The organism is Flavobacterium sp. T50_26, assembly GCF_057652995.1.
Window position 1 is genome coordinate 115,343 of the sequence record NZ_JBYFCC010000001.1, and the last position, 57,671, is coordinate 173,013.

The window sequence follows — 57,671 nt, forward strand, 5'->3', positions numbered from 1 at the left end:
TTGGGGTGGTGATATTATTAAATGTAAAGGTGTTTCAAAAAACGACAGCGGTTTAGCGTTAGTTGTTTCTAGCCTCAATAATCCCATTACAAATGTTTTACACTCTGCTGATGCCGCATTTAAAGATATTCCATTTTTAAATGAATATAAGTTTGATGGTTTGGTAGCTACTCATCATGGTGCTAATTTTGAAATAAATAATTCTGATGTTCCACTACCTTTTGACAAATATCATATAGCTTATTCATATGCACATACTAGATATGGTCATCCAAGAACAGATGCTGTTAATGCTTATATTGCAGCTGGTTGGGTTAAAAGACGCGATACTATTAATGGAAGTATTTCTTTTACATATGTAAATAATTTAAATGTGCCCTGTGGAGGAAATTGTGATTTAATTATTGAACAAATATTTTAAAGAATTAAAAAGCATAAAACATTATTTTTCATTTTTACTGTGAAAAATAAAATGTATAAAATCAATTTCAACTAATAAATAATGGAACAACATCATATAATTCAGGCTATTCAAGATTGTAAGGCAGGTAATATGCTATTTAATAATGGAGAAAATTTGTATTGTTTTCTTTATCATAATACTTGGTACCCGTTAAATGCTATTGTAAATCATGCATCGCAACTTGCAAACGAAAATAAAGAATACACAAAAAATGGTGCATTGGTAAAGATGCAAGAGTTGTTTGATTACATACAAGTGAAACGAGTAAATGTTCAAAATGATATCTTGGTTAATTTGACATCTGAGGAGAAGTTTGAGGAGATCAGAAAGTTATCGGAGATGATTAATCAACTAGCAAGATAGTAGCTAAAATAAATAAAAATGAACTATGGATAATACCATTAAACTATATTCAATTAGCGAACTTTTAGAAAGGAATTTTTATATACCTTCTTATCAACGTGGCTATCGCTGGACAAAACAACAGGTAGAGGATTTATTGAATGATATTTATGCATTTGCCATTCGTAAAAAAGCAGATAACGAATTTTATTGTTTGCAACCGGTCGTAGTTAAACCACATAAGTGGCATAGAGCCTTGCCAGACAATACTCAGGAAGAAGTAGAAGGTTGGGAATTGGTAGATGGTCAGCAGAGACTCACAACTATCAGGGTATTATTTACCTATCTTATTAAAGAACATTTAAAAGGGGATTCTTTAAAGAAAGAATACGGAAAAGATGTTTTTAAAGTAGATTATGAAACAAGAGAAGATACAGAGCATTTCTTAAATCATATTACAGAGAACAACACAGAAACTATAGATTATTATCATATATCCAACGCTTATAAATATATAAGGGAATGGTTTGAAAAGCAGGAAAGTCAGAGAGGCGTTAGAGAAGCTATCATTAACACATTAGTATATGCACATGGGGATGTTAATAATCCTATTAAAGGAGCTGTTCAAGTAATATGGTATCAAATTGAAGATGGCAAAAACCCAATAGCCACTTTTATCCGAATCAACTTGGGTAAAATATCCCTTACAAGTTCCGAACTTATCAAAGCACTATTTTTACAAGAAGGAAATTTTGGTGAAGATAAGAATGAGTTGGCCAAACTTCGTCAATTGGAAATTGCAAACGAATGGGATAGGATCGAAAACACGTTACAAGATGATGACTTTTGGTGGTTCTTGAATAAAGATGAGAATAAAGTATCGTCAAGAATTGAATTTATTTTTGAAATAATTAAAAATGTAGCCATTAAAAATGACCCAGAAGTTAAATTTAGATCAAGTAATTCTGTAAATTTAGAGGAAAGAAAAAAAACGAATCCCACTATTGAAGAGACTATTGGGACAGATCAATACGCAACTTTCCGTTTTTTTTACAAGCGTTTTGATGATGGTTGTGATTTTGTTTTCATAAAAAATGAATGGAGTACGATAACTTCTTATTTTAATACATTCTTAGAATTGTATAACAACCCGATATGGTATCACTACATTGGCTTCTTAATTTTCTGTGGAGAAAATATTGTAGAACTTTTTGATTTAACTAATTCAAATTCTGATACTAAAGAAGATATCACCAGTAGTATGATAAATCAAATAAAGAATCGTTACAAAAAAATAAATTGGTCATTTGATGAAAATCAAGAACCTTTTTTGGATTTAAGTTATTTAAAACAAAAAGATCAAATCAGAGAAATCCTTTTGCTATTGAATATACAGTATATCATTGACCAATCCATAGGGGTTATATCTGCAGATGATGAAACGGAAAAGAAAAATATTATTTTCAAATTTCCTTTTAAAACGTTCAAAAATGAAAAGTGGGATGTTGAGCATATTGACTCTTCCACTGAAAACCAATTAAATGACAAACCAACGCAAATTGAATGGTTGAAAACCTCAATAATTGATTTACAAGATATTGATGAGTTTAAAAAGGATTTTATACTTAAGGAACGAATTAAATCATTTAACGAGGATGCAAAAACAAAAGAAAACTTTGAATCATTACAAGGTGAAATAATCCGTATTGCTGGTGAAGGTTTAAACGATGAAAAACTTAAAAACAACATTGGAAATCTAACCTTACTTGATGCAGGAACAAATCGCTCCTATGGAAACGCATTATTTTCCTCTAAAAGGAGGATAATCATTGAAAAAGACATGAATGGTACTTTTATACCAATTTGGACAAAAAACCTTTTTCTCAAATATTTTGATTTAAATGCTGGAAGTAGAACCAAATGGAATGAGTTAGACATAAAGAATTATAGAAATATTATTGCCGAAAAACTTCAAGACTTTTTACCTAACAAACCTTAAACAAGATAGCTAATGAATAAGTATAATTTAATTGATATTTTATCCAAAGAAATCATTATCGAAGAGCAAGATGCTCAAAAGTCTTATAAGTTTGAGGGCATTCAAATTCCTATGATTCAGAGGGATTATGCACAAGGCAGAGAAGATGAAGGTGAAATACGCAAGCGATTCCTCAAATCTATATTTACGGCTCTAGTAAGTGATTTTAATTTGGAATTAGACTTCATTTATGGTTCTATAAAGGAAATTGACAAGAAAACACATTTCATCCCTTTAGATGGACAACAAAGGTTAACTACATTGTTTTTATTGTATTGGTATATTGGCAAAAGAGAGTTAAAAGACGAGAAATTAGAAGACTTGATCACTTCACTTAAAGGATTTACTTATGCAACCAGAATGAGTGCCAGAGATTTTTGTGAAAAATTAATAGAAATAACGATAAGTTTTGATAGTACACCCAAGAAAGAAATTACAAAGAAAGCATGGTTTTTTGGTAGATTTGAGAAAGATCCAACAGTAAAAGCAATGTTGATAATGCTGGATAGTATTCATTCGTTATACGAACGAGAATTCGCAAATAATTGCACTATCCAATTATTTCCATCATTATCTAAACTTTGTTTTTACATTCTACCACTTGGAGGTTTTAATTTATCGGATGAGCTTTATATAAAAATGAATGCAAGAGGAAAACAGCTCACGGATTTCGAAAATTTTAAAGCGGACTTAATCAATTGGATAAGAGGTGAGAAAAATCCTTTTAATTCTCAATTCCAAAATAAAGTAAAACTTAGAGAGCGAGAAATGCCTTATCATCTTTCATTTGCAACAAAATTAGATAACAATTGGACACATTTATTTTGGGAATATGCAAAAGATAAGGGAGTGGACAATATTGATGTTTTTTACCTGCGTTTTTGGAATCGTTTTCTATTAAACCAGCATATTATTTCAACTTCGGATAGTGCTGATTCGATTGAAAAAGGGGATGTCTTTAAAAGACTTTACGGTGGTGATGATAAAGTAATTAATTTAAAATATAATGGGTTTGAATTTTATGAGAAACTTTTTGCAAAGACGGGTGTCATTTTAAATGTTCAAAAAGTTCTTGATAGCTTATCAGAAAATTTTAATGAAATTCAAAATAGTATTGTACCAGTTTGGACAGAAAATGAAAGTTGGAATTTATTTGATGAAAAAATAAACCAACCACAAAGAATTTTATTTCTTGCCGTATCATTATATCTTGAAAGGAATATTTTTGATAATGGTAAATTCAAGAATTGGATTAGGGTTGTTTGGAATATTATTGATGACCCAGACATCAGAAGTATTCCAGTAATGATTAATATTATGAGAATCATTAACAAACTATCTGAGGGATCTGGAGATATATATAATTTTCTTGCTAGTCCATCTTTACAAAGTATTATACAAAACGAATCATCTTTTGTGAAAGCACAATTAGAAGAAGAAAAATTAAAAGCTGAATTGATTATTGCTGATTCAAATTGGGAGTCTTTACTAATCTCTGCCGAGAAACATGCTTTATTTCAAGGGAATATAGGCTTTTTACTTTTGCACAACCCGGATAGTAAATGTTTCCAACATCGATTAGTTATCGCTGAAAAACTTTTCTCTTATAATGGATCTAAGGATACTTTCGCAAACGACCATCTTCTATTGAGAGCTTTTGTCTCGAATATTGTTGTTTGGGACGATTTATTGAAATTTAAATTTGGAGACAATTCTTTTAATTGGAAATTGTTGTTAAGAAGAAATTTGAATGTTAAATCATTTATTTGCAACTTATGTGATTTAACGGATGAAAATTCAGTAATTATAGATTTAAATACAAAGATTAAAACAAGCTCAAATATTAGCGAATTTACTATAGGTTCCAATACACTAAATAAAGCAAGGTATATTCATGCTAAATTATATCAGGATTCAGAATTTTTCATTTGGATGCAACAAAATGAAACATTAGAGCTAAAATGGGCAAATGAGCAATTGTATATTAGAAAACCTAGTGCTTGGCATAAATGGGTAGCCATTGATGGTTTTAGAAATGAGTTAGTTACTGTGCTGATAAGTAAATTTAATCTGCAAGTTGAACAAAAATGTGGTGATTCAAATTTTTATTGGGGATATCATACTAAAAAAATAATTCTTTCAAAACAATACAATCATTTCACAATTGTTGGTGAATTTGATGAGTATGGTAATTTAACAATTGGTGTAAAAGATGATGGTAAATCCACCATTTCAACAAATGCAATTATTGATGCTAATGATATTGAAAATGATTGGTTAATAAGAAAAAAATATTCCTATTTTAACTTGACAAACATCAATGAAGTTGGGGCTTTGGTAAATCAAATAAATAATGAGGTTTTTGATGAACAGACAATGGGGAGTATTCTTAGTATCATTATTTAATTACAACTTGAAAAACTAAATCATGAACATTCAAACTCATTTCACTAAAGACAAAAAAGTTAAGAAAATCATCTTAAATCATCTTGACAATGCAAAAGCACATGTTTGTGTTGCTGTGGCTTGGTTTACTGACCGTCCTTTGTTTGATAAGTTAATAGAATTATTGGATAATGGCGTTCAAGTAGAAGTTGTTATCACCAATCATGAATTTAATCATAACTCTTTTAATAACTATAAATTAATCGAACAAAAAGGAGGCTTTTTTGCATATATAGGGAATGACGAAAAGTTAATGCACATGAAGTTTTGTGTCATTGATTATGATGTAGTTATTAGTGGATCGGCAAATTGGTCAAATAAGGCATTTACACAAAATAATGAAGAAGTTACAATTGTAGAAGGACATTCGCAAAGAGCTAATGATTTCGTGGATGAATTTGAAAGACTAAAATTGCTGTCAGGTAAAATTCAAGCAATGCAAAATGAATTAGATTTAGCTAAAGCATTTAAAGTATTTGATTTAATAAAAGCATTTGTTGCAATTGGGGAAAAACAAAACATAAGACCTTATATTCAACAATTAAAAAACATTGATGTCCTAAAAGAAATAATTCAATTTCTTATAAATGAGGAATATGAAACTGCAATTTTAGAAATGGATAAATTTAAAAAATTAAATACTCAAATTATAGATGTTACGGGTATAGAAATTGAAAGAATAAAAGCTCAAATTAATCTTATTGCAATTCAAATAGAAGTTTTAACCATTCAAAAAGTAGAAACGGAAGCTTTAATAGAGCAATTCAATCACAGATATATTATTGAATTAAATCCAATCATTGGAAAAATATTAGCATTAAAGAAAAAAATATATGAGAAATTACACAAGCATGGAATTGAAGATGATACATATCATAAATTGGACGAAGAGTTCCAACGAAACAATCAGGAATATCAAGAAGAATTAAAAATTGAAATACCTGATTTAAACCAAGAAGACACTCAAAGTTTAAAAGAAATGTATCGTGAAGGTTCTAAATTATGCCATCCCGATTCACCTGCCTGCGTAATAGAAGACAAAAACAAAGCTGCCGAAATTTTTGACCAATTAACAAAAGCATATAAGTTAAAAGACATTAAACAAGTAAAACAAATTGTAGCAGATTTAAAACTAGGCAAACCAATTAATGATTTACTTAAAGAGAATGAATTAGAAATTCTAAATGCAAAATTAGCATCACTTCAAGTAAAATATGATCATTTAGTTTTTGATTTAAGAACAATACACTTATCAGAAGAATTTATAACAATTAAGAGTGTTAAAGATTGGGATGATTATTTTAAAAATCAAAAAGAGCAATTAGAGAACCAATACGAAAATTTAACCAAAGAATTTGTAAAGCATGAGTAAAGAAGTTCAAAAGGTAGATAGTTCATTATCTACAAAAAAAACTAATAAACTAGACCTATCTAAGTTTAATAATGCGGCATTAAGTTCAGCACTTTCAAATATTGAACTGCCAAGACTATTTCATCAATTAGTCGTTTTTATCCTTGATGCTTCAGAATCTATGACATGGGAAGGAATTTCTGGAAAAACTAAAGGAGAAGAAATACATGAGCAAATCGTTCCGATTATTGAAAGATTGCAAGCGAGTAAAAATAAAAATTGTTTTGATATTAGTATGATTGCATTCTCGCAAGAATCTAACGAATTTATAAAAAATAAAAAAGTAACTGATATAAACACAAATAATTTTGATTTCAATCCATGTAGCCATGTGGGTAATTATAAAACTGAAATTGTTGAAAGTTTAGAAATTGCTGATGATAGAATAAATAGTTATTTTATAAATAATAGTTCAAATTCTCAAGCATTAGTAATTATTTTAAGTGATGGTGCTTTAGACGACCAATTTGAAGCACTGGAAATTTGCAAAAATTTAAAACAAAATAACAAAGTAACTATTGCAAGTTATCTTTTAGAAGATATGAATTGGAAAAATACATTAAGTGAAAATCGTTTAAAAGATTTTCAAAACAATATCAAATCTTTATCGAGTATAGATTCAAATGGTCTTCATTTTTTCCATAGCAAAGTAGATCCAACAGAAATTAGAAATCACATGATCAAAAGTATATCAACCGTTTCAAAAATTGACTAATGTATTTATCAGCTAGACATATAAATATTAAGCTAAAGCAAGATAGTACAAACTTTATTAATGATGAAGATTATAAAGCTTTAATATTATGTGATGGAATTGGGGAATTTTCTCAATCTCAAATTGTATCTACAAAAGTTGCTGATGTGATGATTGAAAAAAGGTATGAGGACATTGATAAATTAATTAAAGATTCTGAGATAATTGCATTAAAAGATAAAATCGAAAATGGAGGAACTACGGTTATTTTTGCTGGAATTGAAAAAAATAATAAAGTTAAGATTCAATATTTAGGGAATGGTGGTTGTATCAAATTGAATGGAGATTTTAATCAATCTAACCAAGGTTTATTACCTTACAAATACAATCATTTAATAAATCCACACATAAACGACTCAGGTGCTTTAACAAGACATTTATCAAAAGAAAGTGGAAAAGAAGAAAGAATTGTAAGTGAAATTACAATATCCTTAAATAATTCAAATGGAGATATTCTCCTTTTTTTTACTGATGGTATAAATTCTTTGGAAGAAAATGTAATTATTAAAGATAATGAAGGGAGATTTTGGAGACATGAATCTTCTTCCATTCAAATTATTTTAGAAAAATTACATGTTTTTTTGATGGAGAATATTAATAATTCAGACTTTCAAGACAAATTAATAACTTTTAATGAAGAAATTTTAACAGACTTGAACGACTTAAATTTATTAGAGGATGATGCCTCATTAGGAATTATTATTACTGATGAAGTCTTAAAATACTATAGAAAATGATAAAGTCAATAATAAATTTAACCGATATTTCATGTATTAATTTAGTTGGTAGTGAGAGTGATTTACTTCCAATCCAAAATATTAATTATTTTGAAACCGAAATAGGCAGTGGTGGTTTTGGTGATGTCTTTAAAGTTGAAAGCATTAATGGTATTCAGACAAGTAAATATGTTTTAAAAATAATTTCAAATTCTGAAGTTAATGACCATGCTTTTGAAACGATTTCCATATTACACACCAAAATCAAAAAAGCACAAATCAATGAAGAAGGTGTTGTTATCAATCATTATCCGGAATTATTAGGTCTCCCTTTTTTAGCATGTAAAGCTTATGATGAAATTGGTGATAAGGAAATTATCGCATTTTTAATTCACAATCTTAATGAAAACAACTACCAGGATTTTGGTGCTGATAATTTTGATAAGTCAAAATACATGCAAACTGAAATATCTGAAAGAATATATTATGCTTTTCAATTAGTAAAAACCATAAAGTTTTTAAACGAATTAAACTTTTTACATTCAGATATTAGTGAAAATTCCATTTGGATTAATGAAAATAAAGCAAAAATTACTCTGATTGATTACGATAGTGGATATCACATTGATTCGCAAAAAAAACCTACTACAGTAGGTAAAATTGGTCAATGGTTAGGTAGCACTTTCAGAAAAGTTTTAGCTAAAGAAATAGACTCCGATAATTTAAGTACAGCAGAAAGAATAGATGAAGAAAATTGGGTTATAGCTAATGCAGTTTTTGAACTGATTTTTGGTGTAAGTCCTTATTTCTTTTTGGTAGATGCTGAGGATAAAACTAAGAATATGTATTTGAAAAAATACAGTTGGCCAGAAATTGTAATAGATGAGAATATATTTAACACATCAAATTTAGATGCCTATAAAGTAATACTTCAGTTTTATAATTTCTTAAAAGAAAATGGTTTTGAAAAACTAATTAATGCCTTTGATAAAGTTTTTAATTCAGGATTCAAAAACCCTAATAAAAGAATCAAAGTGTCGGAATGGTATGATATTTTATTTGAAATTGGTGAAAGTCTAGAATTGTTACCAAATATTCTAGATTTTAAAGCTGATAAGAAAACCATTAATTCATCAGATGATGAAGTTACTTTTAGTTGGAAGCAATCAAAAGGAAATAAAACCTATATAAATGATATATTAGTAAATGGATTAAATCATAAATTGAGCTTTAAGGATACCACGAATGTAGAATTAAAAATAGTAAATGAATTCGGAGAGTTTAGCAATGAAATAAATATCCAAGCAAATAAAATTCAACCTACAATAAAATTTTTTAAATCAGATATTTTAGAGAGAATTGATCTAACTCCTGTAACACTTTCTTGGGATACAAGTCATACGAAAAAAGTCAGAATTAATGAAGTAATAGATGTTTTAGAAGCTTCTGGCACTCAGGAAATTGATCCTAAAGAAAACAAAAAAATCATATTAACTGCAATAGGAAATTTTGATGAAGAAGTTAATGCTGAAATAGAAATTAAGGTATGTAGTCCAGAAATAGCAGAGTTTAAATACGAGATTAATATTGAAAAAGGAATTGACAATATTGATTTATTTTGGAAAACAATAAATACTACTGAAGTAAAAATATCTCCAAAAATAGGAGATGTTGAAATAAATGGACAATCTTCTATTGGTATTGTAGACAAAACAGAATTTACACTAACAGCTTTAGGTAATTTTGGAAATACTGAAAAAACAATTGAAGCTCAGCCTTTTCCAATGCCTTTAATTAAGAGTTTATTAATACCTACTCCCATTTTTAATCAAAGTACTGAGTTTGAAAGTCAAGCATTCTCAATACCAAGCAATATAACAAATCTATCAGGCATTAAATTTAATAGTGAAATAACGATAAACCAAGTTATTCCAGATTTCAAAGAAATAGAGAAAATTATACTACTTGAAAGTGCTGACGAAATTAATTCAAAAACAAATAATTTATTTGAAAAGTTATTTAATAAAATTCTAAAATAAAATGAAAAAATCATTAAAATACTTAGCAAAAAAAATCGAAACACTATTTCTATGGTCTTCAGGAGCTGATTTAGAGGTTTTAAAAATGGTCCCAACTGAAAAAAGTAAATATTTTGGAATTGGTGGAACTATAATATTCACAGCTTTAATGGCAAGCTTCGCAGGAGGATATGCATTTTTTACCGCTTTTAAAAGTACTTATTTATCAGTTCCTTTTGGATTGTTTTGGGGTACTTTAATCTTTAATCTTGACAGATATATAGTTGCTTCATTTGGAGTTGGAGATGGTAAAAAAACAATTTCAAAGCAAGAATTGATTGAAGCAGCTCCTAGATTAGTTATGGCAATTATTTTAGGATTTGTAATTGCAACACCACTAGAATTAAAATTATTTGAAAAAGAAATAAATGCAAAAATTAACACCGATATTTCTATAGTTACTCAAAAAATCATAAACTCAGCAGAAACTGACCCAAGATTATTATCTCTAAAATCAGAAAGGAAGCAAATAGAAAGAGATATTAATAATAGAAATCAAATAATAGAATCAAAAAAGATATTTTGGGAAAATGCAAATAAAGATAAAAATGATGAATGGAATCTAGGTAAATTTAGTGGTAAAAAAGGAAAGGGAGGGTATTATGAAGATTTAAAACAAGTTGCAGATAATGCTCAAAATGAATATACTACGATTAAAGCTGACTATTCAAAGTTGAATGAAATAGCCTATAATAAAATTGAAAGTATTGATAAAGAAATTTCTAGTAGAGAAAATCAAATTGGAACTGAAATTGAAAATCAAAAAACAGTTCAAGAACAAAATGATGGTCTACTGGCTAGATTAAAAGCATTATCAGATTTAACGAGTGTAAGCACAACTTTGTTGCTTTCAAAGTGGTTGATTACAATTCTATTTATATTCATAGAAATTGCTCCCATTTTATTTAAAATGATGACAGAAAGAGGTCCATACGACGATATTGTTGATAGAAAAAAACATGAAATTAAAGTCCAACAACTACAGTTGCAGTCAAATATCAATCAAGAAATTAACGTTGCTGTTAAAATCCATACTGAAAAATTTGAACAAAAATTGAATGTAGAATTACAATCTAATAAAGAAATAATGGAATCAATTGCAAAAGCACAACAAGAAATAGCTTTGGCTGCAATTGAAAAATGGAAAGAAGAACAAAAAACAAAAATCATAAACAATAAATTAGACATAATTACTGATAACAAAACTAGCTAACTTGATCCTAATTTAGTTATAAAATTAGTTTACAAACTCCCCGAATAATCATCCGGCAACATCGCATCGATATCCCGTAAATATTTATCTAACGCATCCATTGTTTTGTGACCGCTAATGAGCATAAGTTTACTTTTAGCTTCATTTTCTGTCATGTTCTTTATGAAATCATTATACAGTCTGGTAATAAACGTGTGACGGAAACTATATAATCCATAATTACTACCCAAATCAAAATGCTTTTTAATTTTCTTAAAACGTTTTGAGAAATAATCTCGTTTATTGGTTTCTTCAGTTTCCCATACTCCTCCTATTGAATCGGGTGTGAATAAATCTAAGTTTTTATCCATCTTGCTTAAATCGGGTAATTCCTTGAAAAGAATTTCAGGAATGATTTTAGTTTTCACCGGACTATTTTTGGCTTTAAAAGTGATGGTTCTACTCACCAAATCAATATCACCCACTTTTAACCTACCCACTTCTATCGGACGCAAAAAGGAATAACATATAAACTTAACGTATAAAAGCAAATGCGGGTCGTTTTCTTCCATGTATGTGAAAATATCACTCTGGAGTGTATCGGAATAGGTTTTGTTTCGCTCCGGGGTCGATTTCAAGACGTTGATTTTTCCAACAAAATTTTCTTTGACAATTTCATTGTCTTCCAAGGTTTGAAATATTGAACTAAGGTCAATTCTAGCATTGTTCCGAGTTCGGGCACTGGTATTTTCCAAGATTTCGTTTAAGTAGTCAATCACAGTTTTTTTAGTCACTTCCTGAATCGATCTTCCTTCAAAGCCATTTTCATTGAGCCACTTCTCAAACTTTTTGACATTGCTTTTAAAATTTGGAAGCGACGTTTTACTCAAAACACTTTCTTTAATCTTTAGAACTAAAGCTAGTGATTCCTTAATAGGATGATCAATAATTTCCTTCTCTTTTTTATTGTGCTCAACTTTCTGCGGTTCGATAGGTAGAACTATTCTGTCGATGATAGGTTCACGTTCTTCTTGTGTGATAAATTCAGAGGGTTGTTCATGTTTCGCTTTGAATGGATCATAGCCTTGTTCCAAAAGTGCTACTAAAGCACGTTGGTACTTCAGTAAAAACTTCATGCGTTGGGCTTTATTTTTGATTCGATTGATTCCGCCTTTGATGTTTGGCATGCGAACCAGTTTTCCGGTTTGAGGATGACGAAAAGAATAATAGATGTACCAATCTTTTTCCAAAGCAGCTTTTTGCTCTTCTTTGGAGAGTTTATTCCACTTAGAAATATCGACTCCACCAGTGAAAATTTTAGGCTCAGTATAATTCAGTTTCATGTTAAAAACGTGTACTGTTTCGTGTACGTTTTGTAAAAGTACTAAAATAGAAGACATAAAAAAAACGGATTGTGTATACAATCCGTTTGATTTAAAGGAGTTAACCTAGTAGCGGGAACAGGACTCGAACCTGTGACCTTCGGGTTATGAGCCCGACGAGCTGCCTACTGCTCTATCCCGCGATTTGTGAGTGCAAATATACAACGATTATTCTAAAAAGCAAGAATATTAAGGATATTTTTATATTTTCAATCAAACATATGCTGTAAATCCGGATAAACTACTGACCTCTAAACCATAAACACAAAGGTCTATAAATGAAAAACACCCTGAAACGTGCAGGGTGTATTCCAAATTCAACTAAATACTTGCAACACTTATAGAAAACATTACAATTCGTGCATAAAAATTTACTATTTCATTTCTTCAACGTTAACTCAAATAAAAAATACGCTATCAAAAAAAAGTAAATTGTTAAGGTTTTGTCCAATTTTAAAGTATACAATAAATCACTTGCATCATTTTTAAACCCTTATTGTATGTGACAAATTTATAACATCCGAAGAAAATAAACTGTAGTACTTAGTATAATCTTGAGTAGAATTTATACTACAAATAAGCTAAAAAGAAAGCTTAGATTCGTTCATTAAAAAAAGTAAACACCTCGATCAAGGCCGCAAGATTATCAATTTGTAGCTTTTCAAAAATCCGTTTTTTATACGTACTAACTGTAGTTTTTTGAATCTCCAAAGCATTCGAAATCTCAAGATTACCGTATCCTTTTACCAACAAACGAGCAATTTCAATTTCCCGCCCGGACAAATGGTCTATTGGATTCACTTTTTTTCCTACTAAATAAGAATTTAAAATCTTTTCTTTCGTAACGGTGCTTAAAAACTTTCCTTCCGAAACCAATGTTGAAATAGCATGCTTGATTTCATCTTCTTCACTCAATTTATTCAAATAACCATTGGCTCCGGCATTAAAAAACCGAAGGGCATGAACTGTTTCATCAAATGCCGAAAATATCAAAATCTTGATTTCAGGATTAATTTTCTTTACTTCGGGTATAACATTAATACTATTTCCGTCGGGAAAATTGATGTCTAAAATCAACACATCAATAGGGCGAGTTCGCAGAACTTCTAAGATAGCAACAAAATTCTCTACCTGAAAAACAACAGCATTTTCATACAACTCTTTAATTATCATAGACATCCCCTGCCGAACAACAGTATGGTCATCGGCTACTAAAAAACTTATTTGCTGATCAAATTTCATATATATTCGTTTAAAGTAGGGCTATTTACTTTCTACCATAATAGTAAAAACAACTTTTGTTCCTTGACGAGGCTTACTGTCAATGTGTATATCACCGTCAAACAAGGCAACGAGCTCTTTACACAAATTGAGCCCTAAGCCGGTTCCAACATCATTAATTTTGGTGGAATTGATTCCTTTATAAAAGCCTTCAAAAATTACATTCAAATCCGATTCAGAAATTCCACGTCCGTTATCAATTACTTCAAAATCCAACTGATAGTTTTTAGCCGTTTTCTTTTGGCAATCAATTTTCAATTGTATAGTTCCTTTGTCGGTAAACTTATTGGCATTACCCACAATATTATACAACAATTGATGAATTTTGGTAGCATCACTAACAACCAAACTACCTTCGGTAATGTTCGATTCAACGGTCAAAGTGTTGCCACTATTTTCAACCAAGGTACTCAAATTAGCTGTCATTTGGTTCAATTCAGAAAACAAATCAAACTCGGTCTTATTTAATTTTAAATGAGCATTTTCATTTTTAGAAAAATCCAACACCTGATTTACCATAACCAATAACGAGTTGGTGGTAAATTGAATCGTTTTAAACACTTCTTTCGTATCAGCGTCGTCAATTTGCTTGCTCACTTTTTTGCTATATATAGAAATCAAACTCAAAGGCGAGCGAATCTCATGACTCAACATACCTACAATTTTATTTTTAAAAGTCAAATTTTGTTGAATGGTTTGTTGTGCTTCAACTAATTTTCGTTCATTTTCAAAAGCTAATTTGGTTAACAATAATAATAAAACAGAAAAAAACAACATAATAAGAACAATGCCTACGATAGAATAAAACCGAATAGTTTGATTCGTTTTCAATTGTTCTTGAAAACCTTGCTTGCTTTCTGAACCTAAATTTACAAAATAATTTTTAAGCTGCTCCAAAATTGCTTTGCTTTGTTCAGACAAGTCTTTGTTGGCAGCAAGCAACATACTATCTCGCTTTCGCAAGTTTTCATAGTTTTTTTTAATCGTATTGAATTGAAGTTGGTAATGCTTATCTGAATTATCAAAAACATTTTTCAATTGCTCTTCAATAGAACCTGTTTCTTCTACTTTACCATATTTCATGGTAACTTTTTGGTTCAGAATTTCTTTCTGAATTTCTATCTTTCCTGACAAGGCATTCATGATGCGTGTAAACAATCCTTTTCTTGCCAAACTGTCTGCCTCTAAATGAGATTCTACTTCTACACTATCTAAAATATCTTTATAATTTATTTTATTTAATTGCAATGGCATCCCGTCAGAATCAACTAAATAAAGGTCTTGAGTTTTAAAAATTGAATCAATAGAAAATTTTAATTTTTCTACAGCATACTGCAAATTGGCTTGTTTTATTACTGCCTTTTTTAGTTTTTCATTTTCTTCCTTCTTCAAATGAACAGTGTCCAACTTCATGGTCATTTTATCCAATAGTTGAAAGTAATTTTCCAACGATTGGATATCCCTGAACTGAAGGTAATCTTGCAAACTTATCTGTGCTTCATTAAAATCTGAATTTGCGTTTTCTAACAAAGAGTTTGATTGTTCAGCATAACGAATATCTTGATCAAATTGAGCTAATTTGTCCTCGTTTACAGATTCATTATACCACAACAACAAAACGATGAGTTGTAACAAAATGATAGACACAATCAACATAAGATGAGTGGTCTTTCGTTGCTTAGACGATGATAGCTTTGAAACTATCCTTTCAAAAAAAGTTGTATTCAAGGTTGAATTTAATTAAAATTTTATACAATTGCTTCTTTCTTAAACCAAAAAATAATTTGCAAAAAAAACACAAACAGCTACATATCAAACACTTAATTGTCAAATTAATTTTTAATAAGTATTTTTAAGTATTGAGCTAAAAAACAATTTAATAATAAGTAAAAATACCAATAAAACTACAAAGGTTTGTAGAACAAATCAATAATGTTATGTAGAATTAATTCTACACATTTCATCGACTATTTAGGTGTCATAATAATAAAACTATTCAATTTCAAGGTTTTAATTTAAATAAAAAGAACGAAATTTATAACTATTTAAAGTGATTTTCTGATAATCATTTTACAGTCATTTTCAAGCTGAAATTTTTGATTCGAAAGCACCATTTCTGCCAACGATTTTCCCATCTTTTTAAAGTCCGTAGAAATAGTGGTAATGCCATTTTCAACCACTTTCTTTAATGGTGTTTCATTATAGGAAATAATGCCGTAATCAATACCTAATTGAAAATTTTGAGCCTTTGCATAATCAATTACCTCAACCAATTGCCTGTCGTTCGGGATTACAAAAACCGTTCCTTTCTGCATAAAATGAGCGTCAAAAGTAGAAATAACCTCATGCGTAAAACCATAATCCAAACAAAATTTCAGAAATCCTTCCACCATACCAAGTGGCTCTTTCTGCCCGGGGAAAATAAGAACCAGCTGTTGATACAAATCAAGTTTTGACTTTCCTTCTAACAACAATGAATACATATCCTTAACAAAATTCTGATGCACCGAAGGATAATCACTTAGTTCAGAATTGGTTTGATCCAAAATATAAACATCATTTTTGGGCAATGTTTTAATTACTGCTGCAGCACCTGCCAAATTTGTGGGCATAATAATGTATTTTGAATAATTGCCACTGCTTTCATTGATTAACTTTCGAAACATGATCAAATTAAAATGATGAAAATATATATCCACTTGTGCTTTGTTATCAATAGTTTCCAAAAAAGAAGTATACAAATCTTCCTTAAAGGCATTTAACTCATCAAACAAAACAAAATAACGCTGCTCAAAACTAAACTCAACGCTTTTTACATAATAACCTTTGCCCAAAATTGCAAAAACAATGCCGCGTTTTTTCAACTCATCATACGCCAACAAAACAGTATCCCTCGAAATTGAAAACTCCAAACTCACTTTATTTACAGACGGAAGTTTGTCACCTTTTTGCAATCGGTTTTCGGCAATAGCGATTTCAATAGACTGAATAATCTGCTTATACTTCGGAATTCCTGACTGAGTATCAACAACAATCAATTTCATAAATATCATTTTAAAAACTGGTGGCAAGATAATCAAAAACTGGTAGGTACTGGTATGTAATAGAAAATAAATCTCCTACTTTTGTTGATATATCTATAAAAAAATGATAGAAAAAAAACATTTTTCTCAATTAGACTACCCTGAAAAAACGAAATCATTCGGAATGATGGCAGATGGTAGAGAAGTCTTTTGCTATACGTTAACGAATAAAAACGGGATGGAATTGGCTGTAATGGACTATGGAGCAACCGTAACCTCCTTGAAAGTGCCAACAATAAACCAAAATAAAATAGATGTTGTTTTAGGATTTGATAATGTTGAAGACTATATCAATTCCTATCAATTACCAAGTGCACCCTACTTTGGCTGTGTTGTGGGAAGAGTGGCAGGCAGAATCAACAAAGGTTCGTTTAAATTAAATGAAAAAGAAATTTTCCTCACCAAAAACCATTATCAACACCAATTACACGGAGGAAAAGAAGGTTTCGGACAAAAAATATGGAAGATGAAAAAACGCACTAATGGCGATTTCCCTTCCATTACGTTTGAATATGCAAGCCAAAATGGCGAAGAAAATTTTCCCGGAGTTTTGGTGGTTGAAGTAACCTATATGCTCACAGAATCTAACCAAGTAATTGTAGAATACAATGCATTCAGTACAGATGACACTATTGTGAACCTTACCCAACACAGTTATTTCAATTTAGAAGGGCATAAGCATAACGTAAGTAACCAAACATTGTTTGTTAATTCTGCAAAAATGCTGGAAACAGACGAAGAAAACATTCCAACCGGATTAGTTTTAAATGTAGCCAATTGTCCTTTTGACTTTACAGAAGAAAAAAAATGCCCACTATCCATTGACAATACGTTTGTTCTGAATGAAAAAAACAGAATTGCCGCTTCATTATACAGCAAGCAAAATCAATTGAAAATGAGTATTTTCACCAACCAACCTAGTGTGCATATTTATGTAGGTGGAAATTGTTTCGGACAAATTAAAGGAAAAGAAGACACCGATTATCATCCGATAAGTGGCATTTGCTTTGAAACACAACACTATCCTGATTCCCCCAATCATGCACATTTTCCTTCTATTGCTTTAAAAAAAGGAGATCAATATTACCACCAAACCATTTTTGCTTTCGAAAATTGCTAAATAAATAAACATGAAAAAATTGCTGCTACTCATTCCAATACTTTTTTTACTAATAAATTGTTCAGATGACGACAAAACCCCTGAAAACGAACCCGTTATTCCGGAAGACAATTTCATCAGAGCATCAGACATGTCTTTTTTACCATTAATTGAAAGCGAAAACACAACGTATTTCAACAGTTCAAACCAGGCAGAAAATGCATTAACTACGTTAAAAAATGCAGGTTGTAACACGATAAGAATTCGTCTTTGGAAAAACCCAATCGACAATCAATCCAGTTTTAATCAGGTAAAAGCGTTTGCTCAGCGAGTAAAACAAAACGGAATGAAAGTATGGTTAACCGTGCATTATTCCGATACGTGGGCAGATCCCGGACAACAAAGCACACCTGCCGAATGGGAAAGTCTATCTTTCACTGACCTAAAAAATGAAGTAGTCAGCTATACCGAAACCATCATGACCGAAATTCAACCCGATATCATTCAAATCGGAAACGAAATCAATAGTGGGTTCATGTGGCCATCCGGTCATCTCATCAATAACGAAAGTCAGTGCTTAGAATTACTTTCAGCAGCAACAACGGCCGTAAGAGCAAAATCACAAACCACAAAAATCATGCTGCATTATGCCGGAATCGGTGCAGGAGCAACATGGTTTTTCAACAAAATGAGTCCGATTAATTATGACTACATCGGAGTTTCCTACTACCCGATTTGGCACGGAAAAAATCTTTCTGAATTAGAATCAACAATTAATTCTTTAGGACAAACGCACAATAAAAAAGTAATTGTTGCCGAAACTTCCTATCCGTTTACTTTGGGTTGGAACGATTGGACCAATAATGTAGTAGGATTAGAGGATCAAATCATCCCCGCCTATCCTGCCACTCCGGAAGGTCAAAAAAATTATTTGTTAGCCGTTAAAAATATAATTAAACAAACCGAGAGCGGAATCGGATTTGCCTATTGGGGCGGAGAATGGGTCGCTTTTAGAGGTGATGAATCGCCCAACGGCTCACCATGGGAAAACCAAGCCTTATGGGATTTTGACAATAAAGTACTACCGGCAATCGCCGTATTTAACCAAGATTAAGTATGAGAAATGTAATTTTAACAATCGTATTCGTTGCTCTTTTATCAACACCAAAAAGTAACGCTCAGGAATTTGCAAAAGGTGCCGATGTAACATGGCTACCCCAAATGGAAGCAACCGGTTATCAATTTTATGATACGGATGGCACTAAAAAAGATGCGTTGCAATTATTAAAAGACAGAGGAATGAACACGGTTCGTCTACGCGTTTTTGTAAATCCTTCCGATGATCCGCAAAGTGGTCATTGCAGTAAAGAAGAAACCGTTGCTTTTGCTTTACGAGCACAAAAAATGGGTTTCCGAATTATGATCAATTTTCATTATTCCGATTCATGGGCAGATCCCGGCAAACAAAACAAACCTGCCGCATGGAAAGACCTTCCGTTTGACAAATTAGCTGATGCCGTTTACAATCATACATTTGAGGTAATGACCGCATTAAAAAAAGCAAAAGTAAAAACAGAATGGGTGCAAGTTGGCAACGAAATTCCGGGCGGAATGCTATGGCCGGATGGAAGCACCGACAATTGGGTTCAATTAGGCAAATTATTAAACAAAGGATACGATGCTGTGAAAGCGGTTGACAAATCCATCAAAGTAATTGTGCATTTAGATGAAGGCGACAACATCGAAAAGTATAGAAAATTTTATGACAATGCCACTGCACAAAAAGTTCGTTATGATGTAATTGGTCTTTCCTACTACCCTTTTTGGGTTAAAAAAGACTACACTGAAACGATAGCTAATTTAGAGTTCAACCTCAACGATTTAGTAAAACGATACAACAAAGAAGTGATGGTAGTTGAAGTAGGTGGCGAAGATGATAAAATCGAAAACACAAAAGCCTTATTAGAAGCAACCATCAAAGCCGTAAAAAATGTACCAAACAATAAAGGGTTAGGCGTTTTATACTGGGAACCACAAGGAGCAAGAAGCTGGAGTAAATACAACTTAAGTGCTTGGCTTCCCGACGGAAAACCTTCACCCGCTTTAGATGCGTTCAAAGACTAATAAAATCCGTTTAATCAGTAAAATCCGTGGCGAAAAAAAAACAAGGAGTGAAACGACCTAAAACTCAAATTACTTATATGTTCAAAAATAAAAAAATAAATCAGCACCAATCCGTTTAATCAGTAAGATCCGTGGCAAAAAAACCAAGGAGTGAAACCACTTAAAACTTATATTGCTTATATTACTTATATGGTAAAAAAATAAAAAAGCAAAAGTATTCACACCTTCCAATCCGTTTAATCAGTAAGATCCGTGGAAAAAAACCAAGGAGTGAAACCACTTAAAACTTATATTGCTTATATTACTTATATGGTAAAAAATAAAAAAACTAAAGTGTTAATCCCTACCAATCGGCTTAATCAGTAAGATCAGTAGTAAAAAAACAAAGGAGTGAAACGACTTAAAAATTATTATTCAAAATAAATTATCATCATTCAGTAAAATGAAAAAACACCTACTATTATTTCTAAGTTCCCTTTTCCTTTTTTCCTGTGGCAAAGAAGTAATCAATTCCAATCGCACAAAAACCAACTTTGGTTCCGATTGGACATTTACAAAAGATTCCACTTCATTAAATTGGGAAAAAGTATCCATTCCACACACCGCACAAATTGAACCTTTAGTAGTCAACAACCAATGGCAAGGCGATTGTTGGTATCAAAAGAAATTTGATGTAGAAAAAACAGAAAACGAAAAAGTATTCCTCTATTTCGAAGGTGTCATGCACGAAGCCTGGGTGTGGATAAACGGAAAATTCGTAACCCATCACCAAGGCGGCTACTTACCGTTTACAGTGGATGCAACCGATTTTGTTCAAGAAAAAAACAACACAATAATTATCAAAGTTAACAACGAAGACAATCCGCAAATCCCACCCGGAAAAACCTTAAAAACATTAGATTTCAATTATTATGGCGGAATCTACCGGAATGTCTATTTACTAAAAACAAATTCGGTTTACATCACCGATGCGGTGCATGCCAATCAAACGAATGGTGGTGGAATTCTGGTTCATTTTGATAAAATATCCAAAGAAAAAGCGAGCGGAATCATCAAAGTACATGTAAAAAATGAAACCGATGAACCTAAAAAAATTAAGTTAGGAATTGCCTTTTCGTCTAAAAATAAAAAAACAGAATTTACATCCAAAGAAGTGATGATTGCTTCCAAATCCGATCAATCGATCATCCAAAACATTGAAATTTCAAATCCATCGTTATGGGGAATTGAAAATCCTGATTTGTATGAAGTAGAAGTCAATTTGATTTCCGAAAACAGTACTGTAGACAGCCAAACCATTAAAACCGGCATTCGCAAAGCAGAACTAAAAGCCGATGGTTTCTATTTGAATGATAAAAAATTATTCATCAACGGAACCAATCGCCACCAGGAATACCCATACATCGGGTATGCACTTTCGGACGAAGCCAATTACCGCGATGCCGTTAAAATCAAAAATGCCGGTTTCGATTTTGTTCGGTTGTCGCATTATCCACAAACAGAAGCGTTCTTGAATGCATGTGACGAAGTGGGACTGTTAGTAATGAATTGCATCTCCGGTTGGCAATTTGTTGGGGATGAAAAATTCATTGAAAACTCCTATCAGGAAATCCGTGATTTTTCAAGAAGAGATAGAAATCATCCAAGCATTATTTTTTGGGAAGTTTCGCTGAACGAAAGTGACATCAAAGAACCGTACATGAAAAAAGCCAATGAAATTTTAAAAGCGGAATTGCCTTATGCTCATGTTTACACAGCTGGTTGGATAGACAATCCGAATTATGACATTTACATTCCGGCCCGCCAACACGGGAAAGCACCCGACTATTGGAATAATTATGAAAAAGGAAACCGCAAAATATTTATTGCCGAATATGGTGATTGGGAATATTATGCTCAAAATGCAGGCTTCAACCAAACTGCCTATTCAAATTTAAAAGAAGACGAACGCACGAGCCGTCAATTGCGTGGTTTTGGCGAAAAACGGTTGTTGCAACAAGCCTTCAATTATCAGGAAGCCTTCAATTCAAATTTAAAAGGAAAACACACGATTGGTCAAGCCAATTGGCTAATGTTTGATTATAACCGTGGTTATGCCGATGATATTGAAAGCTCGGGAATTAGCGATATTTTCAGAATACCAAAATTTGCTCATTATTTCTATCAAAGTCAACGTTCACCATCAATAAAATTAAATGATGATTTAGTTTCCGGTCCAATGGTTTACATTGCTAATTATTGGAATGAAAAATCAAGTTTGGATGTAACCGTTTATAGTAATTGCGATGAAGTGGCGTTGTATTTAAATAATGAATTAGTTGGAAAACAAAAACCATCATTAACTGAATTTTCAGAAGAATTACCTCATCCTCCTTTTGTGTTTAAAATTCCATCCTTTCAAAAAGGAACACTAAGAGCAGAAGGATTTTTAGATGGTAAAAAAGTATCGGAACATGTTGTGAAATCAGCTGAAGAAGCAAGTTCAATTCAGTTGACTTTTGATGAATCAAATGTAAAAATCAATCCGGAATTTCCTGATGTTGTATTTATTTATGCTTCAATTATGGATGCAAACGGAACCATTGTTTCGGATGCAACTAATTCAGTAGAATTTTCAATTGAAGGAGAAAATGCCGAGTTAATCGGACAAAATCCAATTGCTGCAGAAGCGGGTATTGCTACGATTTTACTTCGTACTAAAAACTTTAAAAAATCAATAAAAATAATAGCCAAATCAGCAAACCTGAAAGAAGCTACGCTTGAACTGAAATAAGATGAAGAAGAAATTAATTTCCGCTACGACGGAACATTTTAAAACAATTTTCCAACACGAACCGGAAGCAGTTTTTCTTTCTCCGGGAAGAATCAATATTATCGGTGAACACGTTGATTATAATGATGGTTTTGTATTACCGGCTGCCATCAACAAATACATTTGCTTTGCAGTTTCAGTTTCTAAAACAGATGAATGTACGTTGGTAGCAAAAGACTTAAACGAATCCTATCAATTCAACTGGAAAGACGACCTAAAACCCGTAAACAAAATGTGGGTCAACTACATGTTAGGGGTTTTACATCAACTCAAAGAACGCAACTTTTCATTAAAAGGAATTAACATTGTGTTTAGCAGTACTATTCCAATGGGAGCAGGACTTTCATCGTCGGCAGCATTAGAATGCGGATTTGGCTATGCCTTGAACAAACTATTCAAATTAGGCTTATCTAGAGAAGAAATTGCTCTGATGGGTCAAAAATCTGAACATACTTTTGTGGGTGTAAAATGCGGCATTATGGATCAATTTGCCAGTGTGTTTGGCAAAAAAAACAAAGTAATCAAATTAGATTGCACTTCGTTGGAACATGAATACCATTCGGCAGATTTTAAAAAATATTCCTTACTTTTAATCGACAGTAACGTAAAGCACACGCACCTTACCTCCGGCTACAACACCCGAAGAGAAGAAGTAGAAAAAGGGTTAGCGATTATAAAGAATCGATTCACATACGTAAATACATTCAGAGATTGCACAAAAGCTCAATTGAATGAATTGAAAGAAGAATTAGGCGAAACGATTTATAACCGATGCCATTTTGTGATAAATGAAATCCGAAGGGTGAATGAAGCGGTGTATGCCTTAGACAGAAATAATTTTGAAGAACTGGGCAAATTAATGTTTGAAACCCACGAAGGTTTATCAAAAGAATACGAAGTAAGCTGCGAAGAAGTTGATTTTTTAGTTGATTTTGTTAGAAACGAAAAGCAAGTCATCGGTTCACGAATGATGGGAGGCGGTTTTGGCGGTTGCTCAATCAACTTAGTTGAAAAAGGAAGCGAAGAAACGCTCTTTGAAAAAATTTCAGAAGCTTATTTACAAAAATTCGGCATTAGATTGAATCATTACAAAGTAAAAATCGCTAAAGGAACTTCTAAAGTTAAAACGAAAATAAATAAATAAAAGATCATCGACAATAATTTCATTTTGCGTCTTTGCGAGAAACCAAAAACAAGACCATAGACAACAATTATAATTTGAGTTTTTGCGAGAAAACATAATGCAACAATAAACCAAAAAAAGAACTTAGACAACAACTTTAATTTGCGTCTTTGCGTCTTTGCGAGAAAAATACACTATGCAAAGTTTTAACACCAACGAACACCCACACCGCCGTTACAACCCACTCTTAGATGAATGGATTTTAGTTTCTCCCCATCGCACCAAACGTCCATGGCAAGGTCAAAAAGAAACTCATTCTACCGAATCGCTTCCGGAATATGACCCAACCTGCTATTTGTGTCCCGGAAATGAACGTTCGAATGGAACAAAAAACCCTGATTATACCGATTGCTATGTGTTTGAAAACGATTTTTCGGCTTTATTAAACGAAGAAGTCGAACAAACCAATGCTTCTACTTCATCTCTTTTTAAAATCAAACCGGAAAGAGGAATCAATAAAGTAGTGTGCTTTTCACCCAAACACAATTTAACAATTCCAGAAATGGAAGTGGCTGATATTGAAAAGGTTATTCAAACGTGGAAAGAGCAATACATTGAATTAGGCAATTACGATTTCATCAACCATGTTCAAATTTTTGAAAACAAAGGAGCAGTGATGGGTTGCAGTAATCCACATCCACACGGACAAATTTGGGCTCAATCGTCCTTACCAACCCAAGTGGAAAAAACACAAAAAAATCTTGAGAAATATTACGAGCAACATAAAGTCAGCCTATTAAAAGAGTATTTGGACGAAGAATTAAAATCAAAAGAACGTTTGGTTTGGGAAAATAATCATTTTGCTGTAGTCGTTCCGTTTTGGGCAACTTGGCCGTATGAAACAATGATTATCAGCAAAAGACATTTCGGAACCATCATTGCGATGACGAAGGAAGAAACGGTTGCATTTGCCGAAATTTTAAAAAAGATTACCGTTAAATATGACAATCTTTTTGAAACCTCTTTCCCCTATTCGTCCGGAATTCATCAAGCACCAACAGACCGTTTGGCTCATCCGGAATGGCATTTTCACATGCATTTTTATCCGCCCTTATTGCGAAGTGCAAAGGTAAAAAAATTCATGGTAGGTTATGAAATGCTCGGCGAAGCTCAACGAGACATTTCTCCGGAAAAAAGTGCCGCTGTTTTGAGAGAATTACCTACATTGCATTATAAATTAAAATAATAAACTAACCCTTTTTCCATGAATACAGGTTTTGAAACATTAGATTACATTGTTTTTGTTTGCTATGCTATCTTAATTTTAGGAGTCGGACTTTGGATGTCTCGCGATAAAAAAGGACATCAAAAAAATGCAGAAGATTATTTCTTAGCCAGTAAATCATTACCCTGGTGGGCAATTGGAACTTCGCTAATAGCAGCTAATATCTCTGCCGAGCAATTCATTGGAATGTCAGGTTCAGGTTTTGCAGTAGGTTTAGCTATTTCTTCGTATGAATGGATGGCAGCCATTACGTTAATTATTGTGGGAAAATATTTTCTTCCCATTTTTATAGAAAAAGGAATTTATACCATCCCTGAATTTGTTGAAAAACGATTTTCCACCAATTTAAAAACAATTTTAGCCGTTTTTTGGGTGGCGTTGTACGTGTTTGTCAACATCACTTCTGTGTTATATTTAGGTGCGTTGGCGATGAATACCGTAATGGGTGTTGATATGATGTGGGCGATTATCGGATTGTCACTTTTTGCTGCGGCTTATTCATTGTATGGCGGATTAGCTTCGATAGCTTGGACAGATGCTATACAAGTAGTTTTCCTTGTTTTTGGAGGTTTAGCCACAACCTATTTAGCCTTAAACACGGTTTCTAACGGAGAAGGAATGATGGAAGGTTTAGGCATCATTTATGACAAAGCTCCTAAAAAATTCTCAATGATTCTGGATGAATCGAATCCGGAATACATCAACTTACCGGGAATTGGCGTTTTAATTGGGGGACTTTGGGTAGCGAATTTATACTATTGGGGATTCAATCAATACATCATTCAACGAGCGTTAGCCGCAAAATCATTAAAAGAAGCTCAAAAAGGAATTTTATTGGCTGCTTTTCTAAAATTATTAATTCCATTCATCGTAGTAATTCCGGGAATAGCGGCCTATGTAATTGTAAATGATCCCGAAATGTTAGCTCGTCTAGGAGCAGATGGATTAATCAATATTCCGAGTGATGCGGCAGCTGACAAGGCATATCCGTGGCTAATTCAATTTTTACCAACCGGTCTTAAAGGATTGGCTTTTGTGGCATTAACAGCGGCAATAGTTTCGTCATTAGCTTCGATGCTGAATTCTACTTCAACCATTTTTACGATGGATATTTATAAACAATACATTAATAAAAATTCTGATGATAAAAACACGGTAAAAGTAGGCAGAATTACTGCTGCTGTTGCTTTGGCTATTGGAGCTATTGTTGCTCCGTTATTAGGAGGAATTAACCAAGCATTTCAATTTATTCAAGAATATACCGGTGTGGTAAGTCCGGGAATTTTAGCCATTTTCGTGTTAGGTCTGTTTTGGAAAAAAACCACAAACAAAGCAGCAATTTGGGGAGCATTATTGTCTATTCCAATCGCTATGTTCTTTAAAATTGGTCCGAAAGGATGGGCAACCGGAACTTCAATGGAAGGCATTTTCCCAAGTGTACCATTTTTAGATCAAATGGGTTACACCACCTTACTCACAATGGCAATTATCGCCTTAATCAGTTGGTTTCAAAACAAAGGTGTTGATGACAGCAAAGGATTTGAATTACGAAAAGAAACCTTTAAAACCAGTTCAACATTCAATATCAGTGCGTTTGCTGTGATGATAGTTTTAGTCTTCTTGTATGCATTCTTTTGGAAATAAGATTAGCTTCAGATTAGCCAACTCTTCCTCCTAACCAAAGAAAAAGAATAGATAATGTATTAAAACAGTGTGCAGGAAAAAGATATTACTTTTCTAAGATCCACTCTTTCTCAAACTACAAAAATAGTTTAGAAGAATAAGGTCGCTATCCATTCACTAATTATCTCATTACCACATTGACTAATTACCACATTGGCACATTGCCATAGTAACAAAATAAAAAAACTTGCCATTTGGGGACAGCAAGTTTTTTAGTGGGGTTGGTATTTGTGTTTTGGAAAATTAATCCGGAGTACCTACTACTCCAGTATTGTCGGTAATCAACGGTAAACGTACCGCAACTCCTTTATCGTTTAACATCGTCATTTGGAAAGTATCTTTCTTAGCCAAAGCATATGAAATCAATCCATTGAATTTGTTGTAAGATATATTCATTTCTTTTAAGTTGTCTAGTTTCTCAATTTCAAAAGGAACCTGTCCAACAAAGTTGTTTTCAAATAAACTTAAGTTTTCAAGAGATTTTAAATTCTCAATTTCATAACTTAATTTACCTGAAAAATTATTGCTATTCAGCATCAAAACTTTTAAGTTTTTTAAGCTATATAATGAACTTGGTAATTCTCCTTGCAATGAATTATTAAATAGAGAAAGATTTTCTAATTGCGTTAATTGTCCTATTTCTTGTGGCAGCGAACCGGTTAACGAATTCATATACAACTCAATAACCTTCAATGAAGTTGCTTTTCCGATTGAAGCAGGGATAGAACCTGATAATTTATTGAACGAAATATTCAACGCTTGAAGACTTTTTAAATCACCTATTGAAGCAGGTAAATTACCGGAAATATTATTTTTAAATAGATTAATAGTTTCCAAATACTGCAATTTAGAAATTTCGGTTGGAATTTGACCATCCAAGTTATTGTTTGGTAAAGCTAAACCAACCACTTTATTATCTTTAATCTTAACACCATACCAAGTTGACGTTTCTGCAGCTAAATCCCATTTGATTTTCCACTGGCTTCCGTTAGTTGATTGATTAATTTTTATAAGAGCTTCTCTTTCTGAAGTTGACACCTCTGCATAACCTAAAAAGGTAAAGCAAAGTAAAAGAATTGATAGTGTAAAATTTTTCATCTTTAGTTAAATTTGGGGTTTGACTTAGTAAATATAGAAAAACAATTCGACAAAATGCAAATATAATCGATAAAACGCACTATATTGAATGTTTTAAATTTCTTTTCTTACAATTACAAGCATAATTTTTAATAAAAAATAAAATCCTCTTGCTTTGTGAAATTAAAAGAATTCCCAAATTTTCAAAAATGTTAAATATGTATATACAAATGTTAAATAAAAATTAACCACAAAAACTTTTTGCTTTTGAAAAGGTACATTTGTAAAAGCCAAAATTTATGATTAAAACTATTCTCTCTTTACTATGAAACTAAAAAACATTATTATTTTTCTTTTAATAGGCGGTTTACTAGCCTTAATTATCTACAGAGTAATTAGCAATAAAAGTCAAAATGAAAAATCTAATCAAAAGGCTGGTGCTCCAAAATCGATTTCAACCGTGAATGGAATTATACTTAAACCCAATAAATTTTCAAATCAACTCACTCTCTCAGGAAGCATCGATGCCAATGAACAAATTGAGTTGCGAAGTGAGGTATCAGGCGTAGTACAAGGCATTTATTTTGAAGAAGGAAGCTATGTCACAAAAGGAAAACAACTAATAAAAGTAAACGATATTGAATTAAGAGCACAATTAGCTCAAGCAAAAACCAGACAATCACTTGCTTCTGAAAATGAGCGAAGAGCCAAACTACTTTTACAAAAAGAAGCCATTAGCCAAGAAGAATATGATGTGGCTTCTGCAGAATTTCAATCAACAAAATCGCAAACACAACTTATTCAAGCACAAATTGCAAAAACTTCAATTGTAGCACCTTTTTCAGGAAAAATTGGATTGCGTTCCATTTCTCCGGGAACATATGTAACGCCAACAACTTTAATTGCCAAATTGGTAAATACATCACAAGTTAAAATTACATTTTCAATTCCGGAAAAATATGCTTCGTTAATGAAAAACAATTCAAATATAACCTTTACAACAGCCGGAAGCAAAGAAATTTATTCAGCTAAAATTTATGCCTTAGAACCTGCTGTTGAGCAAACAACCAGAACACTTCAAATTAGAGCAATTGCCGAAAATAAAGAGGGAAAACTTCTTCCTGGTACATTTGCAAATATCTCATTACCGCTAGAAGAATTAAGCGATGCCATTCTCATTCCAACAGAATCTATCATTCCAATTCAAAACGGAAAGAAAGTTTTTATTACTGAAAATGGAAAAGCAAAAGAAGTTATAATAGAAACAGCCAACAGAACAGAAAAAGAAATTTTGGTTACTTCAGGTTTAAAAGTGGGAGACACATTAATTACATCAGGAATCATGGCTATCAAAGTGGGAGCTCCGGTTAAATTGAAACTAATCCAAAACTAAATCGTATGAGTTTATCTACATTAAGCATAAAACGACCTGTTCTTGCCATCGTAATGAATCTCATGATTGTTCTTTTTGGAATAATCGGCTATACTTATTTGGGCGTTCGCGAATTTCCGTCGATTGATCCGGCACAAATTACCGTGCAAACCAGCTACACCGGTGCCAATGCAGATATTATTGAATCACAAATTACTGAACCTCTTGAAAAAGCCATCAACTCAATTGATGGTATTCGAAATATTTCATCAACCAGTGCACAAGGGAGTAGTGTAATTTCTATCGAATTTAATTTAGACAAAAATCTTGAAGAAGCAGCGAATGATGTGCGAGACAAAGTTTCACAAGCCGTGAGAAGTCTACCTCAAGATTTAACTGCTCCACCTGTTGTTTCTAAAGCAGATGCCGACTCCGACCCTATTTTGACAATGACCATGAAAAGTGACAACAAAAATGTGTTGGAACTTACTGATTATGCCGAAAATGTAATTTTGCAACGACTTCAAACCATTCCTGGAGTTAGTAGTGTTCGCATTTGGGGAGAACGCAAATATGCTATGCGGTTGTGGATAGATCCTATAAAACTGTCGGCCTATGGATGCACTGCCTCCGATATTTTAAATGCGTTAAACAAACAAAATGTAGAACTTCCATCCGGGAAATTAACTGGCGATAATACAGAATTAACGGTTAAAACATTAGGAAATCTAACCACCGAAGAAGATTTCAACAACATAATTATAAAATCTGAAGGCGATAAAATTGTTCGATTAAGCGATGTTGCCAAAGCCAGTTTGGAAGCCGAAAATCTTGAAACCCGATTAAGTGATTCAGGACAAACAATGATCGGATTGGCTATAACGCCTCAACCCGGAACAAATTATCTTGATATATCTGAAGAATTTTACACCCAATATGAACAACTTAAAAAAGATTTACCTAAAGAATTTGAACTCAATGTAGCAATTGACACTACAATTTTTATCAAAAAAGCAATCTTAGAAGTTGCCGAAACTTTATTAATTGCTTTACTTTTGGTTACATTGGTAATCTATTTATTCTTTAGAGATTGGGCCATTGCATTTCGTCCGTTAATTGACATTCCGGTGTCGTTAATAGCAACATTTTTTATTATGTATGTTTGTGGATTTTCTATTAATGTATTGACTTTATTGGCAATTGTATTAGCAACCGGACTTGTTGTGGACGATGGAATTGTGGTAACCGAAAACATCTTTAAAAAAGTAGAAGAAGGCATGTCGCCCATCGAAGCCGCCATTAAAGGTTCTAATGAAATTTTCTTTGCTGTAATTTCCATCTCAGTTACATTAGCTGCCGTTTTTCTTCCAATTATCTTTTTAGAAGGTTTTGTGGGACAATTATTCCGTGAATTTGGCATTGTCATAGGAGCAGCCGTGCTCATTTCTGCCTTTGTTTCATTGAGCTTAACGCCTATGTTAAATGCCTATTTAATGAAAGGAGGAAAACAAAAACGCTCCAAATTCTATGAAATGACCGAACCTTTTTATGTAAATTTAAATAAAGGATATGCTCGTTCATTAGAAAAATTCATGGCAAAAAAATGGCTTAGTTTTCCAATTTTAATTGCTTGTTTGGGATTATCTGTTTTATTTTATAACATTCTTCAAAAAGAAACAGCTCCGTATGACGACAGAAGCATGATTTTGTTGAATGTTACAGGACCAGAAGGAGCCACCTACGATTATATGGATCGTTTTATGCAAGATGTTTCAAAATTAATAACCGATTCTATACCCGAAAAGAATGTGAGTTTAATTGTAACCTCGCCGGGATTTAGTGCAGGTTCTGTAAATAGAGGTTTTGCTCGACTATCTTTGGTCGACCCATCAGATAGAGAACGTTCACAAAAAGAAATTGCACAACAACTTACAGGTTTAACCAAAAATTATAATGACGCCAAAACTTCTGTTTCAGAACAGCCAACTATTTCTGTTAACCGTCGAGGTGGATTACCCGTGCAATTTATCATTCAAGCAAAAAACTTTCAAATGCTGGAAGAAAAAATTCCGGAATTCATGGAAGAAGCTACAAAAGATCCAACATTCTCAATAACGGATGTAAATTTAAAATTTAATAAACCTGAAATTTATATCACCATAAACCGAGAAAAAGCAGAATCGTTAGGCGTTTCTGTTTTAGATGTTGCACAAACCATTCAACTTTCGTTGAGCGGACAACGTTTTGGCTATTTTTTAATGAATGGAAAACAATACCAAGTGCTTGGTCAATTTGATAAAAAAGACCGCGATCAACCGATGGATTTAGCCTCAATTTTTGTGCGAAGCAGCAGCGGACAACTCATTCAGTTAGATAATGTAGTGACAATTCAGGAACAAAGCAGTCCACCACAATTGTTTCATAATAATAGATATATGTCTGCCACCGTTTCTGCGGGATTAGCACCAGGAAAAAGTATTGGCGACGGAATTGATGCCATGGAACGCATCAAAGAAAAAGTGTTAGACGAATCCTTTACAACCGATTTAGGTGGAGAGTCAAGAGATTTTGCCGAAAGTAGTTCAAATACGATGTTTGCTTTCGGATTAGCTCTATTATTGATTTTCCTCATTTTAGCCGGGCAGTTTGAAAGTTTTGTTGATCCGTTTATCATCATATTAACTGTTCCGATGGCCGTTGCAGGAGCATTGTTTTCACTATGGTTATTCGGACAAACATGGAATATTTTTAGTCAAATCGGAACGGTCATGTTAATTGGTTTGGTGACCAAAAATGGAATTTTAATTGTAGAATTTGCCAACCAATTACGCGAACAAGGAAAATCCAAATACGATGCTGTAATGGAAGCCTCAGAATCCAGACTACGACCAATTTTAATGACAAGTTTAACGCTGGCATTAGGAGCCATGCCAATCGCTGTTTCAATAGGAGCAGCATCGCAAAGCAGAATGGGAATGGGAATTGTAATTGTTGGCGGAACCGTATTCTCCTTAATTTTAACTCTTTATGTAATTCCGGCTGTTTATTTAATGTGGTCTAGAGAGAAAAAACACCGTCCGGAATTTGATAATTTAGACCAATACGATAAAGAATCTGTTTAAAGTAATTATGAAAAAAATACTTTTATCCTACATAGTTTTGTTGATTGGATTTCCTGCTTGGAGCCAAGTTCAACCTATTTTAACGCTTGAAGAAGCGGTTGCCCAGACACTTGAAAATAATTTTGATATTCGCATTGCTAAAAATGAATTGAAAATTGATGAAGAAAATGTGACCATTGGGAATGCAGGAATGTTGCCAAATATTAACGGAACCATAACTAACAACAACACCATTTTAAACCAAACACAAACACAAGCCAGTGGAGCGGAAATTGAAATTGATGGTGCTCAAAACGTAAATATTAATTATGGTGTTGGAATAGAATGGACCATTTTTGATGGTTTTAGAATGTTTGCTCGTCATAATCAGCTAAAAGAATTGCAAAATTTGGGAGCAACCGAATTAAAACTTTCAGTATTGAGCAAAGTTAGTGCAGTTTATCAAACATATTTCACCTTATCCACTCAGCAGCAACAACTTAAAATGATTGACAGCATTATTTCCGTTTCAGAATTTAGGTTGAATACGGCAAAAAATCGTTTTACAATTGGAAAAGCATCTAAATTGGAAGTGCTAAATGCCGAAGTTGATTTGAACGCCGATCAATCTACAAAAATTCTATTGCTAGAGCAATACGGGATTTCAAAAGTAATGTTAAATGAACTTTTAGTTCGTCCGTTAGACACCGATTTTAAAGTTTCTGATGTCATTTCAATAGACAATTCGTTACTATTGCCAGATCTTCTTTCATCTGCCGAAAAACAAAATCCACAACTTCAAATTCAATATATCAACAAAAAAATTCAAGAGTACGAATTAAAGCAAGTCAAAGCCAATCGCTTACCAACGGTGAGCCTTTTGGGTGGTTATAACTTAGTTCGTTCGCAATCCCCTTTTGGTTTCGTAACAGAATCGACAGGTCGTAACTTTAACTACGGTTTTACAGCAACTTTAAACATATTTGACGGTTTCAATCAAAACCGAAACGAAAAAGTAGCCAAAATTCAATTAGAAAATACACAATTGCAAATTGAAAGACAATCACAACTAATTCAATCACAAGTTGCTTCATTATATCAATCTTATCTTTCTAATCTTTCATTACTTGAGTTGGAAAGAAAAAATGAAGGAATTGCCAAACAAAATTTGGAAATCACGTTAGAAAAATTCAAAATTGGCTCTGTTGCCCCAATAGAATTTAGAACGGCTCAGGAAAATTATGGCAATGCAGTAATTCGTCTAACATCGGCAGAATTGCAGACAAAACAATCTGAAATAAGTTTAAGAGAATTGGCAGGAAGTTTATCTTTTTAATAATTCCTAACACTTTTTTTTATCATTTCTACAACAAGTTATTTAATAAAATTCTACATTTGAGTTACTAATCAAAAACTCTTATCGTATGGAAATGAACTTTTACCCTGTTTTTGTGGCCGCATTAACCACATTGCTTGTTGGATTTGTTTGGTATGGCCCTTTGTTTGGAAAAGCTTGGATGAAAGAAACCGGCTTAACCGAAGAAGATTTGAAAAAAGGCAGTATGGTTAAAATTTTTGGACTTACTTACATTTTTTCCGTTATGATTGGCATGGTCATGCAACTTTTAACAATTCACCAATTTGGTGCTTTAGGAATGATTGGCGGACCGCAATTGGTAGACTCTGCCCTACCCTCTTATGGTGCATTTATGGCCGACTATGGCACTGCTTTTAGAACGTTTAAACATGGTGCATTGCATGGATTTATGTCCGGGTTATTTCTTGCATTTCCACTAATTGCTATCAATGGTTTGTTTGAAAGAAAATCTTGGAAATATATTTTAATCCACAGTGGTTATTGGACTGTAGTGATGACAATCATGGGAGCAATTGTTTGCGGTTGGGTTTAAATTTTATCAATAGCTGAGGCCAATTTAATATCTTTTTCGGTTACTCCATCGCTATCGTGCGTAGTTAATCGAAGCGAAACTTTGTTGTACACGTTTTTAATTTCCGGATGGTGATTTTGCTTTTCCGCCAAAATTCCTATTTGGACAATAAATGCTAAAGCGTTAGAAAAACCTTTAAATTCAAAGTCTTTTTGGATTAAATTATTTTTAAATTTCCATTCGTTTAATTGTTCAAGTTCATCTTGAATTGTTTTTTCAGTATATATTTTCATAATTTTTTTATTTATATAAAGTTAAATAACATTTATTATTCTTTGTCAAACTTTAACTTTAACGCTTAAAATTAATATTCTTCATTTGGAATCTTCCTGTTTGTTCAAAATAGTTTCTTCTACTAATGATTTGCCAAGTGATTGGAATGCATTAGCCACATCCAACATCTTTTTGTCGAAAGAATATTTAGCTGTTTTAGAACAGTCTAAGCCCACAAATATGGATTGCTTTTTTATCAGTTTTTACAAAAATGATAAATTGGTCGGAATTGCTCTTGCTCAATTCTTAGATTTAAATAAATTGGAATCGTTTGGTGAAAGAGATAAATGTGTAAAAACAGCAGTTAGGAATTTTATATTTAAAAACTTTTGTTCGCACGTTTTGTTTATCGGAAATAATATGCTTACGGGTCAAAATGCTTTTTCATTTTCGGATGAAATTGAAATAGAGAAAGGAATTGAACTACTTCGTCAAGCTGAATTGGAAATCAAGTTGAGTTTGAAAAAGAAAGGCAAAAAAGTTCATCTCACGACTTATAAAGATTTTGACAAAACTGAAATCAATCATTTTCCTGAGAAAGATTTTGAACCGTTTTATCAATTTTCTACACAACCGAATATGGTTTTCAAGGTTTCTGAAAATTGGTTATCCTTTGATGATTACGTTGCTGCTCTTTCCAAAAAATACCGAGATCAATACAAACGGTGTCGTAAAAAAGCCGAAGGAATTGAAAAGCGAAAAATGAGTTTGGAAGAAATTATTGCTCTGGAAGAAACAATTTTTGCATTGTATTTTCACGTGGCAAAAAACGCTCCTTTTAATACATTCTTTTTGGCTAAGAATCATTTTGGCGTGATGAAATCGGAATTAAAAGATAAATTTTTGTTCTACGGCTATTTTGAAAATGAAAAACTAATCGGTTTTAATACGTTGATAAAAAACGGAAGTCAGATGGACACCTATTTTTTAGGTTATGATGAAACGATTCAGCGGGAAAAAATGTTGTATTTGAATATGTTGTATGATATGATTGCTTATTCAATAAATAAAGGTTTCAAAGAAATTATTTTTGCCAGAACTGCTTTGGAAATTAAAAGTTCTGTTGGAGCAAAACCGGAGGAAATGGTGGGCTACATTCAGCATTCGAATGGATTGATTAATAAAAAAATGGAGCAGTTGTTTTGTTATTTGGAACCGGAGACGGAATGGAAGGAGAGGAATCCGTTTAAATAGTTGCGGGTTTGAAGGTTGCGGGTTACGGGTTTTGCCCGCGTAGGCGGGAGATTGCTTCGCCAGTTCGCTATCGCTCGTGTCTTTTTTCGACTTCGTCATCTTTCAGAATGACAAAAGTAGACTAAGACAGTGACTTTTTTGCCACAAAGAAAGAAAGGCACAAAGATTATGAAAACTTGTATTAGTTAAAGTGACTTGAAACTCGAAACCCGCAACCCGTAACTTTCAAACCCGCAACCCCTAGCCCAGATTGCAGTGGAAAGCTTTTTGTGTTTTTTGCCTTAAAATTTACAGGGTTACAAAGCGACCAACGGAAGCTCTTGTAACCCTGATAAATTTTTGGCAAAAAACATAAAAACTTGGAACGGAAAGCTGGATTGGCTACATAGCATCAATCTCGCCTTGAACTACTTCCCAGTCTTCTAATAATTTGTCTAATTCTTGTTTTTTCTTGTTGTAAGCCACAAAGAAATTGGCATCTTCAATGTGTTTGTCGTAATTGGAAGCCAACGCTTTGTCGTCGTTTTGAATGTCGATTTCGAGTTGTTTAATTTGACTTTCAATCTTACTCAAACGGTTTTGAAGCGATTTGCTTTTCTTTTGATCTTCGTAGGATATGGATTTTGAATCTTTGTTGGAATTTGTATTGGCTACAACATCTTTTTTCTCGATTTCACGCATATTCATTGCGTTGCGTTGTTCCAAGAAAAAGTTGATATCGCCTAAATATTCGCGGATTTTTTGGTCTTTGAATTCATATACCACATTGGCCATGCCTTGTAAAAAATCACGGTCGTGAGAAACCAACAGTAAGGTTCCTTCAAATTTATTTAGAGCTGCTTTTAGAACATTTTTTGATTTAATATCTAAGTGATTGGTTGGCTCATCCATTAACAAAACATTGATGGGTTGCAATAAAAGTTTGCATAAAGCCAAACGGTTTCGCTCGCCTCCAGAAAGCACTTTTACCTTTTTTTCTACATCATCACCACGGAACAAAAATGAACCTAACATATCGCGAACTTTGGAACGATTGCTGTCGGTTGCGGCATTGACCATTGTTTCTAATAACGTGATTTCGCCGTCTAAATATTCTGCTTGATTTTGGGCAAAATAACCCAATTGCACGTTATGTCCGAGTTTTATTGAGCCTTGGTATTTGAATTCGTTGACGATGGCTTTGATAAACGTTGATTTTCCTTGACCATTTTGACCAACAAAAGCGATTTTGCTTCCACGTTCAACCAACAAGGAAATATCTTTTAGAATGGTTTTGTCTCCATAGGCTTTGGTAACATTTTCGGCTTCGATGACTACTCGACCGGGCGTTTGCGAAACGGGAAATGAGATATTCATCACGGAATTATCGTCTTCATCCACTTCAATTCGCTCTACTTTATCGAGTTTTTTAATTAACGATTGAGCCATCGATGCTTTGGAAGCTTTGGCTCGGAATTTTTCGATTAATTTTTCGGTTTCTTCAATTTTTTTGGCTTGGTTTTTTTGGGTTGCCAATTGCTTTTCGCGAATTTCTTCTCTTAAAACTAAATATTGTGAATACGGTTTGTTGAAATCGTAAGCTTTTCCGAGTGAAATTTCGATGGTTCGATTGGTTACATTATCCAAAAACATTTTATCGTGTGAAACAATTACGACTACGCCCTGAAAATTGCGTAAAAAGCTTTCTAACCAAATGATACTTTCGATATCGAGGTGGTTGGTTGGCTCATCGAGTAGCAAAATATCGTTAGATTGCAAAAGTAATTTGGCTAATTCAATCCGCATTCGCCATCCACCGGAAAACGTTTCGGTTTGATTTTCAAAATCTTCACGTTTGAAACCTAAACCTAATAAAATCTTTTCGGTATCGCCCACATAATTGTATCCGCCTAAAACTTCGTAATGATGATTTACATCGCTCAATTCGTCGATTAATTCAGAATAGGTTTGACTTTCATAATCGGTTCTGGTGGCTAATTGATGGTTGATTTCATCAATTCTTCTTTCGGTTTTTTTGATTTCTTCGAAGGCTTGATAGGCTTCTTCTAAAACAGTTCTTCCTTGCTCAAAATCAATATCTTGGCGAAGGAAACCCATTTTTACTTCTTTTTCGGTGGCAATGCTTCCGGAATCGGGTTTGAAATCGCCTGCCAGAATTTTGAGCATGGTTGATTTACCGGCACCATTTTTTCCCACTAGTCCAACTCTGTCACCAGATCCTAAACGGAAAGTGACTTCTTCAAATAAAAATGTTCCTCCAAAGGAAACCGATAAATTGTGTATATTCAGCATAATATTGTGACTAATGTTACATTGGTTAATCTTTGAAAAAGATACCTTTGTATAAAATTTTTGCAAATGTTAAAAAAAGGATCCAAATTGAATAGCATTTTAACAGGAAGTTGTCCTAAATGCCAAGAAGAAAGTATGTATTTGGAAAAAAATCCATTTAAAATGGGTAAAATTTTTGAAATGCATGAAACTTGTAGCCATTGTGGCACTCGATATAAAATGGAACCTTCATTTTTTTATGGAGCAATGTATGTTAGTTATGGTTTAAGTATTGCATTTGCCGTTGCTGCTTTTATTATTTCAAATGTTTTTATTGGATTGGGTTTACTGCATTCGTTTATTGCTATAGTTGTTACATTGGTGGTTACGTTTCCAATTATTCTTCGTTTATCTAGAAACATTTGGATTAATATGTTTGTTCATTATGACAAAAATTGGAAAGAACATAAACATTAATCCCAACTAATTTTTTTGAAACGCTTTATATCGATTTCTTTATCTAAAGGAATTTGATATTCAATGTGTTCAAATAACATTTTTGCCATATCCGGTGCAAGCATCACGCCACGTGTTCCTAAGCCATTTAGAACGTGTAATTTTGGATGTTTTGGGTGTGTTCCTAACATTGGGCGTCTGTCTTTAACGGTTGGTCTTACGCCTGCTAAATGCTCGATTACTTCAAAATTGGCAGTTAAGAGCGATTTTAGGTCGGATAAAAGTTCGTTTTTTCCTTCTAAGGTTGGTGTTGCGGTTTTATCTTCCCAATTGTAGGTTGCTCCTACTTTGAACAAATCATTTCCTAAAGGAATTATAAAAACGGATGATTTTAGAATTACATCTAGTTTTAGTTCTTTTGATTTGATGATTAACAATTCGCCTTTTGTTCCGTCGAGCGGTAAATTAGAAAAATAGGGGTTTGAATGAATTCCGAATCCTTCTGCAAAAATGATGTTTTTGTATTGATGATTTTTGTATTCAACGAAATCATCTTTTATAATTAAATCATCATATTGAAATGTATCGAATTTTAAAAGATTTGATTCGACTAAATAAGCGTGATAATTTATTAATAAAGCGGCTGAGTCAACATATCCTGATTGCAAAACTTCACCAAAACCAAATGGAGAATTTATTCCGTCATATTTATCAAAACAAATTTTTGGTGAAATAAATGGAGCTAAGTTCGGTTTGTCAGATGCGATAAACCAATTGTTTTGTTCTTCAACAGAATACAATTTGCGGAAAATCGGAATTTTATTATCTAATTTTACTTTTAATTTATTTTCGAGCTGAGCATAAAATTGGTTTCCTAAATCCACTTGTTCTTGCGATCGCCATACTTCGCTAAAACGTTTTAAAATAACCGGATTATATAAACCTCCAGCAATTGTAGACGAGTTTTGAGATTTGTTATCAAAAATGTGAATTGATTTGTTGTTATGCTGAGCAATTTCGGCAAACGCAATTCCGGCTAGTCCGGCACCAACTAATAAATAATCTGTCATAGTGCAAAAATAAAAAACTCTTACCGTGAAGTAAGAGTTTTTTGTTATTTAATTTTTGGAATTAGTAATTCCACATATCTTGCTCGAAGTTTCTGATTTTCTCTTTCACTCTTTCAGATTCCAAAAGTTGATTAAGAGCGTTATCTTTCATGTATTCTTGAATTTGTCTATCTCCGTACACATTTTCTTCTTTATAAATCACACCGCTAAAACGACGTGAATTTAACAAGTGGTCAAATGTAATCGGCATAGCTGAATTCTTGTCGTTGAATGCTTTCCACTCATGCAACACATCTCTTGTTGATGGGAAATATACCCAAAACAATTCGATTACATCCGGATTATCTGCACCAATTTCACGAGCTTCAGGAGAAACAGGGCAAATACCTAAAAGACGGTATTTCATTTCACCTTGACGTTTATCAAAATACCAATATCCTTTGATTTTGTAACCTGAAACATCAATAGAAGTTAATTCTCTTTTATCAATATACTGAGGATCTAAAACTTTAGCACCAGATTTATAATCATCATAATACGTGTTAATTTCTTCCCTACCAGCGTTTGTTGTATCAATGTAAGTAAAAGAAGAAGCCATATCTTTTAATGATTTTTTTGAATTAAAATAATCATCATAATACACTTCTGTAATTCTTCCAGATTTAATTTCTTTAATCAATACATCAAATAAAGATCTTCTGTCTCTGCCAATATTAGCTGTATCTACAGGAAAATAAAGTGGAAAATTAATTCTTTCATCTAAATCGATGATTTCCCAAACCATTTTACCCATCAATACATCTCTGTCGTGTACGTAGCCATACTGAAGAGGTTTATCATTATCAGCCTCCATTTGAGCAGCTGTTTTTTTACCAATTTCTTCCGGTGTCTTTGCATTTAACAGATTTGACTGTGCATGCCCCATTTGTGAAACAAACAAGATTGACAAACATGCTATTACTGTATTTAACTTCATCTTTATTCTTTTGTAGGTTATTTTGAAGATAACGTATCGTTTCTTAAATTATTGTATTTCGTAAACTATAGGAGCAGTTCTAGGTAAAATAATATTTGAACCCTCTAGTCTAACTTTAATATCTGTAATAGTAACCGCATCACCTCTAGATGCTCTTGCCATAGCAGCTTCACATTGAGAGTTAACTCTGTTTCCACTAACCACAACCGCAGCTTGACCTGGAGCTTTAAAAGTAAAACCAGTAACTGTTAAGTTAACATCAAAATCAAAGTCTGGAAGTTTAGCACCAATTTGTGATACAGCTAATCTAGATTTTTGACCTTTAGCACCATACATTTCTCCACCGATTGTTCCAACTGGTGCAGGAATACCTTTGATTCTGAATACTTTTTTAGAACTTGCAGATTTTCCTCCAGGTAATTTTGCAGTTACATTAATAACCGCCTCAGTACCTTGCCCAGGACTCATGTTGTATTTTCCAGGACCAGATGCTCTACTTAAACCAGGTGCACTTGCTGTCACATCTGTATCAGAAACCCCTGCGAATGAAATTGTCATCGGGTTTACAACACCTCTATAGACAACATTCATTTTGTCAGCTGAAATTGTAGCTTCTTTTGGTTGAGGAACAACTACATATTTTCCTTCGAATTTTAATGGAATTTCTTTTCCGTCTTCTACGAAAACGAATTGACCATTAATATTTTGCTCACCTACTGAACCAGCCGTTAAAGAGATAACAGCTTGACCATTTTCAATTTTACCGGGACCAACAAATTTTGTAGGTGTTGTGTTAGCATCATAACGACCTAAAACAACTTTTCCGGTAACAGTCTCTCCTTGAAAATAAGCATTTTTATCTAATACTACGATAGCTTGATATTTACTATAAGAAGCAGAAGCTTGATATGTGTTACCAATCAAAGCATTCAATAAACCAGATTCAATTGATTTTGCATCGCTTTGCATAGCAGATAATTTTGTTAACGAAGCTATTCCAGGAAAACCTCTGTAATGATAATCAAGATAAGGTACAGTAATACCTTCTTTATTTTTCACATCATCAGTATTAAACTTAGAATTTAAGTCATCAACTATTGCCTTATATTTTTTATCAGTTCCAACAGCAGCTTTAACATCTTCTCTATATTTGTTTATAGTGGCTAATACCTCATTACCTTTTTCAGTATAGCCATCTCCTTTAAACCAAGTATAGTCAATTGCATCTGCCTTATCCATTGCTTCGTAAGGCAACTTTCCTGTTTCCTCATCAACTTCAACTCCTTCAGTTATACCGGCTTTCAAATCTCCGATATAGTTATAAAAATTTTTGGTTAATGTTGTAACTTTATCTGCAATTTGTTTTGGTCCTTGGAAGTTTTTAGGATCTTCGGAAGCTTTCTGACTTAATGTTTGTAAAATTGCTTCATTAGTTTGTACCGCAGCAATATTAGATTTTTCAAATTTCTCATTAAATAATCCAAATGCCGATAGTACTTCTTTTGACATGTTAAGTGCCAACATCGCGATGAAAACCAAGTACATCAGGTTAATCATCTTCTGTCTAGGGGTTAATTTTCCTCCTGCCATTTCTAATTAGTTTTTTAAATTGTTTGTTAAATTGATAAAACTAATTATCCTTTATTTCCCATTGCAGACAACATTCCACCATAAACATTGTTTAAGGAAGCAATATTAGCTGTCATAGCTTGCATTTGGTCTTTTAATTTAGAAGCATTGTCAGCAATTTCTTTGTTAGCTTCTGCATTTCTAGATGCACTTTCTAATTGAACTTTATATAAACTGTTTAAAGATTCCATTTGAGCAGCAGCCATAGATAATTCTTCGCTATATTTTTTCTGACCTGCAATTGAATCTACAGTTGGAGCAATTCCTTTTGCAGCAGATTCGAAGTTTTTGATGCTGTTTCCTAAACTTGTCATTAACTCACCGTCAACTTTAGCTTCTTTCAACATTGCATCTAATTTTTGAGATAATAAACCTTGAGCATCTTTCGCTTCTTCTTTTTTAACTTTTTCTTTGGCTTCGCCACCAGCTAATTCAGGATAAACTAAAGACCAATCTAATTCGTTGTCAACAGGTTCAAAGGCAGATAATGCGAAAATAACAGCTTCTGTAACAAGACCGATGGTTAACATCACGTTTCCTGTTAAAGGTCCGATTTCAAAGTGGATAATTTTGAATAATGCTCCTACGATAACAACCGCAGCTCCCATTCCATAAGCAAAGTTCATTGTTTTTTTACTTAAAAGTGCCATAATAATAAATTTTAGTTAGTTAAGTTAATTAATATAAAGTTGGTTAAAAATTCTAATTTGTTGGTTTATTTTGATCTTCCGGTTCCTCTGTTTCCAGTAGATTGAGTTCCCATATAATCTTGAACAGTTCTGAATCCGATATAACTTCTTGCAGAATCAGCATATTCATAATCTCTTGTACTTACTTGAAGGAAGTATGCAACATCTTTCCAAGAACCACCGCGGATAACTTTACGTTTGTTTTTCAAGTCTCCTACTGTTGGGTTCATAGTTGAAACATATTCATAAGCAGCAGCATCGTAAGAAGAATCCGTCCACTCTGAAACGTTACCAGACATGTTGTATAAGTTATAATTATTTGGTTCGTATGATTTTGCTTCTACAGTGTATAATGCTTCATCAGCAGCATAATCTCCACGATTAGGTTTGAAATTAGCTAAATAACAACCTCTGTCATTTTTAGCATATAAACTTCCCCATGGATAAGTTGCAGACTCTAAACCTCCTCTAGCAGCATATTCCCATTCTGCTTCTGTTGGCAAACGGAACGTGTTAATCAAATCCTGTTTCTTTTTCTTTGATTTGATATAAGCATTTTTATTCAATGTTCTCCATGCACAAAATGCTTTTGCTTGTTTCCAAGAAACCCCAACTACAGGATAATCACTGTAAGCTTGATGCCAGAAATAATCATTATGCATTGGTTCATTGTATGAGTAAGCAAAATCTTTAATCCAAGAAGTTGTATCTGGATAAACTTTTACTTTTTCTTTTCTAATAAAGTCTGATCTTTTTCCTGTTTTAGCTTTAGCAGCAGCTTGAATATCCATCCATGTGTAGCTAAACTCTAACTTATTTACATCAATAGTTCGTAAACCATTATATGATTCTGCAGCAGGCAAATACATAGAGTCCATTACTTCAACATAATATTCATCTGGATATTTTGAAGTCTCTTTTATCAATTTTACTTTTTTATTCAATTTTCTTCCCGCAAATTGATCATCATCCGTTCCAACGCTATAGTAGTTTTCGTACATATATTTGTCGTATGGAGTCATTTTTTCAGGATCGGCATCAGCAAAAGCATAATCACCAATGCTTCCACCACCTTTTTTACCTCCTTCACCTGTGGTAGTTTGACCCATTTCGTCAGCTAGGATAGCTAACTTCATTCTTATAGTAGAATCTTTAACCCACTCAACATATTGACGGTATTCACTATTTGTGATTTCTGTTTCATCCATATAAAACGAACGAACGGTTACCGTTTTTGTTGGTGCGTCTTGCACATTAGCTAAATCATCGTCTGATTTACCCATAATAAATGCTCCACCAGGAATCAATGTCATACCATAAGGTTTCTCAGGATGCCATTTTTTACCTTGAACTCCTACAAGTTCTCCCTTGTCACTGGAACCGCAGCTAACCAGTGTTACTAAAATCGTTGATAATGCGATGAACTTCTTCATATAAATTTGGGTTATCATGTACTCGAATTTTTAAGGCCGTAAACCTATTTATAATTTTTTAAAAATGCAATTATTTATGGTAAAATTTATTTTCTGTGTCAAAACTAAATATATTCTTCAAATCTAAAAAGAAAAAAATCGATAAAATACACATTTTGTCGACGAAATACATTTTTTTATTTATTTTGTAAGATTATATCTTTAATTATATTAGATTCTTTCGTTGTGCTTTCCACCATCTTTCCGGAATTTCTTGGTCGCAAGCTCGCAAATAATCTTCATGTGTACAGGGCAATAACGTATTTTTTTTTAATTTATTATTAACATTTGAAATAAATGGTATTTCTATCCACCATCTTTCTGTTTTTGGACTCTTAAAAAATATGAGTTCGATGTCGTCAACTGGAACGATATATTTTAAAAATACATTCTGATTCAAATTTGGATATTCTAATGATCTGAAATTGTATCCTTCTAAAAAATACCAAACAATTTGAGCAATTAAAACGCTTTCATTCTTCAAATTATTGTGATTGAAAATTCCAAATGAAGAAACTTTATCACTTAGTCCGGCATACCGTGATAAAGCACAAATTTCTTTACCATTAAAACCATTTGGTGTAAATGTAACAAAATTTCCTGAATCTGCTGATTTTATGGATGTTAAATCTACGGAAACGATATCGCCATCTCTAAAAACTGGCTCAGCCAATGAAAGATTTGTGCTAACTTCACCTAAACGATAGGCATCAAAATACAATTTTTCAATCAAATCAATCTCTTCTTGCGAATTATAGTAGGTTTGAAAACCCAAATTACTGAAATTAAAAAGATTGGTTGGTTCATTTATAATTATCTTAGAAAGATACGAATCGGAGGTATTTCGTTCTTCATCTTTTCCAAAATCAAATTTATTATCGATTGTAACCAAATTAACCATTTGATCCAGATTATCATAACTGCGGTACATGGCATAAGTCAAATCCTGAGAACCCCCAATGACAATGGGAACAATCTGTTTCTTTATTAATTCCGAAACAATCTTTGAAACAGCATAATATGTGTCTTCTTGGGTATTTCCTTGCGGGATATCACCCAAATCAGCAATAATTGAATGCCAATTGCCCGGATAAAGTGAATAAAATTCTTTTCTAATAAAACTTAGTTCTACACTTTCATGAAAATTACTTCCTCTATTATCTAAAACACCAATTATAGCAATTTTAATTTTGTTTAAATCCGGAAAATCTTCGTGTGTATGAAACACAGTCTTTTTTCCAAGCGTTTGCGAATTTAGATTTTTTACAAAGTCTAAAACCGACAATTCAACAGGTTCTAAAAAATCAAATGCCATAAATTATTTCTTTTTTACCGATGCTTTTTTTGTAGCTGTCTTTTTTGCTGCAGGTTTTTTGGCTGCAGCTTTCTTAGCTGGAGCTTTCTTTTCAATTAATTCTTGCACTTGAGCCAATGTTAATTTTTCTGCATCAACATCTTTACTCAATTCAATTTTAATTTTTCCTTTGGTGATAACTGAACGACCCCAACGGGCTTTTTCAACTTTAATCCCTTCGGTTTTCCAATCATGGATAACTTTATCAATTTCTTTTTGTTGCTTATCTTCAATTAATTCCTTCAAATCCGATTGTGATAATTTATCGAAATTGTATTTCTTACTTACATTAATAAACATTCCATTCCATTTGATAAATGGACCAAATCGACCAACTCCTTTTTGAATTGGCAATCCTTCATATTCGCCAATTGGAGCATCGGCTTGATTTTTTTCATCAATCAACTCTTGTGCTCTTTCCAAAGTAACATCCAAAGGATCTTCGCCTTTTGGTAACGAAACAAATGTTTTACCAAATCGAACATAAGGCCCAAAACGACCATTATTCACTTCAACTTCTTCTCCTTTATATGTGCCTAAATTTCTTGGTAATAAAAATAAGTTCAACGCATCTTCTAAAGTAATGGTTCCTATATTCTGATCGGTTCCTAAACTGGCAAAAAGTTTATTTTCGTCATCAATATCACCAATTTGAGCCATTGGACCAAATTTTCCTAAACGAACCGAAACCGGCTTTCCAGTTTTTGGATCTGTGCCTAAAATGCGTTCACCACTTTCTCTATCGGCATTTTCTTCAACATTTTTAACAATTGGGTGAAAATGATTGTAAAAATCTCGCATCATTTTTGTCCAATCTTCATTTCCTTCGGCAATTTCATCAAAATCTTGTTCCACTTTTGCAGTGAAATTATAATCTAAGATGGTAGAAAAATTCTTTACCAAAAAGTCATTTACAATAATTCCGATATCTGTTGGAACCAATTTCCCTTTATCAGAACCGGCATTTTCAGTTAACACTACCGATTTAAGGTTGTTTCCTTTTAAAGTTAATTGATTGTATTTTCTTTCTTGACCTTCAAAACTTCCTTTTTCAACATAATTTCTGTTGATAATAGTTGAAATAGTTGGTGCATAGGTTGATGGTCTTCCAATTCCAAGCTCTTCTAATTTTTTTACCAAAGAAGCTTCAGTATACCTACTTGCCGGTCTTGAAAAACGTTCGGTTGCTGTAATAAAATTGTTTGCCAAACGTTCGTTGATTTTAATTGCCGGCAACATTCCTTCTTGTTCTTCATCATCTTCATCATTTCCTTCTAAATATACTTTTAGGAAACCTTCAAATTTGATCACTTCTCCGGTTGCTGCAAAATGTTCGCTGTGATTGTTTGCTTCAATTTTTACGTTAGTGCGTTCCAATTCGGCATCACTCATTTGCGAAGCCAGCGTTCTTTTCCAAATCAAATCATATAATCTGGCCTGATCCCTATCTATATTTAAGGTGTGTTTAGACATATCCGTTGGACGAATTGCCTCGTGAGCTTCCTGAGCACCTTTTGACTTACTGGTAAAATTTCTTGGTTTGCTGAATTCTTTTCCATAGGAATGAGTAATTTCAGCTTGAGCAGCCGCCATCGCTTCTTGCGAAAGATTGACACTGTCTGTTCTCATATACGTAATATGTCCTGCTTCATACAAACGTTGTGCAATTTGCATTGTAATTCCAACCGGAAGGTATAATTTTCTAGCCGCTTCCTGTTGCAATGTAGAAGTTGTAAACGGTGCGGCCGGAGATTTTTTGGTTGGTTTGGTTTCTAAATCTGATACCTTATATATAGAACCAATATTTTTTTGAAGAAAATCTTCTGCTTCTTTTTTAGTTGAAAAATTCTTTGGCAATTTGGCTTTGAAAGTTTTTCCGGATTCATTAGCAAATTCTGCCGTTACCGAATAAGAGGCTTGAGCAGTAAACTCTTGAATTTCTCGTTCTCTTTCCACAATCAAACGAACAGAAACCGATTGCACACGTCCGGCAGACAAACCTCCTTTTACTTTTTTCCACAAAACCGGCGATAATTCATAACCCACCAAACGGTCTAAAACTCTTCGAGCCTGTTGGGCATTTACTAAATTATAATCTATGGAACGTGGATTTTCAATTGCTTTTTGAATGGCAGATTTTGTAATTTCATGAAAAACGATTCGTTTGGTTTTTTTTGGATCTAATTTTAATTCTTCGGCTAAATGCCACGAAATTGCTTCTCCTTCTCGGTCTTCATCACTCGCCAACCAAACCATTTCAGCATTTTTAGATAACGTTTTGAGTTTGCTTACCAACGCTTTTTTATCTGCAGAAACTTCGTATTTGGGTTTAAAATTATTTTCTACATCAACCCCGATTTCTTTAGAAGGAAGATCGGCAATGTGACCGTAACTGGACTCTACCTGATAATCGCTTCCTAAAAATTTTTCGATGGTTTTTGCTTTTGCCGGTGACTCAACGATAACTAAATTCTTTGCCATGTACATGTTTGTTTGGCAACAAAAGTATGGTTTTTTTTTAATTATTAATTTTTGGAAAATAAAAACAGTTGGTTAATGTATTTTTTTGAGGTAATATTTTGTTAAACAACATCTGCCATCTTGTCACATTTTCATTTTTAGTATTATCTTTGCAGACTGATTTCAGATAAAATCGATTATGGAGAAGACAATTGAAGAAAACAAGCAAGGAACCAGCTTAGTTTTAGAACAAAAAGAAGGCAATACCAAAAAGCTTTTTATAGAAAGTTACGGCTGTCAGATGAATTTTTCTGATAGTGAAATCGTAGCTTCCATTTTGCACGAACAAGGTTATAACACGACTCAAAATTTGGAGGAAGCCGATTTGGTTTTAGTAAACACTTGTTCTATTCGTGATAAAGCTGAACAAACTGTTAGGAAACGTTTGGAAAAATACAACGCAGTAAAAAAAATCAATCCAACCATGAAAGTGGGTGTTTTGGGTTGTATGGCCGAGCGATTAAAAAGTCAGTTTTTAGAAGAAGAAAAAATTGTAGACATGGTCGTTGGTCCGGATGCTTACAAAGATATTCCTAACTTATTAAAAGAAGTGGAAGAAGGTCGTGATGCCATCAATGTAATTTTATCTAAAGATGAGACGTATGGCGATATTTCTCCCGTCCGTTTAAACAGCAATGGCGTAAATGCTTTTGTATCCATCACTCGCGGATGTGATAATATGTGTACTTTTTGCGTCGTTCCATTCACTCGCGGTCGTGAAAGAAGTCGTGAACCACAAAGTATTTTAGAAGAAATCAAAGATTTATCAGACAGAGGTTTTAAAGAAGTAACGCTTTTAGGTCAAAATGTAGATAGTTATTTATGGTATGGTGGTGGTTTGAAAAAAGATTTCGATAAAGCTACAGAAATGCAACAAGCCACAGCAGTTGATTTTACTCAATTGCTTGAAATGTGTGCGGTGCAATTTCCGAAAATGCGTTTTCGTTTTTCTACATCTAATCCGCAAGATATGCACGTGGAAGTAATTGAAATAATGGCAAAATACCACAACATTTGCAACTATATTCATTTACCGGTTCAAAGCGGAAGCACTAGAATTTTGAAGGAAATGAACCGTCAACACACCCGAGAAGAATACATGGCGTTGGTGGACAAAATATATGAAATTATTCCTGATATCTCGCTTTCGCAGGATATGATTACCGGTTTCCCAACAGAAACAGAAGAAGATCATCAAGACACATTAAGCTTGATGGAATATGTGAAATATGATTTCGGATTTATGTTTGCGTATTCAGAAAGACCGGGAACATTAGCTGCCCGAAAAATGGAAGATGACGTACCGGAAGAAGTAAAGAAAAGACGATTAAACGAAATCATCGACTTACAACAAAAATTAGGTTTAGAAAGAACCAAACGTTTTATAGGTCAAGAAGTAGAAGTTTTAATTGAAAAAGAATCAAAACGATCTAACGAACATTGGAGTGGAAGAAATTCTCAAAACACAGTGGTTGTTTTTCCAAAGGAAAATTACAAAGTTGGTGATTTTGTGATGGTAAAAATCAATGATTGTACCGCTGCCACTTTAATTGGAGAAGCGGTTGGGTATTCTGAAGTGATGCAATAAGTTTGCCACGAATTTCACGAATTTCACGAATTTTGAATAGTAATTAAAAGCCAAAAAAATGAATTTATATAAGCAAGAAGAGTATTATAAAATTATTGGGATTTGTATGGAAGTTCATCGTGTTCTGGGTGGCGGTTTACTTGAAATAATTTATAAAGAAGCAATTGAAATTGAATTAAAAATTCACAATATACCTTACGAAAGAGAGAAAGAATTTATAATTGACTACAAAGGCCATAAACTTAAAAAGAGATTTATTGCAGATTTTATTGTTTATGATGAGATTATTCTTGAAATCAAAGCATCAAAAATGATTGTAGATGAAAATGTTGCACAAACATTAAATTATATGAACATAACTAAAAGTGGATTAGGTATAATTGCAAATTTTAACATTAAATCACTTCAACACAAAAGATTAGTGTCATAAAAAAATTCGTGAAATTCGTGAAATTCGTGGCTAAGTAAAACATGGAAAGCGTTCAAAACATAAAACAACGATTTGAAATCATCGGAAATGATCCGAAACTAAATCGTGCAATAGAAAAAGCCATTCAGGTTGCTCCTACCGATATTTCGGTTTTGGTAACTGGTGAAAGTGGTGTTGGAAAAGAAAGTATTCCGAAAATTATTCATTCACTTTCGCACAGAAAACACGGAAAATACATCGCTGTAAACTGTGGAGCAATTCCTGAAGGAACAATTGACAGTGAACTATTTGGTCACGAAAAAGGTTCCTTTACCGGAGCTACCGGAGCTCGTGATGGTTATTTTGAAGTTGCGGATGGTGGAACCATTTTTTTGGATGAAGTGGGTGAATTACCATTAACAACCCAAGTCCGTTTGCTTCGTGTGTTAGAAAACGGTGAATTTATTAAAGTAGGTTCGTCGCAAGTGCAAAAAACAAATGTTCGGATCGTAGCAGCCACAAATGTCAATATGTTTGATGCAATTGAAAAAGGTAAATTCCGTGAAGATTTATATTATCGTTTGAGTACGGTTGATATAAATTTACCTCCGCTACGCGAACGAAAAGACGACATTCATTTGTTATTTAGAAAATTTGCCGCCGATTTTAGTCAGAAATACAAAATGCCGCCCATCAAATTAGATGATAATGCGGTTGATTTATTGTTGAAATATCGCTGGAGCGGAAACATTCGTCAGTTGCGGAATATTGCCGAACAAATTTCTGTTTTAGAAACCAATCGGAACATTTCTTATCAAACATTATATGCTTATTTACCGCAAGAAGGTTCCAATCTTCCGGCAGTTATCAAAGATAAAAAGTCGGAAAGCGATTTTAGCAATGAACGAGAAATTTTATACAAAGTGCTTTTTGATATGAAAAGTGATTTGAATGATTTGAAAAAACTCACATTAGAATTGATGCAAAATGGCAGTTCAAAAGTTCAGGAAGCCAATAAAAATCTGATTCAGAAAATCTACGGACAAAAAGAAGACACAGAAATTGATTTTGAAGAACCAAGAATGGGCGTAGTTCCTACCCAAAACATCTCACAACAAGAGGAATTTGAAGACGAAGATGACGATCAAAATTATCTTTTTGCAGAAGCTGTGGAAGAGGAAGAAACCTTGCGTTTGGATGCCAAAGAAATTGAACTCATCAAAAAAGCATTAGACCGAAACAAAGGAAAACGAAAAGCTGCTGCAGATGAATTAGGTATTTCGGAGCGAACTTTATATCGAAAAATTAAACAATTTGATTTGTAGAATCATGAAAAAAATCATCAAATACTGTCTATTTCTAACAACAATAATCGCCGTAAACAGCTGCAAATACTACAACTTCACCGGAACGGGAAAGATAGATGCAGATACCTTTCAAGTCAATTATTTTCAAAACACCGCCGAGTTAATTGAGCCTGGTCTTGAACGCGATTTCACATTAGCTCTTCAGGATTTAATTAATAATCAAACCAACTTAAATTTAACCAACACCGGAGCCGATTTAATTTATGAAGGTGAAATTACCGGATTTAGAATTTCGCCAATGACCGCCACTGCCGATCAACGAACAGCTCAGAACAGAGTGACCATGACAGTAAATGTTCGTTTTACCAATACCAAAAAAGAGGAAGATGATTTTGAAAAATCGTTTTCATTTTTCTATGATTATCCTGCAGATCAACAATTGATTGGACCAACATTGTCCGCAGCAAAATTGGAACTTTTTGAAAGAATCACACAAGATATTTTTAATGCTTCATTAGCAAAATGGTAGATTAAAAAGTTTAGCAAGTTTACCTTGTTAATTTTTCATAAATTTGAATAAATTTGTCAAACAACCGACAACAAAAAATAGAATTTGAACCTATCCGAATATACATACTTACTCAATAACCCAAATGCGGTAAACGAAAAGCAAGCAAAAGCTTTGGAAACGGTAGTGGATAGTTTCCCCTTTTTTCAAAGTGCTCGTGCATTGTATCTAAAAGGTTTATATAATCAAGATAGCTACAAATATAATTTTGCTTTAAAACAAACAGCAGCTCATACTACAGATCGTAGTATTTTGTTTGATTTTATTACTTCGGATGAATTCACAATTATTGAAAAAGATATTTATGAACGAAAATTAGCCTTGTTGATGGATATTGAAGTCGTTGAAACTGAAATTCATCAATATCCTGCACAAATTGAAAATGTACCAGAAAGTAGTGACTCCAAAGAAGAAATTACAAATGTTGAAATACCAACTGCCAAAATTGAAGTAGATACATTAACTGTTTTTCCAACCGTTGAATTTGAATCTTCTGAGATTGATTTTGTGAGGTTGGAAAACACTCCAATTATTAATGAAGTTTCGGAAGAAATCAAAGTAATTGAAATTTCACCTACAGAAATTGATGAAAGTTTGACTATTTCAACAGAAGAAGAAACAATTGCTGAAACAATTGCTGAAACAATTGCTGAAACAATAGTTGAAGAAGAAACAGAAGAAGAACCTATTTCAGTAGAAATTTTAGAAGAAACTGTAGAAGAAACAATTTCAAATGAAGCAATATCGATAGACCAAAACAGTTTTGAATCTTCAACAGAAGAAATAATTCCCGATCTAGAAGAAAAACTGGAAATTGGAAAACCAATTACTTTTTTACAAAACGAAAAACACTCCTTTCAAGAATGGTTGCAATTGGCAAGTTTTAAACCAATTGATCGAAATGAAGAGGAAAAAGAAACTTTTTCTACTGAAAATAACAACCAAAAAGAAGAAAAAAAGCAGGAAAACACCACAAATAAGCAAAAAAAATTAGAAATAATTGACAAGTTTATAGAAACAAATCCTAAAATAACACCTGCTAGAGAGTTAATTGAAACACCTTCAAAACCAATAGAAACAAGCGATACAACTCACTTGATGACAGAAACGTTAGCTCGTGTTTACTTGGAACAAAAAAAATATAGCAAAGCAATTCAAGCTTATGAAATATTAATTTTGAAATATCCGGAAAAAAGTATTTTCTTTGCAGACCGAATTAAAGACATCAAAATTTTACAACAAAATAATTTATAGCATGGGATTTTCAGTTTTTTTAGTATTAATCACAGTAGTTTGTTTTTTACTTATAGTAGTTATTATGGTTCAAAACCCTAAAGGTGGCGGTTTATCATCAACTTTTGGAAACTCTCAACAAATTGGTGGAGTTCAAAAAACAACTGACTTTTTAGATAAAAGTACTTGGACATTAGGAATTATCTTGATTGCTTTAATCATGTTTTCAAGCTTGGCTTTTAATGACAATAATGATAGTATTAAGATTGATAAGAGTGCCGTTCCTGCAAGAACAGAAACTCAGGCAACACCTGCTGCAAATGAAACACCTGCTGCTTCGCCAACAACCCCAGCTCCAACAGAAGCTGCTCCTGTAACAGAATAATAAATTTTTGAATTTATATAATCAAGTCCCGAATTTTTTCGGGATTTTTTTTTGATAGGATTATGCTGAAAAAATGTCAGTTTACTTCAATTGGCATAATTTCTGACTACTAGGAAATCGTCAAACTTAATTTAATTAAAATATAGAATAATTATGTCAGTAAACATTAAACCCCTTTCAGACCGCGTTTTAGTGGAGCCGGCTGCAGCCGAAACAACTACAGCTTCAGGAATTATTATTCCGGACACTGCCAAAGAAAAACCACAAAAAGGAATTGTTGTGGCAGTTGGAAATGGTAAAAAAGACCACACCATGACTGTAAAAGTTGGTGATACCGTTTTATATGGAAAATATGCGGGAACAGAATTAAAATTGGAAGGCAAAGATTACCTCATCATGAGAGAGGATGATATTCTAGCAATTGTATAAAAAGTTCTTTTTAAAACAACAAACAAATTTAAATTATTAATAAAAATGGCAAAAGATATAAAATTCGACATTGAAGCTCGCGACGGTTTAAAACGTGGTGTTGATGCATTGGCAAACGCAGTAAAAGTAACATTAGGACCAAAAGGTAGAAATGTAACAATAAGCAAATCATTTGGTGGACCAACCGTAACCAAAGATGGTGTAACGGTTGCCAAAGAAGTTGAATTGAAAGATCCATTGGAAAATATGGGTGCTCAGATGGTGAAAGAAGTTGCTTCTAAAACCAATGATTTAGCCGGAGACGGAACTACTACTGCAACGGTTTTAGCTCAAGCCATCGTGAAAGAAGGTTTAAAAAACGTAGCAGCCGGAGCAAACCCAATGGATTTAAAAAGAGGAATTGACAAAGCTGTAGAAGCAATTGTTGCTGATTTGGGTAAACAAGCGAAAGAAGTAGGAAGTTCTACTGAAAAAATAAAACAAGTAGCTTCTATTTCTGCTAATAATGATGAAGTAATTGGCGAATTAATCGCTACTGCTTTCGGAAAAGTAGGTAAAGAAGGTGTTATCACTGTTGAAGAAGCAAAAGGAACAGATACCTACGTTGATGTAGTAGAAGGAATGCAATTTGACAGAGGTTATTTATCGCCTTACTTTGTAACCAATCCTGAAAAAATGAATGTGGAATTAGAAAATCCATACATTTTATTATATGATAAAAAAGTTTCTTCTTTAAAAGAGTTATTACCTGTTTTAGAACCAGTAGCTCAATCAGGGAAACCATTATTAATTATTGCAGAAGATGTTGACGGAGAAGCTCTTTCAACGTTGGTTGTAAACAAATTACGTGGAGCATTAAAAATTGCTGCTGTAAAAGCACCAGGTTTTGGTGACCGAAGAAAAGCGATGTTGGAAGACATTGCCATCTTAACCGGAGGAACTGTAATTGCGGAAGAAAGTGGTTACACTTTAGAAAACGCTACGTTAGAAATGTTAGGAACAGCTGAAAAAGTTTCTATCGATAAAGACAATACAACTATTGTAAACGGAGCAGGAAATGGTGATTTGATTAAAAATAGAGTGAACCAGATCAAAGCTCAAATGGAAACAACAACTTCTGATTATGACCGTGAGAAATTACAAGAACGTTTGGCTAAATTAGCCGGAGGTGTTGCTGTTCTTTATGTTGGTGCTGCTTCTGAAGTTGAAATGAAAGAGAAAAAAGACAGAGTTGATGATGCTTTACACGCAACTAGAGCTGCTGTTGAAGAAGGAATTGTTGCCGGTGGTGGCGTTGCTTTATTGAGAGCTAAAAACGTTTTAGCCACTTTAAAAGCGGATAATGCAGATGAAGCAACCGGTATTCAAATTGTTTCTCGTGCGGTTGAAGCTCCGTTAAGAACTATTGTTGAAAATGCAGGTTTAGAAGGTTCTGTTGTGGTTGCAAAAGTTGCCGAAGGAAAAGGTGATTTTGGATACAATGCTAAAACTGATGAATATGTTGATATGCTGAAAGCAGGAATCATCGATCCGAAAAAAGTGACTCGTGTTGCTTTAGAAAACGCAGCTTCGGTTGCCGGAATGATTTTAACTACAGAATGTGCTTTAGTAGAAATTAAAGAAGAAAATGCCGGTGGCGGAATGCCAATGGGAGGCGGAATGCCGGGGATGATGTAAAATTATTATTCCTAATATATTAATATCTTTAAAACGTCTCAAAAATGAGACGTTTTTTTTTATATATTTAAATTTTTAAAAATCCCACCAATGGTTTTTTCGATACTAAATACAGTTATGTTATTAGGAGCAATACAAGGCATTATTCTCTCCTTATATATATTTTTAAGTAAAAAACATAAAACTATAAGTAATCTTTTTTTAGCATTATTGATAGTTTCATTTTCTTATAATATTATACAATCTTACCTACTTATAACTGGAATAATTACAAAAGAATATTATTTTAAATATTTTTACATCCCTTTTTCATCAGTATTCATGACCTTATTCTATTTGTATGTAAAATATTATTTATATCATATAGAAAAATTTCAGAAAAAAGATTACCTTTTTTTTATTCCATTTATAAATGACTTTTCTGTAACATTAATTGAAAAAACAGTTTACGGTTTAGGGTTTTATAATGCCATATATATAAAAAAGTTTGACTACATAAAAGTAGTTTTAGAATACTTCAACATCTTTTACTCAATTGCGTTAATAATTTTAAGTATAAAACTTATAAATCGTTATAAAAAACAAACAAAGAAAAATTTTCAGTTAGTTCAAGTACGAAGCATTCGATGGCTAAAAATTTTCAGTTATATTTTTCTAATTATGGGTGTTTATTGGTTAATACCATTTACTATAGAAGTTTTCATTGGTAATAATCTTCAGCATAACTTTTACTATTTTCTTTGGGTTGCACTATCTATATTGATCTATTTATTAGGCCATTTTGGTGTTTTCCATTTTGGTGTTTTCCAAGAACAAAAAAATATCCATAAATTTTCAATAAATAGAGTTGCTACAATTCAAAAAACAGCAAAATCTGAAACATTAAAAAATGATAATTTAATTGAATTTGAAAAATTTATCAAAGAAGAAAGGAATTTTTTAGATGCAAATTTGTCTTTAGAATCTGTTGCCGAAAAATTGAATATCAATAAAAGTTATCTGTCTCGACTTATAAATTCAGATTTAGAAAAAAGCTTTAATGATTATATAAATGAGTTACGAATAGAAGAAGCAAAAACCTATTTAGAACAAACCGAATTTGAAAACTACACCTTACTTGCAATTGGACTTGAAGCTGGTTTTAATTCTAAAACCGCCTTTAATTCTGCTTTTAAAAAATTTACTGGCGTTACTCCATCAGAATATCGAAAAAGCATAAAAACAACACCTTAATTGTTATGAAGAAATTCAGGTGTTGTTTGTTATATTTTAGAAAAAACCGAATAATCTTTAACTAAAAAACTTACTAAAACAAATAAACTCTACTTTCTAATCTTTTATCAATCTAACCGAAAAACCGT

46 protein-coding genes and 1 tRNA gene (2 of these 47 running past the window's edge) are annotated in these 57,671 nt (G+C 32.9%); 31 read left to right on the forward strand and 16 right to left on the reverse strand.

Features of this window, described 5'->3' with window-relative positions; genetic code table 11:
- The 9 genes from AC23MC_RS00495 to AC23MC_RS00535 all read left to right on the forward strand — a co-directional run.
- Window positions 1-421 carry the final stretch of a ComEC/Rec2 family competence protein gene (locus tag AC23MC_RS00495; RefSeq protein WP_487566506.1) on the forward strand. It extends 863 nt beyond the left edge of the window, so the window shows 421 of its 1,284 coding nt (coding positions 864-1,284); the start codon falls outside the window, past its left edge; its stop codon occupies window positions 419-421.
- An 81-nt stretch (window positions 422-502) separates the two neighbouring features.
- Entirely contained in the window at window positions 503-826 is a 324-nt protein-coding gene (locus tag AC23MC_RS00500) for a hypothetical protein (protein ID WP_487566505.1), read from the forward strand.
- Between the two features lie 25 nt (window positions 827-851).
- The gene (locus AC23MC_RS00505) at window positions 852-2,804 is read left to right on the forward strand and encodes a DUF262 domain-containing protein (RefSeq protein ID WP_487566504.1); all 1,953 of its coding nucleotides are present in this window, start codon (window positions 852-854) and stop codon (window positions 2,802-2,804) included.
- Between the two features lie 12 nt (window positions 2,805-2,816).
- The gene (locus tag AC23MC_RS00510; protein ID WP_487566503.1) at window positions 2,817-5,249 is read left to right on the forward strand and encodes a GmrSD restriction endonuclease domain-containing protein; all 2,433 of its coding nucleotides are present in this window, start codon (window positions 2,817-2,819) and stop codon (window positions 5,247-5,249) included.
- Window positions 5,250-5,271: 22 nt separating this feature from the next.
- Complete coding sequence (locus AC23MC_RS00515) at window positions 5,272-6,660, forward strand: phospholipase D-like domain-containing protein (RefSeq protein WP_487566502.1); 1,389 nt, start codon at window positions 5,272-5,274, stop codon at window positions 6,658-6,660.
- A complete protein-coding gene (locus AC23MC_RS00520; protein WP_487566501.1) occupies window positions 6,653-7,414 on the forward strand; it encodes a vWA domain-containing protein in 762 nt (253 codons plus the stop codon). Before AC23MC_RS00515 ends, AC23MC_RS00520 begins: the two co-directional genes overlap by 8 nt.
- Window positions 7,414-8,190 carry a hypothetical protein gene (locus AC23MC_RS00525; RefSeq protein ID WP_487566500.1) on the forward strand — a complete coding sequence of 259 codons (777 nt, stop codon included), beginning with the start codon at window positions 7,414-7,416 and terminating at the stop codon, window positions 8,188-8,190. Before AC23MC_RS00520 ends, AC23MC_RS00525 begins: the two co-directional genes overlap by 1 nt.
- Window positions 8,187-10,208: a protein kinase family protein gene (locus AC23MC_RS00530; RefSeq protein WP_487566499.1), complete on the forward strand. Its 2,022-nt coding sequence runs from the start codon at window positions 8,187-8,189 to the stop codon at window positions 10,206-10,208. Before AC23MC_RS00525 ends, AC23MC_RS00530 begins: the two co-directional genes overlap by 4 nt.
- Before the next feature lies 1 nt (window position 10,209).
- Window positions 10,210-11,460 (forward strand): DUF4407 domain-containing protein, encoded by a 1,251-nt coding sequence (locus AC23MC_RS00535; RefSeq protein WP_487566498.1) that lies wholly within the window; start codon window positions 10,210-10,212, stop codon window positions 11,458-11,460.
- A 29-nt stretch (window positions 11,461-11,489) separates the two neighbouring features.
- On the opposite strand, the gene AC23MC_RS00540 is transcribed toward AC23MC_RS00535, so the two are convergent.
- The 5 genes from AC23MC_RS00540 to AC23MC_RS00560 form a co-directional block, all read right to left on the reverse strand.
- Window positions 11,490-12,839, reverse strand: coding sequence for a tyrosine-type recombinase/integrase (locus AC23MC_RS00540; RefSeq protein ID WP_487566497.1), 1,350 nt, complete (start codon window positions 12,837-12,839; stop codon window positions 11,490-11,492).
- A gap of 52 nt (window positions 12,840-12,891) precedes the next feature.
- A tRNA-Met gene (locus AC23MC_RS00545) sits at window positions 12,892-12,964 on the reverse strand.
- A 451-nt stretch (window positions 12,965-13,415) separates the two neighbouring features.
- Window positions 13,416-14,063 carry a response regulator transcription factor gene (locus tag AC23MC_RS00550; protein WP_487566496.1) on the reverse strand — a complete coding sequence of 216 codons (648 nt, stop codon included), beginning with the start codon at window positions 14,061-14,063 and terminating at the stop codon, window positions 13,416-13,418.
- A gap of 21 nt (window positions 14,064-14,084) precedes the next feature.
- Window positions 14,085-15,758, reverse strand: a complete 1,674-nt coding sequence (locus tag AC23MC_RS00555) for a sensor histidine kinase (protein ID WP_487566495.1) — start codon at window positions 15,756-15,758, stop codon at window positions 14,085-14,087.
- A gap of 389 nt (window positions 15,759-16,147) precedes the next feature.
- Window positions 16,148-17,146, reverse strand: coding sequence for a GntR family transcriptional regulator (locus AC23MC_RS00560; protein WP_487566494.1), 999 nt, complete (start codon window positions 17,144-17,146; stop codon window positions 16,148-16,150).
- 103 nt (window positions 17,147-17,249) lie between these two features.
- On the opposite strand from AC23MC_RS00560, the gene AC23MC_RS00565 reads away from it, so the two are divergent.
- The 7 genes from AC23MC_RS00565 to AC23MC_RS00595 all read left to right on the forward strand — a co-directional run bounded on the left by AC23MC_RS00565 (window position 17,250) and on the right by AC23MC_RS00595 (window position 27,272).
- Window positions 17,250-18,305, forward strand: coding sequence for an aldose epimerase family protein (locus tag AC23MC_RS00565; RefSeq protein WP_487566493.1), 1,056 nt, complete (start codon window positions 17,250-17,252; stop codon window positions 18,303-18,305).
- A 10-nt stretch (window positions 18,306-18,315) separates the two neighbouring features.
- Entirely contained in the window at window positions 18,316-19,398 is a 1,083-nt protein-coding gene (locus tag AC23MC_RS00570; protein WP_487566492.1) for a glycoside hydrolase family 53 protein, read from the forward strand.
- Window positions 19,399-19,400: 2 nt separating this feature from the next.
- Window positions 19,401-20,408 carry a glycoside hydrolase family 53 protein gene (locus AC23MC_RS00575; RefSeq protein WP_487566491.1) on the forward strand — a complete coding sequence of 336 codons (1,008 nt, stop codon included), beginning with the start codon at window positions 19,401-19,403 and terminating at the stop codon, window positions 20,406-20,408.
- Window positions 20,409-20,850: 442 nt separating this feature from the next.
- The gene (locus AC23MC_RS00580) at window positions 20,851-23,181 is read left to right on the forward strand and encodes a glycoside hydrolase family 2 protein (RefSeq protein WP_487566490.1); all 2,331 of its coding nucleotides are present in this window, start codon (window positions 20,851-20,853) and stop codon (window positions 23,179-23,181) included.
- Between the two features lies 1 nt (window position 23,182).
- Window positions 23,183-24,364: a galactokinase gene (galK, locus tag AC23MC_RS00585; protein ID WP_487566489.1), complete on the forward strand. Its 1,182-nt coding sequence runs from the start codon at window positions 23,183-23,185 to the stop codon at window positions 24,362-24,364.
- Window positions 24,365-24,539: 175 nt separating this feature from the next.
- Window positions 24,540-25,589: a UDP-glucose--hexose-1-phosphate uridylyltransferase gene (locus tag AC23MC_RS00590; protein ID WP_487566488.1), complete on the forward strand. Its 1,050-nt coding sequence runs from the start codon at window positions 24,540-24,542 to the stop codon at window positions 25,587-25,589.
- An 18-nt stretch (window positions 25,590-25,607) separates the two neighbouring features.
- On the forward strand, window positions 25,608-27,272 hold the full coding sequence (locus AC23MC_RS00595) for a sodium/sugar symporter (protein ID WP_487566487.1): 1,665 nt from the start codon (window positions 25,608-25,610) through the stop codon (window positions 27,270-27,272).
- A 282-nt stretch (window positions 27,273-27,554) separates the two neighbouring features.
- Here AC23MC_RS00595 and AC23MC_RS00600 read toward each other — a convergent pair whose 3' ends face one another.
- A complete protein-coding gene (locus AC23MC_RS00600; protein WP_487566486.1) occupies window positions 27,555-28,409 on the reverse strand; it encodes a leucine-rich repeat domain-containing protein in 855 nt (284 codons plus the stop codon).
- 304 nt (window positions 28,410-28,713) lie between these two features.
- Here AC23MC_RS00600 and AC23MC_RS00605 point away from each other — a divergent pair, with 304 nt between their 5' ends.
- The 4 genes from AC23MC_RS00605 to AC23MC_RS00620 all read left to right on the forward strand — a co-directional run bounded on the left by AC23MC_RS00605 (window position 28,714) and on the right by AC23MC_RS00620 (window position 34,771).
- Window positions 28,714-29,781, forward strand: coding sequence for an efflux RND transporter periplasmic adaptor subunit (locus AC23MC_RS00605; protein WP_487566485.1), 1,068 nt, complete (start codon window positions 28,714-28,716; stop codon window positions 29,779-29,781).
- A gap of 5 nt (window positions 29,782-29,786) precedes the next feature.
- The gene (locus tag AC23MC_RS00610) at window positions 29,787-32,882 is read left to right on the forward strand and encodes an efflux RND transporter permease subunit (protein WP_487566484.1); all 3,096 of its coding nucleotides are present in this window, start codon (window positions 29,787-29,789) and stop codon (window positions 32,880-32,882) included.
- Window positions 32,883-32,889: 7 nt separating this feature from the next.
- A complete protein-coding gene (locus tag AC23MC_RS00615; protein WP_487566483.1) occupies window positions 32,890-34,197 on the forward strand; it encodes a TolC family protein in 1,308 nt (435 codons plus the stop codon).
- Window positions 34,198-34,285: 88 nt separating this feature from the next.
- Window positions 34,286-34,771 carry a DUF1761 domain-containing protein gene (locus tag AC23MC_RS00620; RefSeq protein ID WP_487566482.1) on the forward strand — a complete coding sequence of 162 codons (486 nt, stop codon included), beginning with the start codon at window positions 34,286-34,288 and terminating at the stop codon, window positions 34,769-34,771.
- On the opposite strand, the gene AC23MC_RS00625 is transcribed toward AC23MC_RS00620, so the two are convergent.
- Window positions 34,768-35,043 (reverse strand): 4a-hydroxytetrahydrobiopterin dehydratase, encoded by a 276-nt coding sequence (locus AC23MC_RS00625; protein ID WP_487566481.1) that lies wholly within the window; start codon window positions 35,041-35,043, stop codon window positions 34,768-34,770. The genes AC23MC_RS00620 and AC23MC_RS00625 overlap by 4 nt on opposite strands.
- Window positions 35,044-35,128: 85 nt before the next feature.
- On the opposite strand from AC23MC_RS00625, the gene AC23MC_RS00630 reads away from it, so the two are divergent.
- Window positions 35,129-36,277, forward strand: coding sequence for a GNAT family N-acetyltransferase (locus AC23MC_RS00630; RefSeq protein ID WP_487566480.1), 1,149 nt, complete (start codon window positions 35,129-35,131; stop codon window positions 36,275-36,277).
- A 381-nt stretch (window positions 36,278-36,658) separates the two neighbouring features.
- Here AC23MC_RS00630 and AC23MC_RS00635 read toward each other — a convergent pair whose 3' ends face one another.
- Window positions 36,659-38,569, reverse strand: coding sequence for an ABC-F family ATP-binding cassette domain-containing protein (locus tag AC23MC_RS00635; protein ID WP_487570619.1), 1,911 nt, complete (start codon window positions 38,567-38,569; stop codon window positions 36,659-36,661).
- A gap of 66 nt (window positions 38,570-38,635) precedes the next feature.
- Here AC23MC_RS00635 and AC23MC_RS00640 point away from each other — a divergent pair, with 66 nt between their 5' ends.
- Window positions 38,636-39,025, forward strand: coding sequence for a DUF983 domain-containing protein (locus AC23MC_RS00640; protein WP_487566478.1), 390 nt, complete (start codon window positions 38,636-38,638; stop codon window positions 39,023-39,025).
- Here the strand turns inward: AC23MC_RS00640 and AC23MC_RS00645 are convergent.
- The 7 genes from AC23MC_RS00645 to topA form a co-directional block, all read right to left on the reverse strand.
- On the reverse strand, window positions 39,022-40,074 hold the full coding sequence (locus AC23MC_RS00645; RefSeq protein WP_487566477.1) for an NAD(P)/FAD-dependent oxidoreductase: 1,053 nt from the start codon (window positions 40,072-40,074) through the stop codon (window positions 39,022-39,024). The genes AC23MC_RS00640 and AC23MC_RS00645 overlap by 4 nt on opposite strands.
- A gap of 61 nt (window positions 40,075-40,135) precedes the next feature.
- A complete protein-coding gene (gene porN / locus AC23MC_RS00650) occupies window positions 40,136-41,050 on the reverse strand; it encodes a type IX secretion system ring subunit PorN/GldN (RefSeq protein WP_487566476.1) in 915 nt (304 codons plus the stop codon).
- A 48-nt stretch (window positions 41,051-41,098) separates the two neighbouring features.
- A complete protein-coding gene (gene porM, locus AC23MC_RS00655) occupies window positions 41,099-42,640 on the reverse strand; it encodes a type IX secretion system motor protein PorM/GldM (protein ID WP_487566475.1) in 1,542 nt (513 codons plus the stop codon).
- A gap of 44 nt (window positions 42,641-42,684) precedes the next feature.
- Window positions 42,685-43,329, reverse strand: a complete 645-nt coding sequence (gene porL, locus AC23MC_RS00660) for a type IX secretion system motor protein PorL/GldL (RefSeq protein ID WP_487566474.1) — start codon at window positions 43,327-43,329, stop codon at window positions 42,685-42,687.
- Between the two features lie 65 nt (window positions 43,330-43,394).
- Complete coding sequence (porK, locus tag AC23MC_RS00665) at window positions 43,395-44,801, reverse strand: T9SS ring complex lipoprotein PorK/GldK (RefSeq protein WP_487566473.1); 1,407 nt, start codon at window positions 44,799-44,801, stop codon at window positions 43,395-43,397.
- Window positions 44,802-45,006: 205 nt separating this feature from the next.
- Window positions 45,007-46,155 carry a formimidoylglutamase gene (locus AC23MC_RS00670; RefSeq protein ID WP_487566472.1) on the reverse strand — a complete coding sequence of 383 codons (1,149 nt, stop codon included), beginning with the start codon at window positions 46,153-46,155 and terminating at the stop codon, window positions 45,007-45,009.
- Between the two features lie 3 nt (window positions 46,156-46,158).
- Window positions 46,159-48,675, reverse strand: coding sequence for a type I DNA topoisomerase (topA, locus tag AC23MC_RS00675; RefSeq protein WP_487566471.1), 2,517 nt, complete (start codon window positions 48,673-48,675; stop codon window positions 46,159-46,161).
- A 178-nt stretch (window positions 48,676-48,853) separates the two neighbouring features.
- Between topA and miaB the strand changes: the two genes are divergently transcribed.
- From miaB to AC23MC_RS00720, 9 genes are all read left to right on the forward strand, one after another.
- Window positions 48,854-50,302, forward strand: coding sequence for a tRNA (N6-isopentenyl adenosine(37)-C2)-methylthiotransferase MiaB (gene miaB / locus AC23MC_RS00680; RefSeq protein ID WP_487566470.1), 1,449 nt, complete (start codon window positions 48,854-48,856; stop codon window positions 50,300-50,302).
- A gap of 58 nt (window positions 50,303-50,360) precedes the next feature.
- Window positions 50,361-50,732, forward strand: coding sequence for a GxxExxY protein (locus AC23MC_RS00685; RefSeq protein ID WP_487566469.1), 372 nt, complete (start codon window positions 50,361-50,363; stop codon window positions 50,730-50,732).
- A gap of 41 nt (window positions 50,733-50,773) precedes the next feature.
- A complete protein-coding gene (locus tag AC23MC_RS00690; protein ID WP_487566468.1) occupies window positions 50,774-52,036 on the forward strand; it encodes a sigma-54 interaction domain-containing protein in 1,263 nt (420 codons plus the stop codon).
- A 4-nt stretch (window positions 52,037-52,040) separates the two neighbouring features.
- Window positions 52,041-52,547 carry an LptE family protein gene (locus AC23MC_RS00695; protein WP_487566467.1) on the forward strand — a complete coding sequence of 169 codons (507 nt, stop codon included), beginning with the start codon at window positions 52,041-52,043 and terminating at the stop codon, window positions 52,545-52,547.
- An 84-nt stretch (window positions 52,548-52,631) separates the two neighbouring features.
- Complete coding sequence (locus tag AC23MC_RS00700) at window positions 52,632-53,840, forward strand: tetratricopeptide repeat protein (protein WP_487566466.1); 1,209 nt, start codon at window positions 52,632-52,634, stop codon at window positions 53,838-53,840.
- Between the two features lies 1 nt (window position 53,841).
- On the forward strand, window positions 53,842-54,204 hold the full coding sequence (gene secG / locus AC23MC_RS00705) for a preprotein translocase subunit SecG (RefSeq protein WP_487566465.1): 363 nt from the start codon (window positions 53,842-53,844) through the stop codon (window positions 54,202-54,204).
- Between the two features lie 153 nt (window positions 54,205-54,357).
- A complete protein-coding gene (locus tag AC23MC_RS00710) occupies window positions 54,358-54,633 on the forward strand; it encodes a co-chaperone GroES (RefSeq protein ID WP_188360561.1) in 276 nt (91 codons plus the stop codon).
- 45 nt (window positions 54,634-54,678) lie between these two features.
- Window positions 54,679-56,310, forward strand: coding sequence for a chaperonin GroEL (groL, locus tag AC23MC_RS00715; protein WP_487566464.1), 1,632 nt, complete (start codon window positions 54,679-54,681; stop codon window positions 56,308-56,310).
- 90 nt (window positions 56,311-56,400) lie between these two features.
- Window positions 56,401-57,543 carry a helix-turn-helix domain-containing protein gene (locus AC23MC_RS00720; protein WP_487566463.1) on the forward strand — a complete coding sequence of 381 codons (1,143 nt, stop codon included), beginning with the start codon at window positions 56,401-56,403 and terminating at the stop codon, window positions 57,541-57,543.
- A gap of 96 nt (window positions 57,544-57,639) precedes the next feature.
- Here AC23MC_RS00720 and AC23MC_RS00725 read toward each other — a convergent pair whose 3' ends face one another.
- On the reverse strand, window positions 57,640-57,671 hold the 3' end of the coding sequence (locus tag AC23MC_RS00725; RefSeq protein ID WP_487566462.1) for a fibrobacter succinogenes major paralogous domain-containing protein. Its footprint extends 724 nt past the window's final position; 32 of the gene's 756 nt are visible here — the last part of the coding sequence; the start codon falls outside the window, past its right edge; its stop codon occupies window positions 57,640-57,642.

Coding starts and splice junctions, on each gene's coding strand:
- porL (WP_487566474.1), bottom strand. CDS start 43,329: ATGGCACTTTTAAGTAAAAAAACAATGAACTTTGCTTATGGAATGGGA.
- AC23MC_RS00500 (WP_487566505.1), top strand. CDS start 503: ATGGAACAACATCATATAATTCAGGCTATTCAAGATTGTAAGGCAGGT.
- AC23MC_RS00625 (WP_487566481.1), bottom strand. CDS start 35,043: ATGAAAATATATACTGAAAAAACAATTCAAGATGAACTTGAACAATTA.
- AC23MC_RS00575 (WP_487566491.1), top strand. CDS start 19,401: ATGAGAAATGTAATTTTAACAATCGTATTCGTTGCTCTTTTATCAACA.
- AC23MC_RS00670 (WP_487566472.1), bottom strand. CDS start 46,155: ATGGCATTTGATTTTTTAGAACCTGTTGAATTGTCGGTTTTAGACTTT.
- AC23MC_RS00640 (WP_487566478.1), top strand. CDS start 38,636: ATGTTAAAAAAAGGATCCAAATTGAATAGCATTTTAACAGGAAGTTGT.
- AC23MC_RS00505 (WP_487566504.1), top strand. CDS start 852: ATGGATAATACCATTAAACTATATTCAATTAGCGAACTTTTAGAAAGG.
- AC23MC_RS00610 (WP_487566484.1), top strand. CDS start 29,787: ATGAGTTTATCTACATTAAGCATAAAACGACCTGTTCTTGCCATCGTA.
- AC23MC_RS00570 (WP_487566492.1), top strand. CDS start 18,316: ATGAAAAAATTGCTGCTACTCATTCCAATACTTTTTTTACTAATAAAT.
- AC23MC_RS00620 (WP_487566482.1), top strand. CDS start 34,286: ATGGAAATGAACTTTTACCCTGTTTTTGTGGCCGCATTAACCACATTG.
- AC23MC_RS00690 (WP_487566468.1), top strand. CDS start 50,774: ATGGAAAGCGTTCAAAACATAAAACAACGATTTGAAATCATCGGAAAT.
- AC23MC_RS00555 (WP_487566495.1), bottom strand. CDS start 15,758: ATGTTGATTGTGTCTATCATTTTGTTACAACTCATCGTTTTGTTGTTG.
- AC23MC_RS00535 (WP_487566498.1), top strand. CDS start 10,210: ATGAAAAAATCATTAAAATACTTAGCAAAAAAAATCGAAACACTATTT.
- AC23MC_RS00515 (WP_487566502.1), top strand. CDS start 5,272: ATGAACATTCAAACTCATTTCACTAAAGACAAAAAAGTTAAGAAAATC.
- AC23MC_RS00540 (WP_487566497.1), bottom strand. CDS start 12,839: ATGTCTTCTATTTTAGTACTTTTACAAAACGTACACGAAACAGTACAC.
- AC23MC_RS00560 (WP_487566494.1), bottom strand. CDS start 17,146: ATGAAATTGATTGTTGTTGATACTCAGTCAGGAATTCCGAAGTATAAG.
- groL (WP_487566464.1), top strand. CDS start 54,679: ATGGCAAAAGATATAAAATTCGACATTGAAGCTCGCGACGGTTTAAAA.
- AC23MC_RS00645 (WP_487566477.1), bottom strand. CDS start 40,074: ATGACAGATTATTTATTAGTTGGTGCCGGACTAGCCGGAATTGCGTTT.
- AC23MC_RS00635 (WP_487570619.1), bottom strand. CDS start 38,569: ATGCTGAATATACACAATTTATCGGTTTCCTTTGGAGGAACATTTTTA.
- AC23MC_RS00510 (WP_487566503.1), top strand. CDS start 2,817: ATGAATAAGTATAATTTAATTGATATTTTATCCAAAGAAATCATTATC.
- AC23MC_RS00605 (WP_487566485.1), top strand. CDS start 28,714: ATGAAACTAAAAAACATTATTATTTTTCTTTTAATAGGCGGTTTACTA.
- AC23MC_RS00565 (WP_487566493.1), top strand. CDS start 17,250: ATGATAGAAAAAAAACATTTTTCTCAATTAGACTACCCTGAAAAAACG.
- AC23MC_RS00710 (WP_188360561.1), top strand. CDS start 54,358: ATGTCAGTAAACATTAAACCCCTTTCAGACCGCGTTTTAGTGGAGCCG.
- AC23MC_RS00520 (WP_487566501.1), top strand. CDS start 6,653: ATGAGTAAAGAAGTTCAAAAGGTAGATAGTTCATTATCTACAAAAAAA.
- AC23MC_RS00580 (WP_487566490.1), top strand. CDS start 20,851: ATGAAAAAACACCTACTATTATTTCTAAGTTCCCTTTTCCTTTTTTCC.
- AC23MC_RS00590 (WP_487566488.1), top strand. CDS start 24,540: ATGCAAAGTTTTAACACCAACGAACACCCACACCGCCGTTACAACCCA.
- AC23MC_RS00615 (WP_487566483.1), top strand. CDS start 32,890: ATGAAAAAAATACTTTTATCCTACATAGTTTTGTTGATTGGATTTCCT.
- AC23MC_RS00685 (WP_487566469.1), top strand. CDS start 50,361: ATGAATTTATATAAGCAAGAAGAGTATTATAAAATTATTGGGATTTGT.
- AC23MC_RS00550 (WP_487566496.1), bottom strand. CDS start 14,063: ATGAAATTTGATCAGCAAATAAGTTTTTTAGTAGCCGATGACCATACT.
- AC23MC_RS00530 (WP_487566499.1), top strand. CDS start 8,187: ATGATAAAGTCAATAATAAATTTAACCGATATTTCATGTATTAATTTA.
- AC23MC_RS00720 (WP_487566463.1), top strand. CDS start 56,401: ATGGTTTTTTCGATACTAAATACAGTTATGTTATTAGGAGCAATACAA.
- porK (WP_487566473.1), bottom strand. CDS start 44,801: ATGAAGAAGTTCATCGCATTATCAACGATTTTAGTAACACTGGTTAGC.
- AC23MC_RS00525 (WP_487566500.1), top strand. CDS start 7,414: ATGTATTTATCAGCTAGACATATAAATATTAAGCTAAAGCAAGATAGT.
- topA (WP_487566471.1), bottom strand. CDS start 48,675: ATGGCAAAGAATTTAGTTATCGTTGAGTCACCGGCAAAAGCAAAAACC.
- AC23MC_RS00595 (WP_487566487.1), top strand. CDS start 25,608: ATGAATACAGGTTTTGAAACATTAGATTACATTGTTTTTGTTTGCTAT.
- porN (WP_487566476.1), bottom strand. CDS start 41,050: ATGAAGTTAAATACAGTAATAGCATGTTTGTCAATCTTGTTTGTTTCA.
- galK (WP_487566489.1), top strand. CDS start 23,183: ATGAAGAAGAAATTAATTTCCGCTACGACGGAACATTTTAAAACAATT.
- AC23MC_RS00600 (WP_487566486.1), bottom strand. CDS start 28,409: ATGAAAAATTTTACACTATCAATTCTTTTACTTTGCTTTACCTTTTTA.
- secG (WP_487566465.1), top strand. CDS start 53,842: ATGGGATTTTCAGTTTTTTTAGTATTAATCACAGTAGTTTGTTTTTTA.
- AC23MC_RS00695 (WP_487566467.1), top strand. CDS start 52,041: ATGAAAAAAATCATCAAATACTGTCTATTTCTAACAACAATAATCGCC.
- miaB (WP_487566470.1), top strand. CDS start 48,854: ATGGAGAAGACAATTGAAGAAAACAAGCAAGGAACCAGCTTAGTTTTA.
- porM (WP_487566475.1), bottom strand. CDS start 42,640: ATGGCAGGAGGAAAATTAACCCCTAGACAGAAGATGATTAACCTGATG.